Raw genomic sequence first — 57,671 nt, forward strand, 5'->3', positions numbered from 1 at the left:
ATTTTGTCCAACTATAGCTTGTATCCTACTAAAGTGGGTGGATATTTTATGCCCTAAATTTATTTAGGACGCTATTGGAAAAATATGCTTTTAGGATCAATAAAATAGCAGTAGAAGAACAATGGAAAAACGTTGTACTTGATCATTGGAGCAACTTCCTTAATATGGATAATATAACTGTAAATGATTTTGAAATAAATAAAGAAATATATTATCAAGCGACTACAGAGAGAAAAAAAATTATCGGACAACACCTTCTAAATTACCTAAAAAAATGGCATAAAGAAAATATAAATTATAACATAGAGATTCAGACATTCTTTCTACAAATCATGATAGAGACAGAGTTGTTTACAGAAATAAAAGATTATTTCAAACCATCAATTTATCAAAATGACTATAATTTAATGATTTTAGAAGAACTAATGAAAACTGACCATATTGCTGTAGAAGCTTATTGTAAAGATATTATTTCAAACAATTCTAAAGAAAAATACAACTACCCTTATTACAATATTCTAGAAAAACTTTATAAACAGACAAATGATTTGCCTAAATATACAGAAATAAAACTTTTAAAATTCCCTTACAATCCATCATTAGAAGATTTTCTTTTTATAAAAAATCATTTAAATGAAGAAGAAAAGTTTAAAAAATTCAGAACGAAAACACTTACTAATCTTAAAATAAATTTTTACGAATCAGATGATTGTATTGATTTATATTTTAAGATATTAGATGCTGAAAAGGAGTATAAAAAAATGATCGATGTAATAAGTAATTATGTTCCAGCTGAAATAATTTTATGTTATTTTGATCAACTCTTTTTATTTAACAAAAATACCTTCTTAATAAATTTACTTAAACGTTTAGCTTATCTCTACAGTTATTCTTCTCAAAAAGATATGGAACTTGATTTAATCAATAAAATTAAAAAATCATACGGCGATATACTTATTAAAAAATATTTAGATTTTTTAATTAATAGCGATAATTTTATAAAAATTAGAATTCAGAATAATGAATTTATAGAAAAACTACTTGACTAATTTATTTGTTTAATTGTGATCTCATAGACCTGAAATAAACAGTTGAATAAAATTCTGATGCTGAAAACAGTTTAAAATCAATATACATTGGGATGTGAATGAAACGATGAAGCTATCTTTTCGACAAAACGTGCCATGGAAGAAGAGCCTTTGCTAAAGGTTACACTTCCTAATATGGTTGATGAGAATTTATTATATATAACTAAACCCACCTCAATTGAGGTGGGCTTTATACTTCTATAAAAAGAATATTAAGAATGTATAGCTACAACAGTAGCTACTGCAGCTCTTACACAATCTTCGATATATGTTTTGATTGCATCACGATCCTCAACATTTATTTTACTGTCTTGATAAGCTTTTTCAACATCATTTTTCAAATCAGTAATTTTCTTTTCAGATTTCTCTATTTCTTTTGCGTCTTTTACATTAATACTATCAATCAACGCTTTACCCAAATCACTTGCTAATTTTTTAGCTTTATCATTTAACAATGCAGGCATCGGAATTTTAGCAACAGCAGCATTTGCGGCAGCAATATCTGTATAAATAACTGTTGCAATATCTGATTTTACTACAGCTTTGTCGCAACTTGATTTGCTTCGTTTGCATCATACGCTTTGTCTAAAGCTTTCTGTGACTCTTTTTGCGCTTTTTCTTGAGGTGTTTCATTTTTACAAGATCCTAATGTAACTAATGCAAATACACCTAAAACTATTGAATTTTTTTTCATTTTTATTTATTTTGTTAGATAGATACAACCAAATATAAAAAAACAATAATTAGACAAACATCGTTCATCTATATTTTAGAACTATTTAAATTTAACAGATCATACAAACCATTGATATATGTTAACTTATTCAATTAAAACTTCTTAACCTACATCAATATAATCAACTATTTAACTTCGTAAATTTGTATAACAAAAATAAAAACATATAAAAAAATCATTATGAATACAAAAAATATAGAAATAGTTATCGCTCCAAGAGAACCTCACTTCGTTGGAGATGGGTTTAGAGTTCACAATTTTATTCCAAGTGGTTATCATTTAGATATGAAAAGAATGGATCCATTTATTATGTTAGATTACAATTCAAAATTTCATTTTCCAGCAACAGACAAACCAAAAGGTGTTGGTGTGCATCCACACCGTGGTTTCGAAACGGTTACTATTGCTTATCAAGGAAGCGTTTCTCATCATGATAGTTCTGGTGGAGGAGGAACAATTCATCAAGGAGATGTACAATGGATGACCGCAGCTTCTGGTGTTTTACACAAAGAATATCATGCAGAAGAATTTTATAAACAAGGTGGAATTTTTCAAATGGTTCAATTATGGGTAAACCTTCCTGCAAAGGATAAAATGAGCACTCCAAAATATCAGGCGATCGAACATAAAGATATTCCTACTGTAGAAGTTGAAAATGGTTTTATCGAAGTTATTGCTGGGGAATACAACCAAACAAAAGGTGCTGCATCTACCTTTTCTCCTGTTAATATGCTGAATGCAAAATTGAATGAAGGCGGAAAAGCGAATTTTAGTTTTCCTGCAAATTACAATACCGTTTTATTGGTTATTGAAGGTGAGGTGAAAGTAAATGAACAAGAAATTGTTCCAACAGATCATTTATTATTATTTACTAACGAAGGAGAAGATTTTACAATCGAAGCAACTGAAAATAGCATTGTACTAATTTTGAGTGGAGAACCTCTAAATGAACCAATCGCTTCTTATGGTCCTTTTGTGATGAATACACAAGAGCAAATTCGCGAAGCTTTTGAGGATTTTAATAACGGAAAATTTGGTACTTTAGAAGATTAATAAACAACTTCAAAAATAAAACTGATGGAAATTAAACAAATTGATGATAAAAAAAATGGAGCTTTTGTCGTTTTAGATGGCGATAAAAAAGCTGGAGAAATGACATATGTTTGGGCTGGTGATGATAAAATTATTATCGATCATACAGAAGTTGACGAAGCTTATGGCGGACAAGGTTTAGGAAAAAAAGCTTTATTAGCCTTGGTTGAATGGACAAGAAATAATAATATAAAAGTAATTCCTTTATGTCCTTTCGCAAAAGCGCAGTTTGATAAAAATCCAGAAATTAAAGACGTTTTATCATAAAGTTTTCTCTTAAAAATACAAAAGGAACTCGAATCGAGTTCCTTTTGTATTTCTTAATATCCCACTGCTTTGTCATCTCCTCTTGGATCTGCACCAGCTTGATATGTTCCGTTAGTGTTGACCAAAATTCCTTCCACACGCCCGTAAGGTTTACGTTCTTTCAATGTATAACCTTTTTGTTTTAACGATTCACGAACGTTTTCTGAAATTGCATTTGGCTCATAATCGATTTGGTCTGGCAACCATTGATGATGAAATCTTGGTGCTGCAACAGCTTCTTGCATCGTCATTCCGAAATCAACAACATTCAAGATGGCTTGAAAAACTGACGTTATAATTGTAGAGCCACCTGGCGTTCCCACAACCATAAACAATTTACCATCTTTCTCTAAAATAGAAGGCGTCATCGAACTTAACATTCTTTTCGAAGGTTCAATCGCATTAGCTTTTCCTCCAACTAAACCATATAAATTTGGTGTACCTGGTTTTACAGAAAAATCATCCATTTCATCATTCAACAAAAATCCTGCACCTTCTACTACAACCAAAGATCCATAGGAATTATTCAAAGTAGTCGTTACAGAAGCCGCATTTCCATCTTTGTCAACAATTACATAATGCGTTGTTTCCATTGACTCTTTACCAATTATTTCTCCCGCTTTAATTGCTGAACTTGGTGTTGCTTTATCAAACGAAAAATCTTTCATTCGATTTACATTATAACTTTTATCCAACAATTGTTTTTGCGGAACTTTTATAAAATCTGGATCACCTAAATGCTCTGCGCGATCAGCATAAACGCGACGCTCTGCTTCTACCATCACTTGAATTGTAGAATCTGCTTGAAATCCCCATTTGTTGATTGGATAATCTTCGATTGATTGAAATAACGAAACCAATGCAATTCCTCCACTTGAAGGCGGCGGCATCGAAATTACTTTAAGACCTTTATAATTTCCCGAAACTGGCGTTCTCCAAACCGATTGATATTGTTTTAAATCTTCGTGCGAAATAATTCCGTTTCCGCGTTTCATTTCTTTCACTATTAAATCAGCCGTTTTTCCTTCATAAAAACCAGCACGACCTTTTTGTTGAATTAATTTTAATGTATTTGCTAATTCTTTTTGAACCAACAAATCTCCTTCTTTCCAAGATGATTTAGACGTTAAAGCATTCGTTTTTGAATTATATTTTACAAAATCATTATGCTTATTTGTCAGTTCGCTCGCTTGTTGTTTTGTTATTTTAAATCCTTTTTGAGCTAAACTAATAGCCGGCTGAACTAATTCTTTCCAATTTAATTTCCCATATTTTTCGTGCGCTTTCACCATTCCATCTACAGTTCCAGGTACTCCTGCAGCAAATTGTCCATACAAACTAAGATCAGTAATTGCATTGCCATTTTTGTCCCAATACATATCTTCACTTGCTTTTAAAGGTGCTTTTTCACGATAATCTAACGCATCTGTTTTTCCTTTTGCATCACGATAAACCAAAAATCCACCGCCACCAATATTTCCTGCATTTGGATAAACAACCGCCAACGCAAACTGAACTGCAATAGCAGCATCAATCGCATTTCCACCTTTTTTCAGAATTTCAACTCCAACTTTTGAAGCTTCGGGATGAGCTGTTACAACAGCTCCATTTTTGTAAGATTCTTGCGCATTCAACTGAATAATCGCGAAGAATGAAACTATAATAAATGATATTTTTTTCATAAAATCGATTTAAACAAAATACCAAACCTTCATCAATTACGACAAAGATTTGGTAAAACATATAAACTATTTAAATTATAAACTTAATGATAAACGAGCGAAAGCAAAACGTCCTCCAGTTCCGAATTGTTGTCCAGTACGTGAATACACGAAATATCCTGCTCCTCTATTTCCTCCAATTTTCGTTTCATCAGGATAGATATCAAACAAATTATTTGCACCAATTGTTAACGAAATATTTTTGTTGAAAGCATAACCAAAACTCAAATCTGTTACAACTTTTCCGCTAAATGTTTGCGAATCTGCCACCGTATTTGTCGCTGCATCAACTTCTCCAAAATACACGTTTCTTAAGTAAACATTCCATTTATCCAATGAATAATTCAAGGATAAATTAATTTTTGTACGAGGTATAGCCGATTCTAAATAAATACGACTTGAACGATCAAAATAAGTAGACTCTTTTCCTTTCAATAAATCGGAAGCATGTACATCGCCTACAACATTTGTCTTGCTAAAAGTCGCCGATAAATCTCCACGTAATTTTCCTGCTCCCAAACGATCTTGATACGTCAAAACAACATCTATTCCTTTCGTTTCGGTATCAATTGCATTTGCGAAGAAACGAGCCGAAGTTGCATTTGCTTGTTGCAATAATTCGTAAATCTCTTTGTCTTGAGCTGATGCATTTGCTGCATTACTTCCTGTGAAAGATCCTGTGTAAATGATTCGGTCATCAATTCTAATGAAATATCCGTCAACACTCAATTTGAATTTTCCCCAATTTGCCGTAGCTCCAGCCGAAACTGATTTCGATTTTTCTTCGTTCAATTGTGGAATTCCTAATAATTTTGCAGCACGACTATCATTTGTAAAAGTTCCTGAATTAGAAATTGCTCCATCTAAGAATAAACTTGATGTTGCACTAAAATATAATTGATGTAAAGATGGCGCTCTAAATCCTGTACTTGCTGCGGCTCTCAACACATAGTTTCCTAATTTGTATCGAGTCGAAATTTTTCCATTTAATGTTGAACCAAAATCTGAATAATCTTCATAACGTAACGCAGCAGCCACTAAGAAATCTTTCGTAAAATTAAATTCAGTATCTAAATACGCCGCAACAGAATGACGATTTGCATTGACTTCATTCGCTGGTAAAAATCCTGGAAAAGCTTGCGCTCCACCTGCTAAAGCAGTACCATTTACAGCGAATAATGTATTGATATTTCCATTAAAATCTTGTACATAAATTGGCTTTCCATTTCCGTCTACACCAATTTGACGAACTTTACCATAATTCGCATAAGATGACTCTTCACCTCCTACAATTTGATAATTTTCATAACGAAATTCTGCACCAAAAGCGACATTAATTCCAGCTAAAACATCATCAAAAAAACGCGTAAAATCTAGGTTGGTTGTATTCTGCGTAAAACGATATCCACCAGCTTCAAAAGATGTTGGTGAAGATTCTTTCATCGATGCGTTAACTGTATTTTTTACTCCAAAATCGATGGTATTATTTCCGTATGTGTTCGAAAAATCAACTTTCCAACCGTTAATTTCACTACGAATTCCCGCTGCTAAAGAGCGATCGTAATTATTGGTTTGAATCAATGGTAAAAATCCATTTGGATAAATTGACGCAACAGTTTGATGCAACTGAGCAGGCTGACGACGAAAGGCTGCTGATTCTCCTAAACGATAATTTAATCCTCCAAATGCATAAATTTCGGTTTTATCTGAAACTGGGAAAAGTGAATTAATAAAAATCGCACCTCCTTCATTTTTTGATTGTCCAATACGCGAAACATAATCAGCACGCGTTTCTCCACGGCGGGCTAATTCCTCCTCTGTAATATCTTTTCCAGTTGGATTTGGATATAAATCTGGTCGATTATAATCTGAAAAAATTGTTCCTGTAAATTCTTTTTGACGATTGAATGGTTGACGCTTGTCGTAAGAACCTGCAACATTTACAAATCCTCCTTTTTCTCCAACTTTTACACCATAATTCACATTCGCTTGAAAAGTTTCGCCATCAAAATTATCTTCTGCATTTTTCGAAAGATTTCCTCCATACGAAATTGACGCGCGTAGTTTATCTGTCGAATCTTCCAAGACAATATTAATCACACCTGCAATCGCATCAGAACCATATTGAGCCGCGGCTCCATCTCGAAGAATTTCAATTCGTTTAATTGCAGAAGTTGGTATTGCATTCAAATCTGTACCGACAGAACCTTTACCAAACGAACCATTAATATTAACCAATGATGTTGTATGACGACGTTTTCCATTAATCAAAACTAATACTTGATCTGGTCCTAAACCGCGCAAAGAAGCAGGATCTATATGATCTGTTCCGTCAGAAATAACTTGCGTATTCGAGCTAAAAGATGGTGCTACATAATTTAAGATTTGATTTAACGAAACTTGTCCTACATCTTTTGTAACCTCTTTAATATCTATCACATCAACTGGTGTTGAAGAATCTAATTGTGTACGTCCGACTGCGCGCGAACCAATTAAAACAACTTCGCTAAGATCAGTCTCCGAATTGATTGATTGTAAAAAGAAATCTAAAGAAACTTCATTTTCATCAAGCACATTAATCGTTTGCGTCGTTGTTGGCTCACCTATTTTTGAAACAATAATTTCATACTTCCCTGGTTCTAACGTTAGTTGATATAAACCATCTGCATCTGTTATCGTCGTGATATTTGTTCCTTTTACATTAACCGTTGCTTGATCGATTGGTCCATTTACATCTTCAACCGTACCTGTGACTTTAGTTTGAGCGAATAAAAATGTTCCACCGAAAAGAGCAGTTAGAAAAAATATTTTTTTGAGTGAGTATAATTTCTTGTTCATATTTACAATTTTAAAAGTCTAGCAAATTTATAGACTTTATAGAATATAAAACAACTCGTTTTTAAATAAAATAAAAGAAAACTTTAAATTAATATTAAATAGAGATTCTATTCTAAAAATAAGATTAATAATAGAATATAATTCTACATAACAAGTAGAGTATTGATTTTTATTAAATAAAATTTCATAAAAAAAGAGCTCAAAGTGAGCTCCTTTTAAAATATTTGTTGAGAAATAATTATTTCAATTTCTTTTTAACCTCTACAGTTTCGTAAGCTTCGATAATGTCACCTACTTGAATATCGTTGAAGTTTTTGATGTTAAGACCACATTCGTAACCTTTACTAACTTCTTTCACGTCATCTTTGAAACGTTTCAATGAAGCTAATTCACCATCGTGGATCACAACTCCGTCACGAATGATACGAATACTAGAGTTTCTGTAAACTTTACCGTCTAACACCATACATCCAGCAATAGTACCAACTTTCGTTACTTTGAATGTTTCACGTACCTCAATATTACCTGTTACTTGCTCTTTCAACTCTGGAGATAACATACCTTCCATCGCTTCTTTGATCTCTTCGATCGCAGCATAGATAATTGAGTAAGTTCTAATTTCAACTTCTTCTTTTTCTGCAATATCACGAGCAGATCCACCAGGACGAACATTAAATCCGATAATAATCGCATCTGAAGCAGAAGCTAATAATACGTCAGATTCTGTAATTTGTCCAACTCCTTTGTGTAAGATGTTAACAATAATTTCTTCTGTCGAAAGTTTTTGTAAAGAGTCTGTCAATGCTTCTACAGAACCATCCACGTCCCCTTTCAAGATAATATTCAACTCTTTGAAGTCTCCTAAAGCAATACGACGTCCAATCTCATCAAGCGTAATATGTTTTTGTGTACGAATAGTTTGCTCACGTTGTAATTGATCTCTACGAGTTGCAATTTGTTTCGCTTCGCGTTCATCTTCGTAAACTTTGAACTTATCACCTGCTGTTGGCGCACCCGCTAATCCTAATATTGTAACTGGTGTTGATGGTCCAGCAACTTTGATATTGTTCCCACGCTCATCTAACATTGCACGAACTTTACCATGGTGAGATCCTGCTAATACATAATCTCCGATGTGTAATGTACCTGTTTGTACGATAATTGTCGAAACATATCCACGTCCTTTGTCTAATGCAGCTTCTACAACTGTACCAGATGCTTTACGTTTTGGATTCGCTTTAAGGTCTAATACCTCAGCTTCTAATAATACTTTTTCTAATAAATCTTCTACTCCTAAACCAGATTTAGCCGAGATTTCTTGAGATTGGTAAGTACCACCCCAGTCTTCAACTAATAAGTTCATTTGAGCTAATTGCTCTTTTACTTTTTCTGGGTTAGCTGCTGGTTTATCAACTTTATTGATAGCGAATACCATTGGTACTCCAGCTGCTTGAGCATGAGAAATTGCTTCACGTGTTTGTGGCATGATTTGATCATCGGCCGCAATTACAATAATTGCAATATCCGTTACTTGAGCACCACGAGCACGCATCGCTGTAAAGGCCTCGTGACCTGGTGTATCTAAGAACGCTACACGCTTACCACTTGGCAATGTTACGTTATACGCACCAATGTGTTGTGTAATACCTCCAGACTCACCAGCAATTACGTTTGCTTTACGAATATAATCTAATAAAGATGTTTTACCATGGTCCACGTGTCCCATTACAGTTACGATTGGCGCACGAGTTACTAAATCTTCTTCGTTATCGATTTCTTCTTCTTCAGTTGAGATTTCTTCTTCAGCATTAGCAAATACTGCTTCGAATCCGAAATCATCTGCAACTAATTGAATTGTATCCGCTTCTAGACGTTGGTTCATGGTAACCATGATTCCCAATGACATACATGCAGATATAACTTCTGTAACAGAAACATCCATTAAAGAAGCTAATTCGTTAACCGTTACAAATTCTGTTACATGTAAAGTTTTGTCCATGTCTATTGCTTCTTGCTCTTGCTCAGCAAACTCACGACGCTCTTTACGTTTGTCTCTTCTGTGTTTAGCCCCTTTAGATCCTTTTCCTTTATTAGTAAGTTTATCTAAAGTGTCTTTAATTTGTTTTTTAACATCTTCGTCAGAAAGTTCTACTTGAGGAACTCTTGGTCCACGGTTGTTTCCACCTCTAAAGTTTCCACCACCTTGACGATTACCACCTTGTCCACCTGGGCGATTACCTCCTTGTCCTTGACCTCCTTGACGGTTGTTATTATTTCCTCCTCCGTGGTTGTTATTACCACCTTGGCGGTTATTATTATTTCCTCCTCCGTGGTTGTTGTTACCACCTTGACGATTGTTATTGTTTCCTCCGTTTTCTCCAGCTTTTGCTACATCTTCTGGTTTAACGTTTTTCTGGATACGTTTGCGCTTTTTCTTGTCAGCAGCGTTATTAGCACCTTTTTGATTCCCTTTTTTATCGTCAGTTTTTTTCTTATCAAATTTAGATAAGTCAATCTTTGCACCTGTAAAATTAGGTCCATCTAATTTTGTGTAGACAGTTTCAATTTTTTGAGGTTCAACTGCTGCTACTTCTTCAATTTCTTCTTTCTTCACTTCAGGCTTCGCTTCCGTTTTTATTTCAGGCTTTTTAACCTCTTCCACCTTTTTAGGTTCTTCTTTCTTCACCTCTTTTTTAACTTCCGCCTTAGGTGCTTCCGCCTTTTTAGGTTCTGCTTGCTCTTTTTTAGGAGCTGGAGAATCTTGCTTTTTAGGTTTACCTGTATTATTTATTTTATCAAGATCAATAACTTTTATCACTTTCGGTCCTTTCGGTTCCTCTTTTGATTCAGTTTTAGGTTCAGCTTTTGGTGCTTCCTCTTTCTTGATTTCTTCTTTCTTCACCTCTTCTTTTACCGCAGTTTTTTCTACTTTGGCTTTAGGTTTCAAAGCATCTAAGTCTATTTTTCCAACAGTCTTTGGTCCTTCCAATTCAACTTTCGTCGTTTCAATGATTTCAGGTTTCTTTTCTACTGGTTTTTCAGTTGCAGCTTTTGCTTCTGCTTCTTTTTTCTCAGCGGCTTTGATATCTGAAATTTTGTTAATGACTACTTCACCGGAAGCTTGCTTTTGTTTAGCATCAGATCGGAACTCATTAACTAAAATATCGTAAGTTGGCACATCGATTTTAGAGTTCGGATTTTTCTCTACAGTTTTACCTTTCCCTTCTAAAAAGTCAACAGCTCTATCTATTGATATATTTAATTCTTTTAATACTTTACTTAATCTTATTGTTTCCGACATATGAAGCTAATCTCTTATTTTAATGTTTGCAAATGTATGAATTGTTTATGACTTGAGTATGAATTAATCTTCAAACTCTTCTTTTAAGACACGGATAACGTCTAAGATTGTCTCTTCTTCTAAATCCGTACGCTTGATTAAGTCATCAACATCTTGTTCTAAAATACTTTTGGCAGTATCTAGCCCGATAGCACTGAATGCTTCGATTACCCATGCATCGATTTCATCTGAGAATTCTGATAATTCTACGTCTTCGTCTTGGGCGCCTTCTCTGAAAATATCAATTTCCATTCCAACTAATTTAGAAGCTAAACGAACATTGTAACCTCCTTTACCAATTGCTTTCGAAACTTCGTCTGCATTTACGTAAACTAAGGCTTTGTTTTCTTCTTCATTAATTTCGATATTCGAAATTTTAGCTGGGCTTAAAGCGCGTTGAATAAACAAACTCATGTTGTTTGTGTAGTTGATTACATCGATATTCTCGTTACGTAATTCGCGTACAATTGAATGGATACGAGATCCTTTCATTCCAACACAAGCTCCTACTGGATCGATACGATCGTCGTAAGATTCTACTGCTACTTTTGCTTTATCTCCAGGGATACGAACTACATTTTTGATTGTAATTAATCCGTCTAAAATCTCTGGAATTTCTTGTTCAAATAATTTCTCTAAAAATTTTGGTGATGTTCTAGATAAAATAATTTGAGGTTTTGCTCCTCTCAATTTTACGTCATCTACAACAGCACGTAATGTATCTCCTTTTCTGAAAAAATCTGATGGTATTTGATTTTCTTTTGGTAAAATCATTTCGTTTTGTTCGTCATCCATTATAATCACTTGTTTGTGACGTACATAATGGATTTCTCCCGTAACTACTTCTCCGATTAAACCTTTAAATTTTTCGTATAAATTAGAATTATCATGCTCCATTACTTTAGACACCAATGTTTGGCGTAAAGTTAAAATTGCACGACGACCTAATGCTTCGATCGGAATTTTTTCCGATACTTCTTCACCTACTTCAAAATCTGGCTCAATTTTACGTGCTTCAGATAATTCGATATCTGTTGCGTCGTCTTCTGAAAAACCGTCTTCTACAACGATACGGTTGTGCCAAATCTCTAAGTCTCCTTTATCAGGATTTACAATAATATCAAAGTTATCATCTGTACCATATTTCTTTTTCAAAACACTTTTCAGGGTATCTTCTAAGATTGCCATAAGCGTAATACGGTCGATGTTCTTATCGTCTTTAAAATCTCCAAAAGATTCAATTAATGCAAGATTGTCCATTAAACTTTTATTTTTTTAAAAGGTGACTTTTATAATCGCTTTCTTGATGTCAGCGTAATTTATTTTTTCTTTGTGTTCTACTGTAATTTTTCCTTTTCCTACAGGTTTTGGTTCGCGCGCTTCCCAAAAAATTGTAACACCTTCTTCATCAGCTTCTACAATTTCGCCTTCCATCACTTTGTCGCTTAATGTAGCTTCTAAAGTTCTTCCTACATTTTTGACAAATTGGCGTGGCATGGTTAGGTTACTTCCTACACCAGGAGAGGAAACCTCTAATGCAAAATCACATTCTTCTCTATCAAGATTGTGCTCTACATATCGGCTTATTCTTACAATTTCTTCGACTGAAAGACCTTCGTCTCCATCTGCTAAAATTACAATTTTATCATCTGGAGTGATTTTCCAATCGATAAGAAACAATGACGGATTTTCCGCTATTGCTTCGTCTATCAGCTGTTTTACTTTATTTGAATCCATATACAACGAAAAAGAGAGCTATAACCAGCCCTCCTCCATTTATTCCTTTAAATTCTTTGCAAATATAGTTAAATATTTTTTATTGACCTAATTTCAATCATTTAATCTGACTAATTCATTAAGTGATAAACAAATATTCCTATAAAAATTAATGTTAAAATAACATCATATCCTGTTGTTAAAATAAATCCGACAAAAGATCCGAAAGCAGATTTTAATGCAACTTTAGGCGAAGCCGCAGTAAAAACCAATTCGCCTAATAATGCTCCCAGAAAAGGACCTACGATAAACCCGATTGGTGGAAAAAATAATCCGATGATTAATCCTACAATAGATCCCCAAATCCCGTATTTGGTTCCACCTAATTTCTTGGTCATGTAAGCTGGTAATAAATAATCTAAAAGCGCACCTAATAACACAAAAAGTCCTGCAATAATTATCGTTCCCCAATTGTAACTACAATCACTACTGAATTTAAAAACCAATAATCCGACCAATGCCAAAGGTGCTCCTGGTAAAGCTGGCAAAACAGTTCCGACCAAACCAACAACCAATAAAATTCCACTAATAAGATTTAGTATACTATCGTTATCCATTATTTTAGTATTTTTAAAACTGTAACTTTGCACAAACAAATCTATTTAAACTCAATTAACAGCTTATGCAAGATAAATCTTTTTATGAAGAATTTTCTGATGGTGTAAAATTTTTTTTCAATCAATATTTCAAAATTGATTTATCCGAAAATCTTTTTACCTTTTTAGAAATTGTTACTTGGATAGCTATTCTTTTTGTGATAGATTTTGTGCTAAGAGTTATTATTCTTCCGCTTCTAAAAAAATTAAAGAATTTCACCGAAAACGATTGGTTGAAGTTTTTGTACAAAAACAAAGTCTTTCTTTCAGCTATTCATCTTGTTCCAATCAGTTTTGCATTAAGCATGAATGTTATTTTGTTCAAGAATGAAGGAAATATTTTTCATGTTGTTCAACGCATTACACAACTTATTTCATTAATCGTTTTTACGCAACTTATTTTCCGAGTTATCAATACAATTATTGATGTGTACAACGAAGAAAATAGTTATACAACAGTTGGAGTGCGAACTTTTGGGCAAATGTTGAAGTTTATTATCACATTTTTTGCGATTATTTCTGGAATAATGATTTTGTTTACGGTTGATAAAAATACAATTATTACCGTTCTCGGAGCTTTAACCGCAGCTGTTTTATTGATTTTTCGTGATGCAATTTTCGGATTTGTTTCTGGTTTGCAAATCTCCTATTCTAAAATTGTAAAAGTTGGCGATTGGATTACCGTTTCCAAAGGCGATATTGAAGGAATAGTAAAAGAAATTAACATCAATTTGGTGAAAATTGAGAAGTTTGATAAATCTATTGCAACGGTTCCTACTGTAGATTTGGTATCGTCTCAGGTAACCAATCATATGGCGATGTTGGCAACTGGAACACGTCAAATAAAACGTTCTGTTTCGTTTAATGTAAATTCGTTTCAGTTTTGTAACGAAGAAATGTTAAATCGTTTCGAAAATATTACTTTAATTCATCATTATATTCAACAAAAACGTCACGAAATCTCTATCTATAATCAAAACATTGAAAATTCTGATTTAGATATTAATGGTAAAAACTTAACCAATATTGGTGTTTTTAGAATTTATGTTGAACATTATTTAAAAAGTTTAAAAACAGTTTCGCAAAATGATCCAATTATCGTAAAACAATTACCTGTTTCGCCGCTTGGAATGCCGTTAGAAATTGGTTGTTTTACAACTTCGGCAAGCAATTTGGAATTTGAAAGAATTCAGTCCGATATTTTCGATCATTTGTTAACAGCTTGTCGTAAATTTGACTTAGAAATTATGCAAAGCATTTCGCTTTCTGATATAAAAAAATTATAATATAAAATCATGACTAAATTAAGTGTTAATATAAATAAAATTGCCACAATTCGTAATGCGCGTGGTGGAAATACGCCAAATCTTGTAGAAGCGGCAATCAAAATTCAGGAATTCGGAGGGCAAGGAATTACGATTCATCCACGTCCAGACGAACGTCATATTCGTTACCAAGATGTGTACGATTTGAAACCTGTTGTAACAACTGAATTTAATATTGAAGGAAAACCGATTGATAGTTTTATGGAATTGGTTTTAAACTCAAAACCAGAACAAGTTACCTTGGTTCCTGATTCAGAAGATGCGATTACATCAAACGCTGGTTGGGATACAATCAAACATTTTGATTATTTAACAGATGTGATTAAAACGTTTAAAGATGCTGGAATCAGAACTTCTATTTTCTTAGATCCAAATCCTGCTTTAATTGAAAGTGCTGCGAAAACTGGTGCTAATCGAATCGAGTTGTACACAGAAGAATTTGCGACGCAATACGGTTTAGGAAATCTTGACGCAATTCTTCCTTATAAAGAAACGGCAAAATTAGCAATCGAAAATGGATTGGCTGTAAATGCTGGACACGATTTGAGTTTAGATAATATTGAATATTTTATTCGCGAAATTCCAACAATTGCAGAAGTTTCTATTGGTCACGCGTTAATTTCTGAAGCTCTATATTTAGGTTTAGAAAATACGATACAAGCGTATTTACGTAAAATTGAATTAGCAAATTTGTAGAAAATGGCAGAAATCTTACATAGCAAAATTGTCGGCTCTGGTGAAAAACATTTATTGGTTTTTCATGGATTGTTTGGACAATTGGATAATTGGAGCACATTAGGAAAACATTTTGGCGAATATTTTACAACACATTTGATTGATTTACGCAATCATGGACGTAGTTTTCATAGCGAAGATTCTTCTTTGGAAGCGATGACGCAAGATATCGTGAATTATATGGATGCAAATTCTATCGAAAAAGCACATTTGTTGGGACATTCGCTTGGCGGAAGAATTGTGATTGATTTTGCGATGATTCATCAAAATAGATTAGATCATTTGATTGTTGTGGATATGGCACCAAAAGCGTATCAACCTCATCATAATGCGATTTTCAAAGCATTGAAATCTGTCAATTTTGATCAAGTTGAAACTCGAAAAGATGTAGAAACGACTTTAGAACAATATATTCCTGAAATTGGTGTGCGACAATTTTTGTTGAAAAACGTGTATCACGCCGATAATGGAAAATATGCTTTTCGATTCAATTTAGCTATTTTGGAGAAATTTTACCAAGAGATGATTGGTTCTGAATTGTTAAAAGGCAAATTTGATGGTCCAACTTTATTTTTGGGTGGTGCAAATTCAAATTACATTATGCCAGAAGATGAAATGATTATCAAAGAGCGTTTTCCAAATGCGGAAATCAAGAAAATTGCAAATGCAGGACATTGGTTACATGCCGAAAATCCGAAAGATTTTACAGCAGAAGTTTTAGATTTCTTGTTGAATAAATAAAAACAAAAAAGCGAAATTCTAAATTTGAATTGCGCTTTTTTTATATCAGATTATCATTCCAAGTTTATCGAGAAATCTATTCTTTAACTCAATTTATTTTCTCTCAACAACGACCAATAAATCATAGTTGAATCTCGACTCAATTCAGAGAAATTTAGTTTTGTCAAAAGTTTCGTTGAACCAATATTTTCTATCAAACAACAAGCGGTTACTTCTTCTAAAGTTTCTTTTGTAAATGCCCAATTTATCAATTCCGCAGCTGCTTCAGCGGCAAAACCTTGTTTTCTTTCTGCTTCGATAATTCCATAACCAATATCACAACTTCTTCCAACAAAATTATAACCTTTAAAACCAATGTCACCAATTATTTCTCGTGTTGATTTCTTGATAATCATCCACGATTCGAAACCTGTTGGTGCGTCAACTTTAGACAAGTTTACAATAATTCGAGGCAATGTTTCGATTACATCTGCATCTGGCCAACCTTTTCCTCTAACTAAATTTAATTGCTCTAATTCGGTATAATTATTCTGTAATATATTTTCGCAAATGGAAATCGTGAACGGCATCAAAATTAATCGTTCGCTACACAATTCCGTTACTTGTAAACTTTCTAAATGCATAATTGATGAAATTTTATAACTTCAAAATGTATCAACTCATCTTTCATTAATTTTTGAGAAGAATAAATCAACAATTCAATGTTTTTGAATGTAAATCTTACCAAATAATCTCTTCCCTGAAATTTTGATGAAATTACTTTTCCTTCAAATTTTCCATTTTCAGAAATTGTAATTTCTTCTGGATAAATCACAATTTTAGACGAATCAATTCCTAAATCTTGCGAATCATCCAACACATTTACATAACCAAAAAGTTTGGCCACATAAGCTGTTGCAGGAGAATTTCGCACATTCTCGACCTCATCAAACTGAATCATTTTTCCGTTTTGCAAAACTAAAATTTTATCCGAAGTATAAAAAGCATCATTCAAATCATGCGTTGTAAAAATCAGTGTAATTTGATGCACCTTGCACCAATCCATAATTTTTTCTCGAATGGTTAATTTTAATGTTTGATCTAAATTAGAAAAAGGTTCATCCAACAACAAAATTTCGGGTTGTTGTGCCAAAGCTCGCGCAATAGACACACGCTGTCGTTGACCTCCACTCAGTTTATTTGGAAAAATATGTTTAAAGTCTAACATTTCAACCACCATTAACGCTTCGTCAATTTGTTGTTGCTTAAGTTCTAAATCAAAATTGCTTAAGAATTTTCCGACATTTTCACCAACAGTCACAAAATCTAACAAATCATAATCTTGCGCTACGTATTTCATCATTTTATGACCTGGAATCAAATTATAAGCAGGACCACGTAATTTCTTAGTATGATAGTAAATTTCTCCTTCTTTAAAATCTAGCAAACCATAAATCAATTTCAGTAAAGTTGATTTTCCACTTCCACTTTCCCCAATAATACTTATCACTTCGCCTTTGTTAACTGCAAAATTGATGTTATCGAGTACTTTTTCTTCGAAATCTGGATAATTATAACTGAGTTGTTTTACGTTTAGCACGATTGAATAATTTTTCTTATGTTTGGCTAAGGTATTAGATTTATTCAATATGAAATAATTGTTTAATTATTTCATTTATTGATATAAATCAATATCAACTATTAATTTATATTATAGTTTTGTAAAAGAAAAAATTAAAAAAAGCAATATGAAAAAATTATTCTTAGGATTGGCTGTTGTTTCTGCTGTTGCATTAACTTCTTGTGGAGGAAAAACTGAAACTAAAGCTGCAACTGAAGCTCAAGAAGGAGCAACATCAACTGAAGGAGCGGCAGAATATACTGTTGATACAACTGCATCTGTTGTAAATTGGAAAGGTGGAAAAACTTTTGACGATATTAACAAACCAGAAGAAGGTCACTACGGAGTTGTAAAATTAAAAGAAGGTTCTGTAAAAGTACACGACGGAGTTTTAGAATCAGGAAAATTTGTTGCTGATTTTGCTTCTTTCGAATCTAAAGATTTAGATGCTGATGCAGAAAGCAAAGGAAAATTAGATGGACACTTAAAATCTGCTGATTTCTTAGACGTTGAAAAATTCCCAACTGCAACTTTCGAAATTACAGGAGTTAAAACTTTAGAAGGTGGAGATTACAATTCAGAAATTTCTGGAAACTTAGATTTCCGTGGAGTTCCTAAAAATGTAACTTTCAAAGCTAATGTAACTGTTGATGCGAATGGTGTAACAATCAAATCTGAAGAATTCGGAATTAACCGTAAAGATTTCGGAATTGCATTCGTAGGTGCTGGAGGTTCTATCATAAAAGACGAAGTTTTATTACAAGTAGATTTATCAGCTAAACCAGCTGCTGCAACTGAAGAAGCTGCAAAATAATCGAATTGAATATTCATAAAATAATAGAAGCCATTTATCTTAGATAGATGGCTTTTTTGTTTTAGAGGCGAAAAAATATAATTTCTCTCATTTTTTTTGTGATAATTAATTGAACTTAATTATATTCGTACTCATAATTAATAACATACATTAACAAAACAATGAAAACAATTAAGTTCTTCCATCCGGATGAAACATTTAATTATAATATTGAAAAATCGTTATGCAAAGTCGTTTTTCAAGGAAATAAAAAATGTTTGTTGGTCGAAATACATTCGACTGATGACTTAGAACACGTAGAAGGCGATTCGTTACAAAACGATTTTCCTCAACTTTCTTTATTTATTGATGATTTTCCTTTGGACGTAGAATCTGTAGAAGAATTAAACGGTAAAAAAGTTTCTATTCCTTACGGTTTTGCCGAGGAAGAAGACGAAGAAGGTGAAACTGTGGAAGTATATTACACAACGTTGAATGTTTCGGAAGAAGATTACGAAACAGTAAACAACGAATTAACTTTTAGTGTAAACGATAAAGGAATTTTGACCTTGAACTGGAAAGGTGAAGTGCAAGATTTTGTAGAAGAATCTGAAAAAGATATTCCTTTCGAAATAGAATGTACATTTGAAGAATTCGAATTCACAGAAGACGATTTTGAATAAAAAAAATACAACAAAAACCTCTCAATTTAGAGAGGTTTTTTTAATCACTATAAATTATGAAAAAGTTTACTTTAACTCATCGATTATTACATTGGACAATCGGAATATCGATGATAATGCTTTTCTTAACTGGTTTTTTGAGAATGGAATGGATGAGCAAGAAAAATCTTTCTGCTTTAATTACCAATGAAGTTTCAAAAGAAGGTTTAAACATTTCTGACGCTACTTTAAAAACAATTGGAAGAAGTTCTTTAGAACCAATGTGGCAATGGCACGAAATATTTGCTTATATCGCTTTAGGTCTTTTTGCTGCCCGAATTGTTTATATGCTGATAAAGGGAATCCGATTTCCTAATCCCTTGAAAAGTCATTCAACATCCGAAAAGTTTCAGGGAATAATTTATATGATTTTCTATTTATTAATGCTAATTAATATTGTGACAGGATTTTATTTAATGTGGGGAAATGGAACTTACAAAGACCCAATGGAAGAACTGCATAAAACTGCAATTTATTGGTTTCCTATCTTTTTTCTTATTCATCTCATTGGAGTTATTATCGATGAAGTCAATAAAAATTCTGGAATTGTTTCTAAAATGATAAATGGTAAAGATTAAAAATAGAAAAAGACACTTTATAAAGTGTCTTTTTTATTTAAACATTTGATATATTTTATCTTTTTCGTAACCTTCGATAGTTACTTTTTGATCAGTACTATAAAATGTATATTCTCTACGATTATCCGTATCTATAATATAATTCGGAAAAGATTTATTTGGTCTTTGCATTCTTGCTTCTTTGAGATTTTTTCGATCTTTGTTAGAAATCAAAAAAGTCTTTTTATCAAGAATCAAAAAGTAATATTCTTTTTCTAAGGAATAATAGCTGCTTGATGATTTTACAGTTAAGATTAATTTATTATCCATTACTTGATAAGTTCCTTCAGCAAAATCATAATTAGCATTATTGATTTCTTTACCGTTTTTATCTAACTCTACAATACAGTTATAAAAAACCGACTTGTATTTGAATTGTTGATTATTAAACAATTTCAATTCAAAGTTGCTATGTTTAAAGATTAAAGGAGTGGTCAATACTAATTTATCTTGCGCTTTTGTACTAATTGCAAGGAAAAATAATAATCCAACCAATAATTTATTCCACAAATTCATATAACTGATTAACAATTATATAAATTTAAAGAAAATTATCTTCCTTTCATAAAAATCCAAGCTAATAAACCCCAACCGATAATCATGAATAATCCTCCAAGTGGCGTAATTGGTCCTAAAAATTTAAGGTTTGCATTCCAATGTTCTGCGAATGACAACAAATAGATACTTACAGAAAAAACAAATGTTCCGGCAATTAAACACCAAGCAGCAGAACGTTCTAATAAATTATTAAATTGAAAATACATTCCAACAGCTAACAAAACAATTGCGTGATACATTTGGTAACGTACCCCAACTTCAAAACTTGCTAATTTTTCTGCAGGCAAAATTTTCTTGAACGCATGAGCTCCGAAAGCACCTAATATAACCGCCGTCATTCCGTATAATGAAGCGATTGTCAACACAAGATTTTTCATAAATTATCTCTTTTTATTTTATTCAGATTTCTTTTTTCCTGCCACAAAATCTTTCAAATAATATGGCTCGAAATACGCAACATCTTCAAATGATTTTTGATTAAACTTTTCTTCCGCAACACGAATCATATCTTTTGCCGATGGAAAAGTTTGTATAAACGTAGCATCTAAATGCGCTAAAACTTCTTGACATTTTTCTGCTCCATCACCCACAAAAATAATTTTATTTCCTTTCAATTCTTCAAAAGAAGTTTCATCGATTACTTTAGCTTCTGTTTCTGTTAACTGATTTCCTTGCTTATCAAACAAAGCTGTATAGACTTCCATTCGTCTTGCATCAATCATCGGAATGATATAATCGACCTCTTGATTCAATTGTGATTCCGCCAAAATTTGCAACGAATTAATCGCCATCAATGGAATATCAGAACCATATGCAAAACCTTTAGCAGACGAAACGCCAATACGCAAACCTGTGTAAGAACCTGGACCTTTTGAAACACAAACCGCCTCGATATCTTTCCAATTTATTTGCGCACCTTCCACACACCAATCCACAAACTGATTCAGTTTTTCGCCATGTGCATAATTTTCATCACTTTCTTCAACCAAACATAGTTGAACGCCATCTTTAGCAATCGAAACCGAACAATTTTTTGTTGAAGTTTCTAAATTTAAGATTGTTGCCATGCTGCAAAGATACATCACGAAAGTTAGATGATTTATGTTTGATAAGATGATTTTCTTTCGGAAATAGAGAAAATAGTTAGCTTTAATCGATTTCTTTGACCAATTCTAATCTGTCCACAATAGAATTTTGTTCTAAAATAGTTCCTGGAGAAAGAACTGCATTTGCTCCAATTTTTGAATCGTCTCCTACCAAAGCTCCAAATTTCGTTACACCAGTTGAAATAATTTGATCGTTGACTTTTACAGAAATGTTTTAACAATACGTTCATTGTAATGATTCGCACAAATAGAACCAGCCTCAAAATTTACATTTTCACCAATTAAACTATTTCCAACAAAATTGAAGTGAGCTATTGCTGATTTTTCAAAAAGAATTGCTTGTTTTACTTCTGATCCCGGACCAACAATAACCGAATTCGTAAGAAAAATTGGTCCACGTAAATAGGCATGCGCTCCGATAAAACAATTTTCTGAAATAATAATTGTTCCTTTTAGTGTAACTCCTTTCTCTACAGTTGCAGATTTATGAATCGCAACATTACCTTCGATCCTATAATCATCAGATAGTTGCTGAATTTTATTCGTAAGAATTTCTTCTTAATTATCTACGATTTCCCAAGGTTGCTGATTTGCATTTTCTGGAAAGTGAGACAAAAAACTTTTTACGTAATCTTGAATATTTATCATTTCTAAATTTAAAAAATCTAGAAATAAATTATATCAAAAAAAGGTTATTAAAATAGTTAAACCTCTATTTCTCCTCCAACGTTATTGGAACGCCAGCATAGAAATCTAATACTTTTTGTTTAAAAATGTAATTGTATTTCGCTTGCAACATTTGCGATTCTGCAACCATCATATCATTACGCGAACGGTTAAAATCGTATTGATTAATGACTCCAGCATTGTAAGATTTTTGTGCAAAATCGTATGAAATTTTCGCATATTTTACCGCTTCTTTCGACGAGTCGTATGACGCATAAGAACTATTTACTTCGAAATACGCAGATTGAACATTTTTCAGCACATCTTGTTTCGATTGTAGAAGGTCAACTTTTGCTAAATCCTCGTTGATTAATGCTTTCTGAATATTAATTTTATAGGAATATTGATTCCAAATTGGAATACTCACACCAACTCCAAAAACGCCTGTTACATTATGTCCTAATTGCTCTAATAATGCATCTTGACGTAATCTTTTATTGAAATATTGTAGATAATTCGTTCCGAAATTGAAACTTCCTGTCACTTTTGGAAATAATGAAGTTCGCGCGATTTGAGTTTCTTTCGCAGCAACATCAATTTGCAATTCGGCATGTTTTACAGAAGGCTGATTTTGATAAGCCGTTTCTACCACATCATCCAAATTATACAATTGAGACGTTACATTATCTGGAATTTTGACATCAGTTACAGCAAAATTTCGGTAATCATTTAATTGCAACAACATCGCTAAATTGAACAATGCACGCTCTATTTCGATTTGTGCATTTACCACTTCACGTGTATTTGTCGCGACTTCAGATTCAGATTGAGCAACAACAGATTGAGCTACTGAACCAGCTTTGAATTTCTTTTGATTTTGATCCAATAATTGTTTCGAAATAGTTAGATTTCCTACTGCAACTTGTTTCAATTCTTTGTTCAATAAAACCGCCAAATAATAATTTGCAACTTGTAACGAAATATCATTTATCGTCATCGCAGTTTGTACTTTCGACGCTTCTAATTCCAAAGCAGCTTTGTCTTTATTCAATTGAACAACTCCACCATTGTAAATATTGATGCTAGATTGTACGCCAAATGAATGCGCAAATTGATAATATCCCTTTTCTATTGTTGGATTATAAGTTCCGATAGTAAAGTTAGTATCTACATAACCCGAAACCGTTGGCAACCAAGCGTTATAGGTTAATTCTAAATTTTTATTAAAAATTTCTTGGTTGATGGTATTCTGTTGAACAGTCAAATTATTTTTCGAAGCATATTCAATACATTTTTCAATTGTCCATCCTTCTTGGGCAAACGAAGGAAGAGAAGTAATAAATAGTAAAGTAAAAAATAATTGTTTCATAGACTATTCTTGTCAGAAAATTAAAGATATAAAATAAGTCGAATTTCTAACCAAAATGTTACGAAATTCGACTTAAAGTTTTTATTTGGTTAAAATCTTAACCTTTAATTTTTGAAGCAATTGCGAATTCTTCTGCAAAAGCAGCGATTCTTTCTGCAACTTCTTTTTCCTCTGTTGCTCTTTCGTAAGAACTAGACATTGAAATTAAAATTTGGTGAAAGAAACGTTTCATATCATCTTGTGTCATTTCTTTTGTCCACAAATCGATACGCAAAGCCTCTTTTGCTTTATCATCCCAAACAGAAAGTAACATTGCTTTTGTTTCTTCGTGACTAATTCCACCGTCTGGTGCATTCCAAGTCATTTTTTCTGGTACGTGATTTTCGTCCAATTCAATCTCTACCGTAATATTTGTTGTTCTCATAACTTCTAATTATTAGTTTATTTCACAAAATGGTAAACTTTACCATCAATTGTTTTTGTTGTATAATTTGTTGAATTATTACTTTCTAAAGCTGGCTTATATTTAGAATCTTTGAAGATTTTTTGACCATCCATATCATCTAACAAAGCTTTCAATTCTACCTTCGGATTCTCTTTCATGTATTGGCGAATAATTTGCAAACCAATCCAAGCCGCAATTCTTCCTGGAGAATCTTGTTCTATTTCATTATTAAATTTTGAAAATGGACTAACTGCTAAAAAGCGTTTATCCAAAGAAGCATCTGAACTGAATACATAATTTTGCTCCACAAAAAAGTTCCAAATTTGACCTTCGTTCTCAATACACCACTGAATTTGTTCTGGCGTGTAACCAACTTTATATTCGTCTGGTGTATCTGTTAACAATGCATCTTGCAAAATCAATTTCTTCCCTTCATAAATCATTTTATCAATAAATAATTGATTTCTTGGGCTAAATGTTACCACATCATTCGCAATTGCATCAACAGCTTGAGAAGGCAAACGATTAAAATCTAAATTTGTGCGTAAATAACGTTCTACGCCAATGCTATCATATAATTTATTCTTTGACCCCAAATACGCATCCATCGCAATAAACATCAAGCCAGATTGCTGACTAAACATCACAGGATAATCTATATTTTGTAAACCTGATGAATAGGTATAAACCGTCGGAATTTTATATTCTGGAAAATAAAATTGGTAACGTTGAAACATCGGAGTTAACGATTCATTTAAGTTTTTAAAATCTCCAAAAACCTTTCGAGATTGTCCATAAATACTCAATTCTTCTTTATTACGACGTTGACTTTCCCATACATCATCCGCAGTTTTTGCATCAAAAAAGAAAGGATAATCTTTTCGTAAAGTCGCTAAAGGAATCGAATCGTTAAAAAAATCTTGGCTGATATCATGAATATTCAACTGAACATTTTGTTCTTTGACATCCACTTCCCACGATTTTTCTTTTTTGCACGCAGTAAATAAAATTAAACTCGCAAAAGCTAAGCCATATACAAATTTCATTGCTTGGTTATTTAGCTAACAAAAATAGTAAAATAATCTGTAGTATTTTCAACCCTAATTTTTTTCATAATCTGCTATCTTTGAAATAAATTATTAAACTATGCAAACTGAAAAAGTTGTAGAATATATTGTTTCTTGGTTGAAAGATTATTTGGAAACAGCGCACCAAAAAGGCTTTGTGATTGGAATTTCGGGCGGAATTGATTCGGCTGTAACCTCAACACTTTGTGCGATGACAGGCTCCCCTTTACTTAATTTGGAAATGCCAATTCATCAAGAAAAAAATCAAGCGGATAGAGCAAAACGTCATATTGAATGGTTAAAAAATAAGTTTTCGTCGCCAATCGATTCGATAGAAGTTGATTTAACCTCAACTTTTGATGCAATGGTTTTGGCTTTACCAGAAACGGAAACAACGGATAAAGTGAATTTAGCCTTGGCCAATACACGCTCTCGTTTGCGTATGACAACACTTTATTATTTTGCTGGTTTACACAATTATTTGGTTGCAGGAACAGGAAATAAAGTCGAAGATTTTGGCGTTGGTTTTTATACGAAATATGGTGATGGCGGTGTAGATCTTAGTCCAATTGCTGATTTGATGAAATCGGAAGTGTATAAAATTGCTGAGTTTTTAGGAGTTAATACAGATATTCAAAAAGCAAAACCAACAGATGGTTTGTTTGGTGATGATCGTTCGGATGAAGATCAATTAGGTGCAAATTACGATGAATTAGAATGGGCAATGAAAGCGAAAGAAGCTGGAAAAACTGCAAATGAATTTGAAGGTAGAGAAAAAGAAGTATTCGAGATTTATTCCAGATTAAATCGTATTAACCAACATAAAATGGTTCCAATTCCGATATGTGATATTCCTGAGGAGTTGATGAACTAAGCGGTAAGCACAATTAATTTTTTCAATATAAAAGCAAGCGAAAGGTTGCTTTTTTTTATTTTGATGTGATGTTGAAACGAGTTCAATATGACTTACGTATAAATGTCATTCTGAATAAAACGTTAGTAGAATGAAGAATCGAAGATTCCTCCTAACGTCGGAATGACATTTTCTTAGTTTACACTTGAATAAGTCAAAAAGATAAGAAAAACAAAAAACTCAGTAATACTACTGAGTTTTTTTATGTTGTAAATAATATGCTATTGCGATATATGCGAGGGAGATTCCGGATAAGTTTGCCATTAAATCGACAAAATCAAAACTACGATGAAGTGATGTTAAAATACCTTGCAAAATTTCGATAAGAAAACTTACCAAAAACGGAATTATCATCAAGCGCAGAGTTGTTATTTTGTATGCGACAAATAACAAAATCGTCATCATCCCAAACATTCCACAATGTACAATTTTATCTAAATTATCAATCTCCAAAAAGATTTCTAATTCTTTGATTGTGCTTAATTTCGAGAAATTTTCTTGTGGAAGTAGCGTCAGATAAAACACCAACGCTACATATGCAAAGAATATTATTTTTTTTGTCTTATGCACCAATTAATTCTCCGTAAGCAGCTGCGTCTAATAAAGCATCTAATTGAGAAGCATCTTCAATTTTTACTTTGATAATCCACCCTTTTCCGTAAGGATCAGTGTTGATTAATTCTGGCTCACCTTCTAATTCAGTGTTAAATTCTACAACTTCACCGCTAATTGGCATAAATAAGTCAGAAACTGTTTTTACTGCTTCTACTGTTCCAAATACTTCTTCTTGACCTAAAGTTTCTCCTTCTGTTTCTACGTCAACATAAACAATATCTCCTAACTCTCCTTGTGCGAAAGCTGTAATACCGATTGTTGCTACATCTCCTTCTACAGAAATCCACTCGTGATCTTTACTGTACTTTAAATTGTTTGGAATGCTCATAATGTTTGTTTTATTGTTTTTTTAATTTCCGAATGTAAAGGTAGCACTAAATCCGGCACGAATTTGAGAAATTGGAAAAGCTGTTGAAATTTTATATTTACTCATCATCTGATCCCAATAGAATCTCAAGTTCAAATTCTTACTTACGTTATAATCTGCCGTTATCTTAAACGTCATAATTCGCTGTCCACCTGTAATTTGCGAATCTCCATAAATACTTGTTGGTACGTTTGGATTTTGTACGTCATCAAAGTTATAAATTACTTTTCGAATTGTTGTTTGATTATCTCTTAATGAGAAATCTCCACGAATATTTAAGTCACCTTTGATTGTTTTCTGATTTCCTTGGTAACGAATCTTCATTTTGAAATCTTTGAAAATATACCCAAATCCAATAATATATTCAGATCCATAATCTTCTGTATACGTATAATTTGTTGTACTTAATGATAATAAACGATCTCTGTTATATTGTGCACGTAATTGCATACTGTTACGGAATGTTAAATCCACTCCCAATAATGGTGAAAATGATTCGATCATCGTAACCGCTCCATATAAATTCTGTGTATAGAAGTTTCCGTTTTCATCTTTACCAGTCACTTGTCCACCACCCATAATTCCTGTATCTAACATAAAGTTTGGATTGGACTGAATACCAGTTGTTGTATATGTCGAATTATATGAACTCGAAACCTCAACATTATCAAAATATTTATTAATAATTGGAACAGATTTCAATCCTGTGTACGTTACGCGCCAATTCGGAACTGGAATAGAACGATTGTACCCTAACTTAGACGAACCTGCATCTTTTCCTTGGACTGCCGCTAAAAAGGCTGGTAAAAGTACATCAGAACTTCTTGCATTAAATCCTTCATAATAACCCAATCCATCAACATTTCCACTACCTCTTTTCTGTGCTAAACGTCCAGAAATAGTTTTAGTATTTGTTAGGAATTGCTCAAAAATTGCATCTCCATCTTTGAAAGCTGTTTTGATATTAACAGTTGAAATATTAAGATTTGCTAATTCATCGATGTAAAGATTTTCGACTGCTAAATTAAATCCTGAATGATAAATACGACGATCTTTTGTGCGTTTTGCATTCAAATCAATTCGTAAATCTGGAATAGGCTCAATTAAAGCAGTTCCATTAAAATCAGAACCTTTTGTAATTTGATACGCATCTGTCATCAATTCATCACCAACAATCAATCCTCTTTCGACTAATTGTCGTTTGATATCGAATTGCGTTCCATAAACAAAACCTAAAGTTGGTCCATTTTTACCATCAACACCAAAGAAACCTGGCTCATACAATAATCCTGGAATTACAGCTCCATTTGTCTGATTATACGTAAAATTAGCACGCTTTAGTGATGATAAAACCATCCAACCATAATCTTTTGCTGTAAATTTATGTTTGAATTTATAAGCTGATTTCTTATTTGTACGACGTTTTTTAGCAAATAAATTTGTATAAACTGTATTCAACGAATCTATTTCTGCTCGACGTCCTTTTAAGATCGAATCGTAACGTTTATATCCTTTAAATTCTGGATAAAATTTTGCAAAATCTAAATCTCCCATCAAGTTGATCGAATTCGAGTTTTGAGCTGTACCTCTACCTAAATTCGCAATTCGTGTTGATGTAGAACCATCAGGATTTGTAACTTCTGTCTCAAAATTTCTGTAAGCTGTAGAAGTTGCAATCCAGTTATAATTCGAAGTAAATCCAGCTTCAACATTCATCCAATTTAAATATGGGAAGAATTTTAAAGGTAATTTATAATTCACCTGAAATTGTTGATCATACTGAACTGGACGTCCAATTGTGAACATATTTTGCCAAATCATATCTTGATCTGCACGCTGGAAAGTTGTTCCATCATTCAATGTCATTGTCGAAGATGTTAAATCTAAACGCAACGATTTTGTCAAATCAAAACCTAAATTATATTGCCAATTGAACAAGAAATTGTTACTATATGTCGGACGAATTAAACTCGATGAGCTTCCTCCACCTAAATATTGACTGATATCTCGATATTGTCTTTCACTGTAGGTACGCGCAATCTCTGTACGGAAAGAGAAACGTGTTGGCAAAGGATTCACATTAAATTCACGAATAAATTGTAAATATTTTCCTGATTCCTCTTTTGGTTGAACCGCACGCCATTTTTTGAAAGGCTCGTACGATTTTCCTCTAAATCCGTAATTATAATTAATCGACGCTCTTAATTGTTGGTTGATGTTATATTGCGTGTAAATATCACGGTAATAATTATCCGAATACATCATCGAAACTGAAAAGTTAGATGGATCATAGAAACGAACAGGGTTGTTGTTATTTGTTGATCTAACTTTTCGAATATTATTAAAAGCAAAACTTTTGAACTGCGTATAAGTACGAACAACTTTTTCTAATTCAGCTTTATTAGGCGCTTCATCAAAAATAATATCATTGTCTAATGGATTATATTTTGGATCGACAAAACTTTCCTGAATTGTAAAATCGAACGGAATTTCCATTCCCCATTTCTTTGGTAAGAATTTGTCTAATTTTACTTGTGCATTCAACGCATATTGTAATGATTCGTCCTGATTACGATTTGCAGGACCTTGATCTATCGCACCAAAACCTACAGAACTTGTGCTTCCAGAAACTTGTACATTCGCAAAATCACCTAAATTGAACTGCACATTTGCTGAAGCTGCATAACCACCTTGGTTATCAATTTCGCTTAAACGAAGTTCATTTACCCAAAGTAAAACTTCTTTATCAGACGGTCCAGAAGTGTTACGAACCCCAATCATAATTGAAGAGACATTACCCAATGTTGGACGACCTTTTACATAAACCGTTTTGTTTGGATTCTCTTGATCAAAAGCAAAATTGAAACGTTGCAATGTACTGAAACCATCAGCATCCCTTTGTTTTTTAGCATCTGTAAACAAATCTGTATTCAGATCGATAAAGTTTTCATCTGGCCAAACTGTGCTTTCTGTTGCAGAACTTTGTGGCGTATATTTCAACGGCATTTCATATTCATAGTAATTATCTGTATAATCACTACCTACACGAATAAATAATTTTGTACCATTATCAATCGCATTTGACGCTCTATCTAATAAGTTTTGAGCAGATACAAACATTTGCAACTTTTTGTATCGACGCAAATCTAAATTTGTATTCTTAAAAATAGCTTTTGAAGTACTTCCTGGTTTAAACTTCGCCTTCAATGTCATCGAAGCTTCGTTCTGAGATTGATATCCCGTTGTTCCTTGAGTTTGTTCACGATAAACTCCAGGAGGAATCATATAACGAGGACGATCTGTACCATTTCGTTCGATACTTACCTCACCAATTTCTAAATCATCAATATTTTTATCCTCCTCATAACCTTCTTGATTACTAATGATATAAGGATAAATGTTTTTTGTATAACGACGCCATTCAGAACGAACTAAATCAAAAGTACCAAAACGTAGAGTTGTTTCTTCCTCGAAACCTCGCATCACCATACGCATAAAACGAGCAGCTGTTAACACACTTTCTGCTTGTGCAATAGACGCATCATTGTTTAACTCTTCTACTCCATCTCCGTCAAGATCTAAATCAAAGTTATCAACAGGAATACGAACTTGATACCATTTTACATCATGTTTCGTTTTGTCAGGAAATTCTCCCTGAACCGTTTTTCTTGCAACAATAAATTTATTGTTTGGATCTTCTAACGTTTGACGGTTAATTTTTAATGTATACTGATTATAGTTTTCTGTCTGATCTAAATTGAAATCACCATTAATATCTTCTGTATCTGGCGTTAAAGATGATGCATGTAAAGGATTATCAGTTGAATTATTTCCTTGTGGATTTCTGAAATAACGGTAACGATCTTGAACCGTATTCCCGATTGATGCACCTCTAAAGCGATCATCTAAGAAGAATAAATAATTATCATTTGCAGGATCTAATTCTCCTGTCACTAAATTATTACTCGTAATTCCATAACGTTGCGCTTCTTCCTCATCTGTTAATCCATTATAACCCAAATCTTGTTGTTTTCGGGCAGCTCCATCCGTATCAAAAGCATATAAAATTGGATTTAACTGAGGTGTTAATCCCCATTTAGAAGCAACAGTCGCCGCACCATTTCCAGAATGAGGCAATCCATTTTCGTACATCATTTCGCCGTCTTTTAAGACGTCTTCTGAAACATTTCCTAAATGTACCAATAACTCTCCTTCTCCACCTTTTCCATCTGCATAAGGATCCATCATCCAAAACTCGATGTATTCCACATTCGAATCTTTGAAGTTAGAAACTGAAATAGGACGCATAATTGCTCCCCAGTTTTTCGTATCTACTGCATTTGGATTAACATTATAAGGTCCACGTTCTTGCGGATAGAATGTCATATCAAATGTGCTGATGTACGAATTTGTACCAGCCATTACATCACGTTGATCAAAAAGCTCTTTTAACTTAATGCGACGTGCCATGTGTGTTGACATTTGTTGATCTGTTAAAGGCGAACTTCCTCCCATACCATAAAAACGCGGATCAATAGAATACCATGATAACATACGACGACCATTGTTGAATGATAAATCGTCATTTTTCATTCCATTTGGGAAGAACGGGTGGTAACCAGAAGCAGAATATCCAGCAGGTTTTCCTGGTGTTGATCCAAATTTCCATGAACCAACATCTAATAAACTAATGCGCGATTGTGCATCTTCGAAATCGTCTATATAAGAATAACCTCCTGTCACTTTGTTCATTCCTGGCATCAAATAAGCCGCCTCTGCCTGAACACTAATGTTCGACATTTGGTCCGTTTTGATTCCCGGAATTTTATTTGTTAAACGAGTTAACCACTCAGCTTCTGAGTTATATTGTGTATTAAGTCCAACAATTGTGTTATTCACAGGTTCTGAACCAAATTGTGTTTTTTGCGTAACTGGACGTTCTTGGTAATTAATTAAAGTTCCGCCTAACATAAACTTATCACTAAATTTATGCTCGACATTAATTCCCATGAAACGTTTTTTCTGTAAATTAAATGTAGATTGATTTTCTAAAGAAACATTAATTGGTGCTCCAGAATTTTTCAATTGTTCATTAATGATTTTTACACGCCCCAACTGATAATCTACCGTATAATCTACGCCTTCCGTCAACGTTGCTCCACCAGAAGTTACTTTAACAGAACCTTGCGGCACATTGAAAGCGCCCAACGGAATACCATCTGTCACCGTTCCTTTGTAACGACCTTCTAACGTATAACGATTAGCTAATTTTTCGCCAGAAAGTGTATTTGGTAATTGACGATAAATTTGATTAAAAACATATTCTTCATTTTGACCTTTTAATTTATTGCTCAAATATTTACCAAAAGGTTCAACAGAAGTGAAAATAATATTTCCTCTTTCTGTATCAATTGTTAACCCTGGTTGAAAATCAAATAAACCATCACCTTTACTTCCGTCAGGATTTTGTTGTAATTGTCCGTTCGAATTTAATCTATCCATGTTCAGAACTTGAATTAACGATTGTTCTGAAACAGCAGAATTTGGTAAGTAATTTAATTTTCCAGAAGATTGTTCACCATTATCCTTGAAATTAATATTCATCAAAAAATCTTCACTCGAAACACCATAAGCATTTAACGAATAAATATTTTTCATCATCAAATCCCACATTGGCGAAGCCACATTAACTGCAGAATTTGGTTTGATTAATTTCGCAATAATTGGTTTATCTGTCTCGCTCGACATTTGTCCAACTTTGTATAATTTTGTCGGATCAGAGCTTAACGAATATTGAAACGAAACCGCTAATAAATCTTCACCATCAACCAAAGGCGTATTCAAGGAAATGTATCCTAATTTTGGATAGAAAGTGAATTCGGAAGCATCAAGTTTACGAACATTTTCGTTGACGATAAAGTTTTCTCCATCCTGAAATTGTTCTCCATTGAAAGAATATCCGTTCAAATAACTTCTTGCATCACTAATCTTAGTAAAACCTTGAGAATTAATCTCATTAAATAAGGCATTACTACTATTTTGAGGCGCTGTATCACCTTCTGCAATATCTCGCAAAGCGATAATAGAACGTCTATTCTGTTGATTCCCTCCAGATTTATCAACTTTCCAAACCTCAATATTACTGATATTGATATTACTGTTAACTGCAGGATAATTTGCTAACGCTCTATCGTAACTATTTCTAAAAAATTGACCTAAGAAAAAGTGTCTATTGTATTCATATTTTTCGGCAGCGACTTTAAAATCAGTCATCACACCGCCACCTTGAACCACAATATTTTTAGATTCCGAACGTTGTTCTGAAAAGACAGCCGATACATTTGTACGACCGAATTTAAGATCTGTTCTAACTCCAAAAAGTGATTGCGCACCTGTAATCAACGAAGTACTAAGCGGCATCGAAATATTACCAACCTCTATATTTTGTAGAATATCATCTTCTCCTCCAAATGGATCCAATTTATTCCCCAAAGCCTTTCTCCACTGAAGTTTCATTTGATTTTCGAAGCCAAAACCAGCTTGCGTATCATAATTCACTTTCATCTGAAGATTTTCTCCGACTTTACCCAAAATACTCAATTGCATACGTTGATTAAGATCCATTGTAAGCGTTTGACGGTTTTGTGGCAACAACATTGGGTTATCTATCTTTTGCAAGAAAACACCCAATTCTAAATTTGCATAACCTTGCGGAATCAATGAGATTTCTGATCCACCAAAAATAGTTTCGAAAGCTTTCGATTTCACCTTAAAACTTGGTAAAATACTTCCTTCTTTTTTTCCTTCCTTATCTCCAAAACGTTCTTCACGATAAAATTGATCGTTGGTTTGAGATTTTGTACGGAAATAATTTTTCATGTCTTGATTCTGAACCAAAGTCAGGTATTCTTGACGTGTCAAATAGATAGGTTCGGAAACTAAACTTGTTCCAATTTGAGGATATAAAATATACTGACGCTTTATCGCATCATATTGTACATCGTATTTTATTTGATTATCTAAAAACAATCCACCTTTTTGATCTCGGATAGGAAACTTAAGCGTATCACTTTCCTGAGCCATAACATCGCTCATAGTTCCCATTGCAAAAAGGAAACACAAAGCTGCTATAGTAGAGCCTTTACGAATAGTTTTTGGTTCGTTATGAATCTTCATTAAATTTTCTTCAAGGTTTCTTTTACTAAGAATTCCACGTCTGCATCTGGCTGATCTTGTAGGATTTTGTCCATAATTTTCTCTGCAGATTTTTTAGGAATTCCTAAAACTTCTAAAGCAGATAACGCTTCATTCTTAGATTTATTTTTAACCGAAGTAGAATTAACATCTAATATTAAATTTTGATCCAATTTATCTTTCAAGTCAATGATAATTCTTTGCGCTGTTTTAGCTCCAATTCCTTTTACACTTTGCAATAATCTGGCATCTTCTTGAGCGATTGCAGTTGCAATTTCTTTGGAAGAAAGTGTCGAAATAATCATCATTCCAGAAGCTGGACCAACACCGTTAACACTAATTAATTTCTGAAAAATTTCTCGTTCTAGTTTTGTTGCAAATCCATAAAGTATATGCGCATCTTCGCGAACGATCAAATGTGTAAAAATTGTAACCAATTCTTCGTGTTCTAAAGTAGAATATGTATTTAGTGAAATATTGACCCAATATCCGACCCCATTGCAATCTATTACAGCATTTGTTGGATAAATCTCGATTAATTTACCTCTTAATTGTGTTATCATTTTGACGTTTATTTAGTTACACTACATATAGTGATAACGTCAAAAATACGATTTATTTTGTAAGGATGAAAGTATTGATTTTAATGAAAGCCTTGTCAAGATTTAAATCTTAACAAGGCTTCAATTGATTTGAATTAAATATTTTGAGAAATCAATTTTTAGTTTTTTAACGCTTTAATTTTCTCAATCATTCTTTCGGCATTACCGTTGGTTCCGCCAAGGCTGATGGCTTTGTTGTACCATTCTAATGCCAAATCGTATTGCTTGTTAGTTAGATAAGCTTCGCCCAAACTATCAGCAACACTTGAGTTATTTGGAAACTCTTTTACAACCAATTGAAATATTTTTATCGACTCATTTATTTTGCCCGCTCGTAGAAATTCATAACCCAAAGTATTAAGTTCGATTGGATTTTCAAAACTATATTCTTTTTCGGAAGTATTTTTCAGTTGATAATAATTTTCAATCGCTTTATTGACGTCGGTTTGTGCTTCTTTTCTTAAAGCTTGGTAAACCGATTTTTTAGGAATTTCGAATGTTTTTCCTAGCATAATATCTCGAATGACATGTCCCAAATCCCAAACTTTATTCCGACTGTTGGATGCTAAAATGATAACGACATCGTTCTTCATATCATTTAACACCAAAGATTCAAATTTATAGGAAACACCGTTATGACGCTGCAACTCTTCATCTCTAAAATAATCTCCAAATGATCCACCTTGATGGTCTTTTGTGTAGGGATTATTCAATAATGTTTCAAAAGATTTTCTAGAAATTAAACGATTATGATTTATCGCATCAATCCATTTGTACATGTCATTAGTATCCAACCAAAGCCAACCGCTGACAAATTCCATTTCTGGACACCGAACATTATCCATATCATAGCAAGACGTTCGATTTTTATAACCAAATTTCGGATCAAACACGGAATTGTTCATTTTCAAAGGTTTTATAATATTTTTCGTAACAAAATCTTGGAAAGTCATTCTTGTTATCTTTTCAATAATTCTTCTTTGTAAAAAAACATTGCCGTTATCGTATCGGTAATCCTTTCCAGGTTCAAATAACAATGTATCTGTTTTTCTCAAAATCTTCCACGCTTCTTCATCGTTTTTCGGGACAATTAATCCATTTTCTATTCTGGGAATTCCGCTAGCATAATTAATCAAATGTCTGGTTGTTACTTTTTCCGACCATTTCGGCAAATCCAAATTATATTTCGAAATCGGGTCATCAAGCTTAAGTTGACCACGTTCTACCAACATCAAAATCGCAACTGCATTAAACTCCTTTGCAATAGAACCAAAATTGAAAATTGAATTTTTCGTTAAAGATTTTTTCTTCATTTCATCAATAAAGCCAAAGGGATTTTTGATAGATAATTTTTCCTTTTTTGGCAACCAAAACATTTCCATTGAACAAATCTTTTTCGTAGGATTTAGTCATTAGTTCATTAATTTGATTGATTTCTGTTTTTTGTTCAACCGGCTTTTGAGCTGAAAGAAAATTGGAGAATAAAATACTTCATGATATTAAGACAATTATTTTTTTCATTGTAATTATATTTTAAAAACTTTCTGCAAAGCTGATCTAAAAAGCGTTGATACACGACCGATTAAAAAAAATCGAACGCATTTTCAGCAAATAATTTTATTTTACAAAGCTTCCTTTCTGTAATCGGTTGGTGTTTTTCCTGTATATTTTTTGAAGGATGTATTAAACGAAGATTTGGAATTAAATCCAACTTGATACAAAATTTCCAAAACGGTCAACTCTTTTTGAGTGCAATCTTTTAGAATTTGTATGGCTTTTTTAATTCGATATTCATTTACAAAATCAAAAAAATGTTTGTCCATGTACAAATTAATCAAAGCCGATAAATCTTTCACAGGCATATTTAATTGCTCTGCCAAATTCTGAATCGTTAAAGATGAATCGAGATAAGGTTCATTTTTAACCATAAAATCTTTTAATGATTCTATTTGATTATTTTTTTCGACGTCGATTTCTAGTGTAGATTTTTGCTTTGGAATAGCTTCCTTAATCGGTTGCAAATTTTCATTAACTCCTCGGAAAAAATCAGGATTATTTAATGCGACAAATAGATACCAACAAGTACAAACAAAAAAAGAAAAACCATCTAGCATCACAATCCATTCCCTCAATTCGCCGAAACCGTAAGTGAAAGTAATCACCCATCTTATCAATACTAAAAAATGTACAACGTAATATAGAATGGTGATTTTGTAAAGCGCATTAAACTTAGAAATATCAGGATTTGCATAATTTTCGAAATAGACTGTTTTCGATTTTCGAATTACCAAAAATGAAGCAATAAAATAGATTTGAAAAAGAACTTCGAACAGAATATAAAAAAAATTCATTATCGGCGAATCATTCAACTCATTTATGAAACTAATTTTTCCAGCCCTATCTTGAAAATAAATTCCATATGCCATATACAAATTGAACGCAACGAATGGAATAGTGTGCCACAAATACTTCGGTTTTAAACGGAATTTGTTAAAACTAACCGACAAAACATAGAAATAAAATGTTGCTGGAGCCAAATAATTAAAACTCCAACGGAAAGCTTCTAGGTTGATGTAATTCACAGGAAAATCACGCATCAAAAACTTCAATCCATCTGCAGCAGTTGTAAAAAGAAAAAAAGCAAGTAAGCAATTTGAAAGTTTGTGCTTACTTTTTACAGTTACCAAAAACAAGGCAAGCACAAGAACAAGGAAAACTCCTATAAAAGCAGCGATTTCTTTAAAAGTAAATTGGTCCATTTTTGTAAAACAAAATTCAAAAATACTAACGCAATGATTCTTTAATTTTTATGCAATAAAGGTATTAATATTAGATTTAAAAACTTAAAATGTGAAATAAAAAACTCTTTTTCTTGTTGCGAATTATTTGAATAAAAAATGATAATCACATACAATGCTCATCCATTCCATTTAGCTGAAGTGCTTCTTTGGCTGGTGAAATGAAAGGAATGTTTAATTCTAATCCGCGAAGGATAAATAATACACCCAAAATAAGTGTGATAATTGGTAAGATTTTTAAGATAGTTTGACGTTGTTTCACTGATAAAAAATTACCAAATAAAACGGTGGCAAACATTAAAGGCAAGGTTCCAAGTCCGAAGAAGAACATGAATAGTGCACTTTTGTAAACTGATCCTAAACCAATGGCTGCTGTAAGTGAAGCGTAAACCATTCCGCAAGGTAAAAGTCCGTTTAATAGACCAACTATATAAAGAGAGGAAGAATCTTTCTTGATTAAGAATTTACCAAGAGAGAGTTTTACTTTTACCATCAAGGCGTTTACAGGACGAAGTTGCGTAGCACCATTTTCGTAAAATTTTGGAATCATGACCATAATAATCATCAAAACTCCAATCAAAATACTTAGATAATTTTGTAATCCAACAAATGAAAATGATTCGCCAATCAATCCTAAAATTGCACCTAAAATTGTATAAGTGGTTACACGTCCTAATTGATAAGTCAAATTACGAAGTGTAAATTTTAGTTTGTTTTGAGATTCTAATCCCAAAGATAAAGCAATAGGTCCGCACATCCCCACGCAATGCAGGGACGATGTAAGACCTATGGATAATGCTATGATAACTATTGTGAAATCCATCGAATGGACTTTTTAATCAAATAAGTTTGATTATTTTCTTTCCAGCTTAAAGTTAATTCGTATTCTCCATCAATTAACTTAACAGATGGTACTAAAAAATTCTTTTTATCAGATAATTTAATCGGCATTTTGACATCTTTTGTTTCGTCATCATTACGCATCAAAAAAATATCTCCTTTAAAATCGGAAGCAGTAGTTGCTGGAAATTTAAATAAAAATCCATTTGCTTGTACAATAACTTCTGGTTTCTCGGTCAAAGCATTTGCTCGTTTTTCTGCATTTATTTCATCCTGAAAATGAATTTCTTTTTCGTAATAATCCTCGGTTACCATTCCGCCTGTATCTCCTGCAAAATATAACAACGATAGAATGAATATCATAAAACATCCCAAAGCAATTGCTACATAATGTCCCCAATTTAACTTCATATGATTAATATTTGAATGGAGCTGAGAAGCTCGTTTCGTATTTATCGATTACTTTTCCTTTTTGATTGACTAATCCAATCACTACTTTTTCTTTGTACGATTTAACTTCATCCATTGGAATTTTCAAGAAGAATTTTCCTTGGATGATTTGACCTTTTTCCATGTTCAATTTATTCTCGCCTTCGTACATTTCTACTTTTGAGTTTTTGTGTGATAGCAATTGAACTGTTACAATTTGGTCTGCATTTGTTTTATTGTACAATGTATACTCGAATTGATTAACGTAATATTTACCTTCTACCTTGTAATCTGTTCCAGGAACTTTAAGGTATTTAGATTCTACATCAGACCGAGAGAACAAGAAAGCTGTCATTGCTCCAATTAATAATAATAAAGCAAATGTATAAGCAGCTAATCGTTTTGTGAATTTGAATTTTTCGCCACGTTTGATATCATCTTCCGAAGCATAACGAATCAATCCTGTTGGTAAACCGACTTTTTCCATTACTTCGTCGCATGCATCAATACAAGCTGTACAGTTAACACATTCTAATTGGATTCCGTTACGAATATCAATTCCAGTAGGACAAACAACAACACATTGACCACAGTCAATACAATCCCCTTTTCCTTTTGCTTTACGATCTTCGTTCTTTTTGAATTTTGCTCGACCAGCTGTTCCTTCACCACGTTTAAAATCGTATGTTACATTGATTGTATGCGAATCAATTAATACACCTTGGAAACGTCCGTAAGGACAAACCAATGTACACGCTTGTTCGCGGAACCATGCGAATACGAAATAAAACATTGCTGAGAAGAAAACTAATCCAACCAATGTTCCTACATTTTCGGCTGGTCCTTCTTTTATAACTGCGTATAAAGCATCAGCTCCAATAATATACGCTAAGAAAACATTAGCAATAATAAATGAAATGATAGCGAAGATGGTCCATTTCAATAATTTTTTACGAATTTTTTCTTCGTCCCAATCTTGTTTATCTAATCTAATTTGTTTTGCTCTATCTCCTTCTATGGCGTATTCTATTTTTCGAAAAACCATTTCCAAGAAAATTGTTTGCGGACATACCCATCCGCAGAACAAACGACCATAAGCCATGGTAAATAATACGATGAAAATAATTGTCGTGATCATTCCTAAAGCTAAAAGGAAGAAGTCTGATGTAAAAAATGGAAAACCAAATAAAATGAATTGGCTGTGCAAAACATCAAATTTGAACAATGGATTTCCATTAGGTAATTTAAAGAAAGGCGCTAAGATTAATATTGCTAACAATACATAACTTACATACGTCCTATAGTTTGTAAACTTACCTTTTGGTTTTTTAGGATAAACCCATTTACGTTCTCCGGTTCGCTCCATGGTTCCAATGGAACTACGAACATCTTCGTTCATTTGGCTGTTTTCATCCAAATAATCGTCTAAATTAAATTCATCTTTTGGGTCAGAATTTTGAACACTCATTATAGTGAATTTTAAATATATACAAATTTACGACTAAAAAAGAAAAGAGAGCTTATAAATAAGCTCTCTTTCAATATGATATTTGTTGTAATTATTCAATCAATTACTTTTGTTTCCATGCTTCCATTAAGTCACCTTGAGGAGCAGCTGCACCTTCTGCAACTGTTTTCGTAGGTTCTTTTTGGTTGATGTAATATACGTAAGAAGCTACTTTCTCAATTGCTAATCCAGATAACTCTTTACGTTGTCCAAATGCACGCATTTGAGGATTGTGAGGAGATCCATTGTAAACAATGTGATAAATATTTTTGAATAAACTATCTTCTACATGATTCACCCAGTAATCATCCGTTAAGTTTGGTCCAATACCTCCTTTACCACCTTCCATGTGACATTGTGTACAATTTTGCTCAAAGATTTTTTTACCTTGTTCTACGATTGCAGGATCGTTAGATTTGTTTACAGCTCCTGTGATATCAATATCATTTGCAACTGCCCAAATACTATCTTGCGCATCTTTGTAAACCATTTCTTCTTCGTATTCTTTGTCCATGTGAGCAAAGTCTGTGAAGCTATATGCCATTACGTAAACTACCATAAATACTACACCAAAGTAGAATAATGATAACCACCATTGTGGTAAAGCATTGTCTAACTCTTTGATTCCGTCAAAACCGTGATCTAAGATAATAGATTCTTCTTCTTCGTCTGATTGTTTTTTACCAGCACTACTGAACAATCTTTTGAAGTAACCTATTTTACCATCTTCTAAATATTTAGCTTGTTCTTCTTCAGATAATCTTTTAAATTTCTCTGCTTCAACAACTTTGTTTAAAGCATTGATGATTAAAAGCATCACGATTGCAACTGCTAATACTGCCCAGAAAATTCCTTGCGCAAACACATGTTTCAAGTGCACCAATAAATTGTGAATCATTCCTTGAAAACCTGGTTCTGGCACCACATCTACTGGCGTCACCATTGTAAACGCTAAGATTACTGCTAATAGCGTTAATGGGATAAATATATAAGCCGGGGTACGTTGTCTCATTTTGTATTATTTTTTTCGTTCTCTTCTGGTTCTAAATCTAAAGCTGCTGACTCGTTGTCTTTGTAATACTCTTTTGGTTTTTTCATAACCTTAACAAAAATCGTCACAAAGACTGCTATAAATCCTATTAGGATTAATGTCTGCAACAAAGATGCATACTCATACTGAGAAAGGAATTCTTTATAATATTTTAACATTAGTTACTTGCTGTCTCTACTTGTTCAGCTTTTATATCTGTTCCTAAACGTTGTAAATATGCGATTAACGCTGTAATCTCACGATCTCTTAACGGAACAAACTCTTTACCTTGTTGTTTAGCTTCTGCTTCTTTTTTCGCATATAACTCTTTCAAGTCAGATGCATCTTTAAAGATAGTTTGCTCAATTGCTAAAGCTTGTTTGTTCATAGAAACTTGCATACTGTCAAAATCTTCTTGTTGATAAGGAACACCTAATGCAACCATTGATTTCATTTTATCACGCGTCAACTCACGGTCTAATTTATTATCAATTAACCAAGGGTAACGAGGCATGATAGAACCATCTGATGTAGAACGTGGATTCCACATGTGTTTGTAATGCCAAGCATCTGGGTTTTTACCTCCTTCGCGGTGTAAGTCTGGACCAGTTCTTTTAGACCCCCATAAGAATGGGTGATCGTAAACAAATTCTCCTGCTTTAGAGTATTCACCATAACGTTTTACTTCGTCACGGAATGGACGAACCATTTGCGTATGACAAGCATTACATCCTTCACGAATATATAAATCACGTCCTTCTAATTCTAACGGAGTATAAGGTTTGATACTTGCGATTGTAGGTACGTTTGATTTTACTACGATTGTAGGAACAATCTCTACTAAACCACCAACTGCTAAAGTTAATACTGCTCCAATTGTCATTACCAATGGAGTTCTCTCAATCCAAGAGTGAACACCTTCTCCTTGTGCACGTGTAGAAGCTTTTGGTGCTAATGCTGGTGCCTCTGCTTCTTCATTTGCAACAAAGTGTCCAGATTTTACAGTTCTCCAAACATTGATAATCATTAAGATTGCTCCTATTAAGTATAATGTTCCACCGAATGCACGTAATGGATATAACCATTGTTTAAGAATTGTAACTGTTTGTAAGAAGTTACCATATTCTAATGTTCCGTCTGCTGCGAATTGTTTCCACATTAAACCTTGTGTCCATCCTGCAACATACATAGGAATTACCCAGAATAAGACACCGAAAGTACCAATCCAGAAGTGAGCATTAGCCATCTTAACAGATGCTAATTTTGTGTTGAATAATTTTGGAGCTAAGTAATAGATCATACCAAAAGCGATAAATCCATTCCATCCTAAAGTACCTACGTGTACGTGAGCAGGAACCCAGTCTGTAAAGTGACCAATTTTATTTAATGTTTTTGTTGCTAACATTGGACCTTCGAAAGTAGCCATACCATAACAAGTTAAGGCAACTACGAAGAATTTCAAAATAGGATTTTCTCGTACTTTATCCCATGCACCACGTAATGTTAATAAACCATTTAACATACCTCCCCAAGATGGAGCGATTAACATGATAGAGAAACCTGTTCCTAAAGCTTGTGCCCAACCTGGTAATGCTGTATAAAGCAAGTGGTGAGGACCAGCCCAAATATAAATAAAGATTAATGACCAAAAGTGGATAATAGATAATTTGTATGAGAATACAGGTCTATTAGCTGCTTTTGGTACAAAGTAATACATTAATCCTAAGATAGGTGTAGTTAAGAAGAATGCTACCGCATTGTGTCCGTACCACCATTGTACTAACGCATCTTGAACTCCAGAATACAATGAATATGATTTCGGAGCCGTTAAGCTAAATGTTACAGGGATTTCTAAATTGTTAAACACGTGTAACATTGTAATTGCTGCCCAAGTTCCGATATAGAACCAAATTGCAACGTACAAGTGACGTACACGACGCTTAGCAATCGTTAAGAACATTTGTGCTCCAAACAATACCCAAACTAACGCGATTAAAATATCAATTGGCCATTCATGCTCAGCATACTCTTTAGAAGTGTTGTATCCTAAGATAAATGTTACAAATGATAATACAATAAATAATTGCCATCCCCAGAAAACGATCCAGCTTAAAACATCGCTGTACATTCTGGTTTTCAACAACCTTTGCATTGAATAATAAGCTCCAGTAAAGAACGAGTTTCCAACAAAGGCGAATACCGCAAATGTTGTGTGAATCATTCTTAATCTACCAAAACCAAGTTTTCCTTGCGAATTGATTAAGCCTTGGATGTTCCCTCCGATTGTACCATCATCCGATCCGAAGATGTATTCTGGTAACGTTGGAAAAAACAACAAAGTTGCAACCAATACTCCAAAGAAAAATGCCATAACTGCCCAAAACAATGTGGCATAAAGGAAATACTTTACGATCTTATTGTCGTAACTAAAAGTCTGCATTTGCATTATGAGTCGATTTTATCTTGTGTTTTTTTATCATCTTTTAACATTCTCACTGCTGGGGATTCATCCTCATCAAATTGTCCTTTCTTATACCCTAAAAAGAATAAAAGAAGGAAAATTGCCCCCAAAGAGACACTAACTAATATCATTAATAATAATATCCCCATAGCTCCACAAAATTACAAAGCCCTAAGTTCTTATCACAATGATTTTGGTCAGAGCAGTATGTATAACTCTAATTTAAAATCAATCTAAATTCCATTTTGTTAATTTATCTGCAATTCGGGTACTTGCCGTTGCAAAAATTAACACTGAAATAGAACTTATTGGCATCAATATAGCCGCTACAACTGGCTGTAAATAACCAGAAACAGCAAAACTAAGTCCAACAATATTATACAAGAAACTGATGAAAAAAGCAATTTTTACAAATTTCATCGTGGTCTTCGATAACTTCAAGAAATTTGGAATTGCCGAAAAACTTTTTGCATCCAAAATTCCATCACACGAAGGCGAAAAACTGTTAATATCCTCAGAAATAGAAATCCCTACTGTACTTTGTTTCAAAGCTCCAGCGTCATTCAATCCATCTCCAAGCATCATCACCTTCTTCCCTTCTTGTTCCAATTGTTTGATATATTCTAACTTATCAGTTGGCGATTGATTAAAAATCAATTTTGCATTGGCTGGAAAAATAGTTTCTAAATATTCTTTTTCAGAATCATTATCCCCAGACAAAACGTGTAACTGATATGTACCCAACTCTTTCAATAAACGATCTAAACCTTTTCGATATCGATTGGTATACACAAATTTACCAAAAACTTCTCCATCAATCGCTATAAAAACTTGAGATTGATTTAATCTATTTTCATTAAAAATAGCATTCGTAAAACTTCTCGAACCAACTTTTACTTGATGTCCATCTACATCAGCTTGCTGACCTTTTCCTACAATTTCTTCGTAATTAGAAATTGGCAAATGATCATCAACCGTCAACTTCTTATATAATGTACGGCTTAAAGGGTGATTAGAGTTTCTAATCAGTGCTTTCACCAATTGCTTTTGATACTCAGAAAGTTCTTTCCCCTCGTATTGCACTTGCGCTTCATCACTTTCCGTAATTGTACCCGTTTTATCAAAAACTACATCTGTAATTTTCTCCATTCTTTCGACTGTTGATGTATTTTTTACATAGAATTTCTTATTCCCGAAAATACGCATCATGTGTCCCAAAATAAACGGAGACGATAAACCTAACGCACAAGGACAAGCGATAATTAAGATTGATGTAACAACTTCTAATATTTTTGAAGAATCGTGGAAATACCAATAAACAGCAGAAATTGCTGTAATAATAAGGATGATTAATGTGAAATAATGACTGATTTTATTCGTCAAAGCATTCAACTCAGATTCTTCTTTCTGGAAAGCATCATTGTTCCATAATTGGGTTAAATAACTTTGATTAACATCCGAAATAATTTCCAGCTCAATTGCATGACCAGATTGTTTTCCACCCGCAAATATTTTATCTCCAGCTTTTTTCTGAATCAAGCGAGATTCTCCCGTTACAAACGAGTTATCAATCATCGCTTCACCTTTCATCAAAATGGCATCGGCTGGAATAATTTCTTCATTTCTAATTAAAATTCGATCACCTTTTTTCAAATCAGCCAACAAAATTGGTTGTTCATAACCATTTTCTAATTTCGCAACTGCAATTGGATAAAACGATTTGTAATCTCGATCAAATGCCAACGCTTGCATTGTTTGTTGCTGAAACCATTTACCTGTCAACATCAAAAATAAAAGCATCGCTAATGTATCAAAGTAACCTGGCGAAATATCAAAAATGATATCATAAGTCGATTTAAACATAATCACAATAATTCCTAACGCAATTGGCACATCGATATTGATATATTTATTTTTCAGACCTTGCCAAGCCGAAACAAAATAATCGGTAGATGAATAAAAGAAAACAGGCAACGATAACGCGAACATTGTCCAACGGAAATATCCTTTGTTTTGATCTAACCATTGTTCTTTTACATTACCAAAAACTTCGACATATTCTGGAAAAGATAAAAGCATAATATTCCCAAAACAGAATCCTGCTATTACCAATTTGCTCACCAAAGAACGATCGACTTTGCTTTTTTTCTTTTTGTCTAATGTTTTTAGATTAATCGAAGGTTTGTAGCCTAAATTTGTAATAAATCTTGCCAAATCACCTAATTTCAAATCCGCATCACGATACGTAATCTGAACAGTTTTTTGTGTAAAATTGACATTAGAAGATATAATATTTGGGTTAATCGTATCCAAACTTTCTAACAACCAAACACACGAAGTACAGTGCATTACAGGTACATAAAAGGACACAACTGTAACGCCGTCATCTGAAAAATCGACAACTTTATCAAAGATTTCTTTTGTGTTTAAGAAATCAAATTGATGATTACTTTTTTCATCAGGACGCAAACCTGCATTACGATTAAGGTCGTAATAATCTTTTAGATTATTTACGTTTAAAATCTCGTAAACCGTTTTACAACCCTGACAACAAAAATCCTTTTCATCGAACTGAATAACCTCTTCTTCAATTCGTTGACCACAGTGAAAACAATTCTCTTCCATACTATTTTACAAAATTACTTTCCTTTTATCAGAATTAACGTTAACTTTGTATGAATTAAGTCATAACAACAAGATATGTCAGAGTTTAATGAGAATGTAGTATCGATTAAAGCGATGTTTGATAACCCAGAGTCTTTCGGGGTTTTTAGTAAGGAAGAATTATTGGAGTTTGAGCAAGAAAAGAAAATCATCAACCTAAAAAAAGGAGACGAAATTATACAGGAAGGTCACACACCAAAAGGTATATATTGCGTAATGAAAGGAACTGCTAAGTTGTTCAAAATTGGCTTTAATGGAAAAGAGCAAATTCTACGTTTTATCAACGAAGGTGACATTATCGGTTATCGCTCAATTTTAAGTCAAGAAGTTTTTGGTGCATCTGCAACTGCAATGACGCCAGTTGAAATATATTATATTCCAGAAAAATTCTTCTTAAAATTATTAGAAGTTAATCCAAAATTAGCTTTCAATATTTTACAAAGAATTGCAAAAGATTTGGGAGAATACGCCAGAACAATCACTTATTTAGCACAAAAAACAGTTCGCGAACGTTTGGCTGAAGTTTTAATTTTATTAGAAGGAAAATTAGGAACAGACAAAGACGGATTTATCAACATTTCGTTGACACGCGAAGAAATGGCTAATTTGATTGGAACAGCAACAGAATCTGCAATTCGTTTGATTTCTGAATTCAAAACTGATGAATTAATCGAAGTTGAAGGACGAAAAATCAAAGTTTTAGATCATCAAAAATTGACAAAATTAGGTCATGTTATTTTGTAAGAATTTATTCTTGATATAAAATCAAAAGTCGCTAACAGAGCGACTTTTTTTATGCAAATTATTTCAATTTCATATAATAATCTTTGAGAATTGGATCAATTTTTTCGAGCGCATATCTCAACGTTGTTCTTGGCATTTGCAACGTATATTCGTCCAAAAACTCAATCAACTTTTCTTCGTCCATTTTTCCCATTTCACGCAACATCCAACCATTTGCTTTGTGCATTAAATCGTGCGAATGATGAAGATTTTTCAACATAATTTCTGGAACAATTGAAAATGATTTTTGTTTGATAAAATATATCGTTGATACAATTGCGATTCGTTTTTCCCACAAATCTTCTGAATCCGCCAATTCAAAAAGTAATTCTTCTCGCTTTTGATGAAAACAATAATGGCCCAAAATTTTATAACAACTTATGTCAACCAAATCCAATTGTTGATTTGAGAAGTTTGAGCAAGATAAAAATCGATGATATCTTTTCTCACTTTTTCATCTTTTGATTTTTCGTACTTCGAAACCAACATCAACAAAGCAGTTAATCTGTATTCGTGAATATTAAAATTCAATAGATTTTCGATGTCATTTAACGAAACTTGTTGATAAAATTATTTCGCAATCAAACGCTGATTCGGAACAGAAATCCCGAGAAAAATATCTCCTTCGCCATATTCTCCTTTTCCAGTTTTGAAAAAACGCATCATAATCTTCGCTTTATCATCGTCCGCTAAATCTTGTAAAGTTGATTTTAATTGCTCTATCATATTTTATCAATTAGATGTTGATGTTAACAAAAAAAGAGTCCAAAAACTGAACTCTTATTTATTTTAAAATATTAAATATAAATTCCCTAACTTTAATACAAACTTACATTTATGAATTTCAAACACAAGCCTCTAATATTATTATTCTTCCTGATTATAATAATCAATGGTCTTATAAAGTTGTATAATAATTTTCGTAAAAATTCAATGGGTCTTTATATTCAAATTGGATTATTATTTATGGTTATATTAATTATAATTTTTAATCTTAAAAAATCTAAAAATTAAAACTATTACTCTACTCTTCCGAATCATTTTCTTCCTCTTCGTAATATTGAAAAAGGAAATTATTATAAGGAAAACGTTTCATGTGAATTTCTTTCACTTCTTCATAAACCGTTTTTCGCAAATCTTCTAAATTATCTTTTTCCGTTGCCGAAATAAACAATGTCGGATAATCTGTTTTCGCCATCCACGTACGTTTCCAATCTTCTAACGAATAATTTTCAAATTTCTTTTCAGACAAATCATCTTCATCTTGTTTAATATAAGAAAAATTATCAATTTTATTGAAAACCATAATCGTTGGTTTTTCTTTCGACTCTATTTCAGCTAAAATTTGATTCACAGAATTCACATGATCCTCAAAACTCGCATGCGAAATATCCACAACATGCACCAACAAATCCGCTTCACGAACCTCATCTAATGTAGATTTGAACGATTCTACCAATTGTGTTGGCAACTTGCGAATAAACCCAACCGTATCCGTTAATAAGAAAGGTAAATTACCAATTACCACTTTTCGAACCGTTGTATCTAATGTTGCAAATAATTTATTTTCGGCAAAAACTTCGGACTTCGATAAAACATTCATCAACGTTGATTTCCCAACATTTGTATACCCAACCAACGCAACGCGTACCAATGCTCCACGATTTTTACGTTGAGTAGCCATTTGCTTATCGATTCCTTTCAATTTCTCTTTCAATAACGTAATTCGATCACGAATAATACGTCTATCCGTTTCAATTTCCGTTTCACCAGGACCACGCATACCAATTCCACCACGCTGACGCTCTAAGTGCGTCCACATTCGTGTTAATCGCGGTAATAAATATTGGTATTGTGCCAATTCTACTTGCGTACGCGCATAAGAAGTTTGCGCACGTTGAGCAAAAATATCTAAAATCAATTGTGTACGGTCGATGATTTTTTTGTTGACAACTTTCTCAATATTCTTCAACTGAGAAGGCGTTAATTCATCATCAAAAATAACTGTATCAATATCATATTCTTCGACAAAAGCTGTGATTTCATCCAATTTCCCGCTTCCTACAAAGAATTTAGAATCAGGTTTGTCCATTCTTTGTGTAAAACGTTCTCCAACTGTCGCTCCAGCTGTATAAGCTAAGAACTCCAATTCATCCATATATTCCGTCAGTTTTTCTTCGGATTGTTCACGTGTAATCAATCCAACTAAAACTACTTTTTCGTATTGTGCTTCTTGTTTTTCTAACATATATTACTGCAAAAATAAAAGAAAGTTTTGGATGTAACCGAACTTTCTATAAAATATTGAGAATTAATCAAATCAATAAAACTTAATAAATATTTGAGTTCTTTTGGATAAAAATAGAAAAAAATAAGGTTTTCATAATTAATAACAAGTTTATTTACTAATTTTCAGAAAATCTATTGTCAATTAAAATTTCCTTTCTACATTTGTTTCAGCAAAAAAGTAAAATGTACCCAAATCAATTACATCATCATCACCATCATACTTGCACTCAAGCGAGCAGATAGTGGTATGTAATGATTTTATCACAATATCTAAATCCCGTTTGAGTAAATCGAACGGGATTTTTTGTTACTTCAAGATTTAATCATCGATTTACTCAAACTTTAAAATATAAAATATTAAAAATGAGTAAATTAAAAATAGCCATTCAGAAAAGCGGTCGATTAAGTGAAAAATCACTCGAATTATTGAAAGATTGCGGAATTAAAATCTCTACAAGTAATCGAATATTAAGAACCGAATCTCCTAATTTCCCTATCGAAGTTTTATTCTTACGTGATGACGATATTCCGCAATATGTAGAACAAGGGGTTGCTGATATTGGTATTTTAGGTGAAAATGAAGTTTGGGAAAAAAATAAAAATGTCACTCAAATCCGTCAATTAGGATTCGCTGGCTGCAAACTTTGTTTAGCGATCCCGAAAGATGAAATTTATACAGATTTAAGTTATTTTCAAGATAAAAAAATTGCAACTTCTTATCCACGTATTTTAGTGAAATTCTTCCAAGAAAAAGGAATTAATGTCAAGATTGAAGAAATCGGAGGAAGCGTAGAAATTGCTCCAAGTATCGGTTTGGCAAATGCTATTTTTGATATCGTTTCTACAGGTTCTACTCTATTAACAAACGGTTTAAAACAAGTGGAAACGGTGGTTGAATCGCAAGCTGTTTTAATTTCTAATCAAAATCTCGATGCTGAAAAACAAGCTATTTTAGATCGTCTTTTATTTAGAATCGAAGCAGTAAAACAATCTTCTGAAAACAAATATATTTTATTAAACGCCCCAAACGAAAAGTTAGAAGAAATCATTGCTTTGTTACCCGGAATGAAATCTCCAACAGTTTTATCATTGGCCGAGAAAGGTTGGTCATCAATCCACACTGTCATTAAGGAAGATACTTTTTGGGACATCATCGAGCAATTGAAAGCTTTGGGTGCAGAAGGAATTTTAGTATTAGAAATTGAAAAAATGATTTTATAATTTTTGATTGACGATTTACAATTTACGATTCAATCGTAATTCGTAATTCTAAAATCGTAATTCGTAACAACATGCAAACATATATCAAACCTCAACTTTCAGACTGGTCTAAGTTAACAGCTCGACCAACGAAAGAAGCACAAGATTTACAAGAAATAGTTTTAGATATTTTTGGAAAAATTCAAAAAGAAAAAGATCAAGCATTAATTGATTTTACAGAAAAATTTGATCAAGTTAAGTTAACTTCTTTAGAAGTTTCTACTCAAGAAATTGAAGAAGCAAAAACTTTAATTTCTGAAGATTTAAAACAAGCAATTCAATTAGCAGCTTCTAATATTGAGAAGTTTCACGCTGAACAACCCGAAGAAATAAAAGTTATTGAAACAACAAGAGGTGTAAATTGTTGGAGAGAATCTCGCGGTATAGAAAATATTGGAATTTATATTCCTGGCGGAACAGCTCCGTTATTTTCTACGACATTAATGTTAGGAATTCCTGCTAAATTAGCTGGTTGCCAAAATATTATTTTATGTACACCTCCTAACAAAGAAGGAAAAATTCACCCAGCAATTTTGTATACTGCAAACTTAATCGGAATTGAAAAAATATATAAAGTTGGCGGAATCCAAGCGATTGGAGCTTTAACTTTTGGAACAGAAACAATCCAAAAAGTAGATAGAATTTTTGGACCGGGAAATCAATATGTAACAGCTGCGAAACAAGTGGCTCAAAACTTTGGTGTAGCTATTGATATGCCAGCTGGACCAAGTGAAGTTTTGGTGATTGCTGATGAAACTTCAGTTCCTAAATATGTCGCAGCCGATTTATTGTCACAAGCAGAACACGGAATCGATTCGCAAGTGATTTTATTAACAACGAATGAGCAAACATTAAACGAAACAATTGTTGAAATTAATGCTCAATTAGAAGTTCTTCCAAGAAAAGAATTAGCAACTAAAGCTCTAGAAAATTCAAGAGGAATTGTTCTAAATTCTATCGAAGAATGTGTAAATTTCTCGAATATTTACGCGCCAGAACATCTAATTTTTGCTTGCGAAACGGCTGACAATTACATCGATAAAATTATTAATGTAGGTTCAGTTTTCTTAGGAAATTATTCGTGTGAATCGGCTGGTGATTATGCTTCAGGAACCAATCACACTTTGCCAACTAATGGTTATGCAAAAAATTATTCAGGAGTTTCGTTTGATAGTTTTATCAAGAAAATCACGTTTCAGAAATTATCAGCAGAAGGAATTCAAAACATTGGTCCAGCAATCGAATTAATGGCTGAAGCCGAAGAGTTATTTGCGCACAAAAATGCAGTAACCTTAAGACTAAATGATCTAAAATCGTAAATCAAAAATCGTACATGAATTCATTCAACATAAATAACATCATTCGTCCTAACGTAAAAACGCTGAAAGCTTATTCATCAGCTCGTGACGAATTTCAAGAAATAAATAACGATTTCGTTTTCTTGGATGCGAACGAAAATCCTTTCAATAATGGATTGAATCGTTATCCTGATCCTTTACAACGTAATGTAAAATCGATTTTAAGTGAAATCAAAAACTTTCCTGCAAATCAGATTCTATTAGGAAATGGAAGTGACGAAGTGTTAGATTTAATTTTCCGAGCATTTTGCGAACCGAATCAAGATAATGTTATTGCGATTTCACCTTCCTATGGAATGTATGGTGTTTTAGCGAATTTAAATGCTATTGAATACCGAAAATCGTTATTAAACAAAGAAGATTTTCAACCAAACATCGAAGATATTTTCTCAAAAGTAGATGAAAATACAAAAATGATTTTTTTATGCTCTCCTAATAATCCAACAGGAGAAATCATCAAAAGAGAAACTATTTTAGAAATTGTGAATCGTTTCAATGGCTTAATAATTATCGACGAAGCTTATATCGATTTCGCCACAGAACAGTCTTGGATAGAAGAAATCAAAAATTATCCAAACGTAATTGTTACCCAAACTTTGTCGAAAGCGGTTGGTTTAGCAGGAATTCGTTTAGGAATTTTGTATGCTTCACAAGAAATTGTGGATGTTTTAAATAAAATAAAACCACCTTATAACATCAATCAATTAACACAATTAAAAGCGATTGAAATTTTAAGCGATTACGATAAAGTGATAGCTATTACAAATACGATTATTCAACAAAAAGAAGTTCTAGAAAATGCTTTAACTGATATCTCATTTGTAGAAAAAATCTATCCAAGCGATTCGAATTTCATTTTGATTAAAGTTGATAATGCAAACGAACGTTACAATCAATTGGTCGAAAAAGGAATTGTAATTCGTAACAGAAACAACGACGATTTATGCGAAAATTGTTTACGTATTACAGTTGGAACGGAAGTTGAAAATCAGAAATTAATACAAACACTTAAAATAATATAATTTGTCATTTCGAATGAAACGACAGTGAAATGAGAAATCTCTGAGATTCCTCCTAACATCGGAATGACATCAAAAACAACTAAAATGAAAAAAATACTATTCATAGATCGTGATGGAACAATGATTTTAGAGCCAGCTGACTACCAAGTTGACAGCTTTTCCAAATTAGAATTCTATCCAGAAGCCTTTACTTATTTAGGTAAAATTGCAAAAGAATTGGACTACGAATTAGTTATGGTGACCAACCAAGATGGTTTAGGAACGCCTTCTAATCCTGAGGAATTATTTTGGCCAATACAAAATTTCGTAGTGAAAGCATTCGAAAATGAAGGCGTGAAATTCGAGGATATTTACATTGATAAAACTTTTGCTCATGAAAATGCGCCAACGCGTAAACCTGGAACGGCTTTATTAACAGAGTATATCAATAACCCTGAATATGATTTAACAAATTCGTTTGTAATCGGTGATCGAATAACGGATGTTAAATTAGCTCAAAATCTTGGTGGAAAAGGAATTTTTATCGCGAATGATGAAGCTTTAGGCGCAGACGAAATCAATGATAACAAAGGATTAAATGATGCGATTGCTTTAAAAACAACTTCATGGAAAGAGATTTACGAGTTCTTAAAACTTCAAAATCGCACTGCTTCAATTGTTCGTAATACGAATGAAACAAAGATTAAAATTGATTTAAATCTTGACGGAACAGGAAAATCGGATATTTCGACAGGAATTCACTTTTTCGATCATATGTTAGATCAAATCGCTCGTCATGGACAAATGGATTTAGTGATAAAAGTGGATGGAGATCTAGAAGTGGACGAACACCACACGATTGAAGATACAGCAATTGCTTTAGGTGAAGTTTTTGCGCAAGCATTAGGAAATAAATTAGGTATCGAACGTTACGGATTTACTTTACCGATGGACGATTGCTTAGCACAAGCAGCAATTGATTTTGGCGGAAGAAACTGGTTAGTTTGGGAAGCTGATTTTAAACGCGAAATGATTGGTCAAATGCCAACTGAGATGTTTTATCACTTTTTCAAATCATTTACAGACGGAGCAAAAGCAAACTTAAATATCAAAGCGGAAGGAACAAACGAGCACCACAAAATCGAAGCTATTTTCAAAGCGTTTGCAAAAACCATTAAAGTAGCTGTAAAACGCGATCCTGAAAAAATGATTTTACCCTCAACAAAAGGACTTTTATAATTGACGAATGAAGATTTAAGATTAATATCAATCGTAAATCAAAAGTCGTAAATCAAAGAATATGGTAGCAATAGTAAAATACAATGCAGGAAATGTAAAATCGGTATATAATGCAGTAACTCGTTTGGGGTTCGAAGCTATAATTACAGACGATTTTGAAACTTTGCAAAATGCTGACAAAGTAATTTTTCCAGGAGTTGGAGAAGCAAGTTCCGCAATGACTTATTTAAAAGTAAAAGGATTAGATAAAGTCATTAAAAACTTAAAACAACCAACCTTAGGCATTTGCTTGGGACAACAATTAATGTGCGCTTATTCGGAAGAAGGAAATACCGATTGTTTAGGAATTTTCCCTATTCAAGTCAAGTTATTTCCATCAACCGAAATCGTTCCTCACATGGGCTGGAATACGATTTATGACTTAAAAACACCTTTGTTTAACGAAGTAGAAGAGAACTCCGACTTTTATTATGTACATAGTTTTTATTGCGAAAATTCAGAATATACGATCGCGAAAACAGACTATATTTTAGAATATTCAGCAGCTTTACATAAAGATAATTTTTACGCAACTCAATTTCACCCAGAGAAATCTGCAAGAATAGGAGAACAAATACTAAAAAACTTTCTAAGTTTATAGTAATTATAAATTCACACACATGAAAAAAATAGTTTTTACTATACTTAGTGCTTTTGCAATTTCGCAGGTTTCTGCTCAAGAAAAAGTGTACTTCACTTCTACTCCTTCTTTAAGTCCTGATGCTAAAACGGTTTATTTTAGTTACGATGGCGACATCTGGTCAACCGATATAAATGGCGGGAATGCTGCAAGAATAACAGCTTTAGAAGGAGAAGAAATCAATCCTCGTGTTTCACCAGACGGAAAATGGCTGGCATTCAGCTCTAATCAATATGGAAATTACGATATTTATATAATGCCTATAAATGGTGGACAAATTAAGCAATTGACTTTTCATCAAGCCAAAGATGAAGTCGAGAGTTGGAGTTGGGACAGTAAATCGATCTATTTTACATCAAATCAAAATAATGGATTTGGAAGTTTTAAAATTGATTTAGATGGAAAAACACCAGAAGCGCTTTTTACAAATTATTTTAATACAACAAATGGTTTAGTAGAAACTCCTCAAGGCGAATATATTTTCACTAACTCGTCTGAAAGTGCAAGTCAAGTTACACGAAAAAGATACAAAGGCGAAAATAATCCAGATTTATTAGGATATAATCCAACCACAAAAAGTTATAAACAATATACCGATTATAACGGAAAAGATTTTAATCCTACGGTTGATAAAAACGGAATTATTTATTTTATTTCGGACGAAAATAATGGCGAATACAACTTATATCAATTAGCAAATGGTAAAAAAGAAGCGTTAACAAAATTTGAAACTTCGATTAAAAAACCTTTTGTTTCAGCTGATGGTTCAAAAGTTGTTTTCGAAAAAGATTATCAATTATTTGTTTACGATGTAAAAACTAAAACGTCGAAACCTCTTACAATTAATGTTAATTCGAATAAATCTTTAGAAAAAGAGCAAAATTTTGAAGTTGATAATAACATCGATTATTTTGACATTTCTCCTGATGGAAAGAAAATGGCCTTTGTAAGCAGAGGAATTATTTTTGTTTCGGATAATGAAGGAAAGTTTGTCAATCAAATTTCTGATGGAAAAGAGCGTGTTTTAGAAGTAAAATGGTTAAAAGACAACAAAAATTTAATCTTCAACCAAACGTATAAAGGTTACCAAAATTGGTTTAAAATTTCGGCTGACGGAAAAGGAAAAGTTGAACAATTAACTTCTGATTTAAGAAATAATCGAGACATTACATTCAACAACGATTTATCACAAGCTGTTTATTTAAGCGGACGCGATGAAGTAAGATTATTAGATTTGAAATCACTTAAATCATCAACAATTGTTAAAGATGAAATTTGGGCTTTCCAAAATTCGAAACCATCTTTTTCTCCAAATGATGAATATGTGTTATTCTCTGCAAAACGTAATTTCGAGTTAGATATTTTTATTCACAACATCAAGAAAAATACAACGGTTAATTTAACAAATACTGGTGTTTCAGAAGCTGACCCTACTTGGTCACCAGACGGAAAATACATTTATTTTTCAAGCGACAGAAAAAATCCTTCCTATCCTTTGGGAATGCAAGAATCGAGTATTTATCGTGCTTCTTTAGATTGGTTTGATCAAGCTTATAAATCAGAAAAATTTGATAATTTATTTGTAGAAGAAAAAAAGGTTGAGAAGAAAGAGAAAAAAGAAGAAAAGAACGATTTTAAAGCATTAACTATTAATCCAGAAGGATTCTTAGAAAGAATTGAATTGGTAACAGACCGTTTTGGATATCAGACAAATCCTTTTGTTTTTGCGGATGATAAAAAGCAATTTTTATTCTATAATACTAACCAAGAAAATGGTAAATTTCAGTTATACAGAAAAACGACCGCTGATTTTGAAGAAGATAAAACAGACAAAATATTCAACAAAGGCGCTGATTTTATCTTGAAAAATGAGAAAAATCTTTACGCTTTAATCGATAATTCTGTTTACAAATTTGGTATTAATTCTACAAATCCTGAAAAAGTTAGTATTAAATATAATTTCAATAAAAACTTGGCTTCAGAATTCAATCAAATGTACGAAGAAGCTTGGGCTGGAGTAGAAGAAAATTTCTATGATGAGAATTTTCACGGAATTGATTGGAAAGCAAAAAAAGAACAATACGCAACGTTTTTACCTTATGTAAACAATCGAAATGATTTAAGAATTTTGCTAAATGATATGCTAGGTGAATTAAATTCTTCGCATTTAGGTTTTTCATCTTTCGGAAAAGAAGAAAGTAGAAGATTGAATTATTTCACCAACGAAACAGGAATTATTTTCAAAAAAGATCAACCTTTTGCAGTTGAAAAAATCTTACGAAAATCTCCTGCTTTCCTTAAAAATGTTGATGTTCAAGAAGGTGATATTTTAGTAAGTGTGAATGGACAAAAAATCGATCCAAACCAAAATCGTGAAACTTATTTTACAACGCCTAAAAAATTAG

48 protein-coding genes and 1 pseudogene (1 of these 49 running past the window's edge) are annotated in these 57,671 nt (G+C 32.8%); 17 read left to right on the top strand and 32 right to left on the bottom strand.

Annotated elements, in window-relative coordinates; genetic code table 11:
• The first annotated feature begins 164 nt into the window (after window positions 1–164).
• Window positions 165–1,049, top strand: coding sequence for a hypothetical protein (locus HXZ69_RS05420; RefSeq protein WP_286495292.1), 885 nt, complete (start codon window positions 165–167; stop codon window positions 1,047–1,049).
• A gap of 251 nt (window positions 1,050–1,300) precedes the next feature.
• Here HXZ69_RS05420 and HXZ69_RS05425 read toward each other — a convergent pair whose 3' ends face one another.
• On the bottom strand, window positions 1,301–1,552 hold the full coding sequence (locus tag HXZ69_RS05425; RefSeq protein ID WP_125350491.1) for a hypothetical protein: 252 nt from the start codon (window positions 1,550–1,552) through the stop codon (window positions 1,301–1,303).
• 71 nt (window positions 1,553–1,623) lie between these two features.
• The gene (locus tag HXZ69_RS05430; RefSeq protein ID WP_185144212.1) at window positions 1,624–1,782 is read right to left on the bottom strand and encodes a hypothetical protein; all 159 of its coding nucleotides are present in this window, start codon (window positions 1,780–1,782) and stop codon (window positions 1,624–1,626) included.
• A gap of 222 nt (window positions 1,783–2,004) precedes the next feature.
• On the opposite strand from HXZ69_RS05430, the gene HXZ69_RS05435 reads away from it, so the two are divergent.
• Complete coding sequence (locus HXZ69_RS05435; RefSeq protein WP_286495293.1) at window positions 2,005–2,877, top strand: pirin family protein; 873 nt, start codon at window positions 2,005–2,007, stop codon at window positions 2,875–2,877.
• Between the two features lie 24 nt (window positions 2,878–2,901).
• Window positions 2,902–3,183 (top strand): GNAT family N-acetyltransferase, encoded by a 282-nt coding sequence (locus tag HXZ69_RS05440; protein WP_286495294.1) that lies wholly within the window; start codon window positions 2,902–2,904, stop codon window positions 3,181–3,183.
• Window positions 3,184–3,236: 53 nt separating this feature from the next.
• Here the strand turns inward: HXZ69_RS05440 and ggt are convergent, their stop codons facing one another.
• From ggt to HXZ69_RS05470, 6 genes are all read right to left on the bottom strand, one after another.
• A complete protein-coding gene (gene ggt / locus HXZ69_RS05445) occupies window positions 3,237–4,904 on the bottom strand; it encodes a gamma-glutamyltransferase (protein WP_286495295.1) in 1,668 nt (555 codons plus the stop codon).
• Between the two features lie 75 nt (window positions 4,905–4,979).
• Window positions 4,980–7,781 carry a TonB-dependent receptor gene (locus HXZ69_RS05450; protein WP_286495296.1) on the bottom strand — a complete coding sequence of 934 codons (2,802 nt, stop codon included), beginning with the start codon at window positions 7,779–7,781 and terminating at the stop codon, window positions 4,980–4,982.
• Window positions 7,782–8,019: 238 nt separating this feature from the next.
• Complete coding sequence (gene infB, locus HXZ69_RS05455; protein WP_286495297.1) at window positions 8,020–11,082, bottom strand: translation initiation factor IF-2; 3,063 nt, start codon at window positions 11,080–11,082, stop codon at window positions 8,020–8,022.
• A 63-nt stretch (window positions 11,083–11,145) separates the two neighbouring features.
• Window positions 11,146–12,381 (bottom strand): transcription termination factor NusA, encoded by a 1,236-nt coding sequence (gene nusA / locus HXZ69_RS05460; protein ID WP_114997920.1) that lies wholly within the window; start codon window positions 12,379–12,381, stop codon window positions 11,146–11,148.
• 15 nt (window positions 12,382–12,396) lie between these two features.
• Window positions 12,397–12,858, bottom strand: a complete 462-nt coding sequence (rimP, locus tag HXZ69_RS05465) for a ribosome assembly cofactor RimP (RefSeq protein ID WP_221854248.1) — start codon at window positions 12,856–12,858, stop codon at window positions 12,397–12,399.
• Window positions 12,859–12,968: 110 nt separating this feature from the next.
• On the bottom strand, window positions 12,969–13,454 hold the full coding sequence (locus HXZ69_RS05470; RefSeq protein WP_286495298.1) for a DUF456 domain-containing protein: 486 nt from the start codon (window positions 13,452–13,454) through the stop codon (window positions 12,969–12,971).
• Between the two features lie 65 nt (window positions 13,455–13,519).
• On the opposite strand from HXZ69_RS05470, the gene HXZ69_RS05475 reads away from it, so the two are divergent.
• From HXZ69_RS05475 to HXZ69_RS05485, 3 genes are read left to right on the top strand one after another with little or no spacing between them, the layout of a single operon-like run.
• On the top strand, window positions 13,520–14,779 hold the full coding sequence (locus HXZ69_RS05475; protein ID WP_221854250.1) for a mechanosensitive ion channel family protein: 1,260 nt from the start codon (window positions 13,520–13,522) through the stop codon (window positions 14,777–14,779).
• A 9-nt stretch (window positions 14,780–14,788) separates the two neighbouring features.
• A complete protein-coding gene (locus HXZ69_RS05480; RefSeq protein WP_286495299.1) occupies window positions 14,789–15,514 on the top strand; it encodes a pyridoxine 5'-phosphate synthase in 726 nt (241 codons plus the stop codon).
• 3 nt (window positions 15,515–15,517) lie between these two features.
• Window positions 15,518–16,294, top strand: coding sequence for an alpha/beta fold hydrolase (locus tag HXZ69_RS05485; protein ID WP_286495300.1), 777 nt, complete (start codon window positions 15,518–15,520; stop codon window positions 16,292–16,294).
• Between the two features lie 83 nt (window positions 16,295–16,377).
• Here the strand turns inward: HXZ69_RS05485 and HXZ69_RS05490 are convergent, their stop codons facing one another.
• Window positions 16,378–16,917: a GNAT family N-acetyltransferase gene (locus HXZ69_RS05490; RefSeq protein WP_286495302.1), complete on the bottom strand. Its 540-nt coding sequence runs from the start codon at window positions 16,915–16,917 to the stop codon at window positions 16,378–16,380.
• A complete protein-coding gene (locus tag HXZ69_RS05495; RefSeq protein ID WP_286495304.1) occupies window positions 16,908–17,921 on the bottom strand; it encodes an ABC transporter ATP-binding protein in 1,014 nt (337 codons plus the stop codon). Before HXZ69_RS05495 ends, HXZ69_RS05490 begins: the two co-directional genes overlap by 10 nt.
• Window positions 17,922–18,021: 100 nt before the next feature.
• On the opposite strand from HXZ69_RS05495, the gene HXZ69_RS05500 reads away from it, so the two are divergent.
• The 3 genes from HXZ69_RS05500 (at window position 18,022) to HXZ69_RS05510 (ending at window position 19,987) form a co-directional block, all read left to right on the top strand.
• The gene (locus HXZ69_RS05500; RefSeq protein ID WP_286495305.1) at window positions 18,022–18,708 is read left to right on the top strand and encodes a YceI family protein; all 687 of its coding nucleotides are present in this window, start codon (window positions 18,022–18,024) and stop codon (window positions 18,706–18,708) included.
• Window positions 18,709–18,869: 161 nt separating this feature from the next.
• Window positions 18,870–19,370, top strand: coding sequence for a hypothetical protein (locus HXZ69_RS05505; protein ID WP_038335039.1), 501 nt, complete (start codon window positions 18,870–18,872; stop codon window positions 19,368–19,370).
• A gap of 56 nt (window positions 19,371–19,426) precedes the next feature.
• Window positions 19,427–19,987: a cytochrome b/b6 domain-containing protein gene (locus HXZ69_RS05510; RefSeq protein WP_221854255.1), complete on the top strand. Its 561-nt coding sequence runs from the start codon at window positions 19,427–19,429 to the stop codon at window positions 19,985–19,987.
• 33 nt (window positions 19,988–20,020) lie between these two features.
• Here the strand turns inward: HXZ69_RS05510 and HXZ69_RS05515 are convergent, their stop codons facing one another.
• The 7 genes from HXZ69_RS05515 to gldB all read right to left on the bottom strand — a co-directional run bounded on the left by HXZ69_RS05515 (window position 20,021) and on the right by gldB (window position 25,216).
• Window positions 20,021–20,542, bottom strand: coding sequence for a hypothetical protein (locus HXZ69_RS05515; RefSeq protein WP_286495306.1), 522 nt, complete (start codon window positions 20,540–20,542; stop codon window positions 20,021–20,023).
• A 35-nt stretch (window positions 20,543–20,577) separates the two neighbouring features.
• Window positions 20,578–20,961: a DUF423 domain-containing protein gene (locus HXZ69_RS05520; RefSeq protein ID WP_286495307.1), complete on the bottom strand. Its 384-nt coding sequence runs from the start codon at window positions 20,959–20,961 to the stop codon at window positions 20,578–20,580.
• An 18-nt stretch (window positions 20,962–20,979) separates the two neighbouring features.
• Window positions 20,980–21,651 carry a tRNA (adenosine(37)-N6)-threonylcarbamoyltransferase complex dimerization subunit type 1 TsaB gene (gene tsaB / locus HXZ69_RS05525; protein WP_221854258.1) on the bottom strand — a complete coding sequence of 224 codons (672 nt, stop codon included), beginning with the start codon at window positions 21,649–21,651 and terminating at the stop codon, window positions 20,980–20,982.
• Between the two features lie 240 nt (window positions 21,652–21,891).
• Entirely contained in the window at window positions 21,892–22,242 is a 351-nt protein-coding gene (locus HXZ69_RS15360) for an LbetaH domain-containing protein (protein ID WP_502875738.1), read from the bottom strand.
• A gap of 160 nt (window positions 22,243–22,402) precedes the next feature.
• Complete coding sequence (locus HXZ69_RS05535; protein WP_221854259.1) at window positions 22,403–23,725, bottom strand: TolC family protein; 1,323 nt, start codon at window positions 23,723–23,725, stop codon at window positions 22,403–22,405.
• A 97-nt stretch (window positions 23,726–23,822) separates the two neighbouring features.
• The gene (gene gldC / locus HXZ69_RS05540; RefSeq protein ID WP_038335027.1) at window positions 23,823–24,149 is read right to left on the bottom strand and encodes a gliding motility protein GldC; all 327 of its coding nucleotides are present in this window, start codon (window positions 24,147–24,149) and stop codon (window positions 23,823–23,825) included.
• Between the two features lie 17 nt (window positions 24,150–24,166).
• Window positions 24,167–25,216: a gliding motility lipoprotein GldB gene (gldB, locus tag HXZ69_RS05545; protein WP_219033845.1), complete on the bottom strand. Its 1,050-nt coding sequence runs from the start codon at window positions 25,214–25,216 to the stop codon at window positions 24,167–24,169.
• A gap of 100 nt (window positions 25,217–25,316) precedes the next feature.
• Here gldB and nadE point away from each other — a divergent pair, with 100 nt between their 5' ends.
• Window positions 25,317–26,111: an NAD(+) synthase gene (gene nadE, locus HXZ69_RS05550; RefSeq protein ID WP_286495309.1), complete on the top strand. Its 795-nt coding sequence runs from the start codon at window positions 25,317–25,319 to the stop codon at window positions 26,109–26,111.
• 228 nt (window positions 26,112–26,339) lie between these two features.
• Here nadE and HXZ69_RS05555 read toward each other — a convergent pair whose 3' ends face one another.
• The 13 genes from HXZ69_RS05555 to HXZ69_RS05615 all read right to left on the bottom strand — a co-directional run bounded on the left by HXZ69_RS05555 (window position 26,340) and on the right by HXZ69_RS05615 (window position 46,618).
• Window positions 26,340–26,720: a VanZ family protein gene (locus HXZ69_RS05555; protein ID WP_221854263.1), complete on the bottom strand. Its 381-nt coding sequence runs from the start codon at window positions 26,718–26,720 to the stop codon at window positions 26,340–26,342.
• A complete protein-coding gene (gene gcvH / locus HXZ69_RS05560; protein ID WP_038335019.1) occupies window positions 26,713–27,093 on the bottom strand; it encodes a glycine cleavage system protein GcvH in 381 nt (126 codons plus the stop codon). Before gcvH ends, HXZ69_RS05555 begins: the two co-directional genes overlap by 8 nt.
• Window positions 27,094–27,114: 21 nt before the next feature.
• A complete protein-coding gene (gene sov, locus HXZ69_RS05565) occupies window positions 27,115–34,308 on the bottom strand; it encodes a T9SS outer membrane translocon Sov/SprA (RefSeq protein ID WP_286495311.1) in 7,194 nt (2,397 codons plus the stop codon).
• Window positions 34,308–34,889, bottom strand: coding sequence for a Holliday junction branch migration protein RuvA (gene ruvA, locus HXZ69_RS05570; RefSeq protein WP_219033851.1), 582 nt, complete (start codon window positions 34,887–34,889; stop codon window positions 34,308–34,310). The genes sov and ruvA overlap by 1 nt, the downstream gene beginning before the upstream one ends.
• Before the next feature lie 158 nt (window positions 34,890–35,047).
• Window positions 35,048–36,310, bottom strand: coding sequence for a serine hydrolase domain-containing protein (locus HXZ69_RS05575; RefSeq protein WP_286495312.1), 1,263 nt, complete (start codon window positions 36,308–36,310; stop codon window positions 35,048–35,050).
• A gap of 240 nt (window positions 36,311–36,550) precedes the next feature.
• The gene (locus HXZ69_RS05580) at window positions 36,551–37,687 is read right to left on the bottom strand and encodes a helix-turn-helix domain-containing protein (protein ID WP_286495313.1); all 1,137 of its coding nucleotides are present in this window, start codon (window positions 37,685–37,687) and stop codon (window positions 36,551–36,553) included.
• A 145-nt stretch (window positions 37,688–37,832) separates the two neighbouring features.
• Window positions 37,833–38,549: a sulfite exporter TauE/SafE family protein gene (locus tag HXZ69_RS05585; RefSeq protein ID WP_280051212.1), complete on the bottom strand. Its 717-nt coding sequence runs from the start codon at window positions 38,547–38,549 to the stop codon at window positions 37,833–37,835.
• Window positions 38,534–38,977, bottom strand: coding sequence for a FixH family protein (locus tag HXZ69_RS05590; RefSeq protein ID WP_286495315.1), 444 nt, complete (start codon window positions 38,975–38,977; stop codon window positions 38,534–38,536). Before HXZ69_RS05590 ends, HXZ69_RS05585 begins: the two co-directional genes overlap by 16 nt.
• A 4-nt stretch (window positions 38,978–38,981) precedes the next feature.
• A complete protein-coding gene (gene ccoG / locus HXZ69_RS05595; RefSeq protein WP_221854265.1) occupies window positions 38,982–40,463 on the bottom strand; it encodes a cytochrome c oxidase accessory protein CcoG in 1,482 nt (493 codons plus the stop codon).
• A 103-nt stretch (window positions 40,464–40,566) separates the two neighbouring features.
• Window positions 40,567–41,514 carry a cbb3-type cytochrome c oxidase N-terminal domain-containing protein gene (locus tag HXZ69_RS05600; protein ID WP_286495316.1) on the bottom strand — a complete coding sequence of 316 codons (948 nt, stop codon included), beginning with the start codon at window positions 41,512–41,514 and terminating at the stop codon, window positions 40,567–40,569.
• Window positions 41,515–41,710: 196 nt separating this feature from the next.
• The gene (gene ccoO, locus HXZ69_RS05605; protein ID WP_221854267.1) at window positions 41,711–43,978 is read right to left on the bottom strand and encodes a cytochrome-c oxidase, cbb3-type subunit II; all 2,268 of its coding nucleotides are present in this window, start codon (window positions 43,976–43,978) and stop codon (window positions 41,711–41,713) included.
• Window positions 43,978–44,142: a cbb3-type cytochrome oxidase assembly protein CcoS gene (ccoS, locus tag HXZ69_RS05610; RefSeq protein ID WP_019974626.1), complete on the bottom strand. Its 165-nt coding sequence runs from the start codon at window positions 44,140–44,142 to the stop codon at window positions 43,978–43,980. Before ccoS ends, ccoO begins: the two co-directional genes overlap by 1 nt.
• A 79-nt stretch (window positions 44,143–44,221) precedes the next feature.
• Entirely contained in the window at window positions 44,222–46,618 is a 2,397-nt protein-coding gene (locus HXZ69_RS05615; RefSeq protein ID WP_286495317.1) for a heavy metal translocating P-type ATPase, read from the bottom strand.
• A gap of 75 nt (window positions 46,619–46,693) precedes the next feature.
• Here HXZ69_RS05615 and HXZ69_RS05620 point away from each other — a divergent pair, with 75 nt between their 5' ends.
• Window positions 46,694–47,401 (top strand): Crp/Fnr family transcriptional regulator, encoded by a 708-nt coding sequence (locus HXZ69_RS05620; RefSeq protein WP_125349884.1) that lies wholly within the window; start codon window positions 46,694–46,696, stop codon window positions 47,399–47,401.
• A gap of 58 nt (window positions 47,402–47,459) precedes the next feature.
• Here the strand turns inward: HXZ69_RS05620 and HXZ69_RS05625 are convergent.
• Both HXZ69_RS05625 and hflX read right to left on the bottom strand, forming a co-directional pair.
• Window positions 47,460–48,166, bottom strand: a pseudogene (locus tag HXZ69_RS05625) (DNA alkylation repair protein).
• Between the two features lie 298 nt (window positions 48,167–48,464).
• Window positions 48,465–49,688 carry a GTPase HflX gene (gene hflX / locus HXZ69_RS05630; protein ID WP_286495318.1) on the bottom strand — a complete coding sequence of 408 codons (1,224 nt, stop codon included), beginning with the start codon at window positions 49,686–49,688 and terminating at the stop codon, window positions 48,465–48,467.
• Window positions 49,689–50,092: 404 nt separating this feature from the next.
• Between hflX and hisG the strand changes: the two genes are divergently transcribed.
• The 6 genes from hisG to HXZ69_RS05660 form a co-directional block, all read left to right on the top strand.
• Complete coding sequence (gene hisG, locus HXZ69_RS05635) at window positions 50,093–50,950, top strand: ATP phosphoribosyltransferase (RefSeq protein WP_286495319.1); 858 nt, start codon at window positions 50,093–50,095, stop codon at window positions 50,948–50,950.
• Between the two features lie 71 nt (window positions 50,951–51,021).
• On the top strand, window positions 51,022–52,308 hold the full coding sequence (gene hisD, locus HXZ69_RS05640; protein WP_286495320.1) for a histidinol dehydrogenase: 1,287 nt from the start codon (window positions 51,022–51,024) through the stop codon (window positions 52,306–52,308).
• Between the two features lie 14 nt (window positions 52,309–52,322).
• Complete coding sequence (hisC, locus tag HXZ69_RS05645) at window positions 52,323–53,369, top strand: histidinol-phosphate transaminase (RefSeq protein ID WP_219033862.1); 1,047 nt, start codon at window positions 52,323–52,325, stop codon at window positions 53,367–53,369.
• Between the two features lie 84 nt (window positions 53,370–53,453).
• Complete coding sequence (hisB, locus tag HXZ69_RS05650; protein ID WP_286495321.1) at window positions 53,454–54,587, top strand: bifunctional histidinol-phosphatase/imidazoleglycerol-phosphate dehydratase HisB; 1,134 nt, start codon at window positions 53,454–53,456, stop codon at window positions 54,585–54,587.
• 61 nt (window positions 54,588–54,648) lie between these two features.
• Complete coding sequence (gene hisH / locus HXZ69_RS05655) at window positions 54,649–55,227, top strand: imidazole glycerol phosphate synthase subunit HisH (protein ID WP_286495322.1); 579 nt, start codon at window positions 54,649–54,651, stop codon at window positions 55,225–55,227.
• A gap of 19 nt (window positions 55,228–55,246) precedes the next feature.
• Window positions 55,247–57,671 carry the 5' portion of a S41 family peptidase gene (locus HXZ69_RS05660; protein ID WP_286495324.1) on the top strand. The gene runs 695 nt beyond the window's last position, so only the first 2,425 of its 3,120 coding nucleotides appear in the window; its start codon is at window positions 55,247–55,249; its stop codon lies off the right edge, out of view.

This window comes from Empedobacter sp. R132-2, assembly GCF_030324375.1.
Lineage (GTDB): Bacteria > Bacteroidota > Bacteroidia > Flavobacteriales > Weeksellaceae > Empedobacter > Empedobacter falsenii_B.

Coding starts and splice junctions, on each gene's coding strand:
- HXZ69_RS05420 (WP_286495292.1), top strand. CDS start 165: ATGGATAATATAACTGTAAATGATTTTGAAATAAATAAAGAAATATAT.
- HXZ69_RS05425 (WP_125350491.1), bottom strand. CDS start 1,552: ATGCCTGCATTGTTAAATGATAAAGCTAAAAAATTAGCAAGTGATTTG.
- HXZ69_RS05430 (WP_185144212.1), bottom strand. CDS start 1,782: ATGAAAAAAAATTCAATAGTTTTAGGTGTATTTGCATTAGTTACATTA.
- HXZ69_RS05435 (WP_286495293.1), top strand. CDS start 2,005: ATGAATACAAAAAATATAGAAATAGTTATCGCTCCAAGAGAACCTCAC.
- HXZ69_RS05440 (WP_286495294.1), top strand. CDS start 2,902: ATGGAAATTAAACAAATTGATGATAAAAAAAATGGAGCTTTTGTCGTT.
- ggt (WP_286495295.1), bottom strand. CDS start 4,904: ATGAAAAAAATATCATTTATTATAGTTTCATTCTTCGCGATTATTCAG.
- HXZ69_RS05450 (WP_286495296.1), bottom strand. CDS start 7,781: ATGAACAAGAAATTATACTCACTCAAAAAAATATTTTTTCTAACTGCT.
- infB (WP_286495297.1), bottom strand. CDS start 11,082: ATGTCGGAAACAATAAGATTAAGTAAAGTATTAAAAGAATTAAATATA.
- nusA (WP_114997920.1), bottom strand. CDS start 12,381: ATGGACAATCTTGCATTAATTGAATCTTTTGGAGATTTTAAAGACGAT.
- rimP (WP_221854248.1), bottom strand. CDS start 12,858: ATGGATTCAAATAAAGTAAAACAGCTGATAGACGAAGCAATAGCGGAA.
- HXZ69_RS05470 (WP_286495298.1), bottom strand. CDS start 13,454: ATGGATAACGATAGTATACTAAATCTTATTAGTGGAATTTTATTGGTT.
- HXZ69_RS05475 (WP_221854250.1), top strand. CDS start 13,520: ATGCAAGATAAATCTTTTTATGAAGAATTTTCTGATGGTGTAAAATTT.
- HXZ69_RS05480 (WP_286495299.1), top strand. CDS start 14,789: ATGACTAAATTAAGTGTTAATATAAATAAAATTGCCACAATTCGTAAT.
- HXZ69_RS05485 (WP_286495300.1), top strand. CDS start 15,518: ATGGCAGAAATCTTACATAGCAAAATTGTCGGCTCTGGTGAAAAACAT.
- HXZ69_RS05490 (WP_286495302.1), bottom strand. CDS start 16,917: ATGCATTTAGAAAGTTTACAAGTAACGGAATTGTGTAGCGAACGATTA.
- HXZ69_RS05500 (WP_286495305.1), top strand. CDS start 18,022: ATGAAAAAATTATTCTTAGGATTGGCTGTTGTTTCTGCTGTTGCATTA.
- HXZ69_RS05505 (WP_038335039.1), top strand. CDS start 18,870: ATGAAAACAATTAAGTTCTTCCATCCGGATGAAACATTTAATTATAAT.
- HXZ69_RS05510 (WP_221854255.1), top strand. CDS start 19,427: ATGAAAAAGTTTACTTTAACTCATCGATTATTACATTGGACAATCGGA.
- HXZ69_RS05515 (WP_286495306.1), bottom strand. CDS start 20,542: ATGAATTTGTGGAATAAATTATTGGTTGGATTATTATTTTTCCTTGCA.
- HXZ69_RS05520 (WP_286495307.1), bottom strand. CDS start 20,961: ATGAAAAATCTTGTGTTGACAATCGCTTCATTATACGGAATGACGGCG.
- tsaB (WP_221854258.1), bottom strand. CDS start 21,651: ATGGCAACAATCTTAAATTTAGAAACTTCAACAAAAAATTGTTCGGTT.
- HXZ69_RS05535 (WP_221854259.1), bottom strand. CDS start 23,725: ATGAAACAATTATTTTTTACTTTACTATTTATTACTTCTCTTCCTTCG.
- gldC (WP_038335027.1), bottom strand. CDS start 24,149: ATGAGAACAACAAATATTACGGTAGAGATTGAATTGGACGAAAATCAC.
- gldB (WP_219033845.1), bottom strand. CDS start 25,216: ATGAAATTTGTATATGGCTTAGCTTTTGCGAGTTTAATTTTATTTACT.
- nadE (WP_286495309.1), top strand. CDS start 25,317: ATGCAAACTGAAAAAGTTGTAGAATATATTGTTTCTTGGTTGAAAGAT.
- gcvH (WP_038335019.1), bottom strand. CDS start 27,093: ATGAGCATTCCAAACAATTTAAAGTACAGTAAAGATCACGAGTGGATT.
- sov (WP_286495311.1), bottom strand. CDS start 34,308: ATGAAGATTCATAACGAACCAAAAACTATTCGTAAAGGCTCTACTATA.
- ruvA (WP_219033851.1), bottom strand. CDS start 34,889: ATGATAACACAATTAAGAGGTAAATTAATCGAGATTTATCCAACAAAT.
- HXZ69_RS05575 (WP_286495312.1), bottom strand. CDS start 36,310: ATGGAAATGTTTTGGTTGCCAAAAAAGGAAAAATTATCTATCAAAAAT.
- HXZ69_RS05580 (WP_286495313.1), bottom strand. CDS start 37,687: ATGGACCAATTTACTTTTAAAGAAATCGCTGCTTTTATAGGAGTTTTC.
- HXZ69_RS05585 (WP_280051212.1), bottom strand. CDS start 38,549: ATGGATTTCACAATAGTTATCATAGCATTATCCATAGGTCTTACATCG.
- HXZ69_RS05590 (WP_286495315.1), bottom strand. CDS start 38,977: ATGAAGTTAAATTGGGGACATTATGTAGCAATTGCTTTGGGATGTTTT.
- ccoG (WP_221854265.1), bottom strand. CDS start 40,463: ATGAGTGTTCAAAATTCTGACCCAAAAGATGAATTTAATTTAGACGAT.
- HXZ69_RS05600 (WP_286495316.1), bottom strand. CDS start 41,514: ATGAGACAACGTACCCCGGCTTATATATTTATCCCATTAACGCTATTA.
- ccoO (WP_221854267.1), bottom strand. CDS start 43,978: ATGCAAATGCAGACTTTTAGTTACGACAATAAGATCGTAAAGTATTTC.
- ccoS (WP_019974626.1), bottom strand. CDS start 44,142: ATGGGGATATTATTATTAATGATATTAGTTAGTGTCTCTTTGGGGGCA.
- HXZ69_RS05615 (WP_286495317.1), bottom strand. CDS start 46,618: ATGGAAGAGAATTGTTTTCACTGTGGTCAACGAATTGAAGAAGAGGTT.
- HXZ69_RS05620 (WP_125349884.1), top strand. CDS start 46,694: ATGTCAGAGTTTAATGAGAATGTAGTATCGATTAAAGCGATGTTTGAT.
- hflX (WP_286495318.1), bottom strand. CDS start 49,688: ATGTTAGAAAAACAAGAAGCACAATACGAAAAAGTAGTTTTAGTTGGA.
- hisG (WP_286495319.1), top strand. CDS start 50,093: ATGAGTAAATTAAAAATAGCCATTCAGAAAAGCGGTCGATTAAGTGAA.
- hisD (WP_286495320.1), top strand. CDS start 51,022: ATGCAAACATATATCAAACCTCAACTTTCAGACTGGTCTAAGTTAACA.
- hisC (WP_219033862.1), top strand. CDS start 52,323: ATGAATTCATTCAACATAAATAACATCATTCGTCCTAACGTAAAAACG.
- hisB (WP_286495321.1), top strand. CDS start 53,454: ATGAAAAAAATACTATTCATAGATCGTGATGGAACAATGATTTTAGAG.
- hisH (WP_286495322.1), top strand. CDS start 54,649: ATGGTAGCAATAGTAAAATACAATGCAGGAAATGTAAAATCGGTATAT.